Origin of the sequence: Enterobacter sp. RHBSTW-00175, assembly GCF_013927005.1 — a bacterium.
In the GTDB taxonomy this organism is placed as follows: domain Bacteria; phylum Pseudomonadota; class Gammaproteobacteria; order Enterobacterales; family Enterobacteriaceae; genus Enterobacter.
In genome coordinates, this window is record NZ_CP055930.1 from 2,930,848 (window position 1) to 2,988,518 (window position 57,671).

The following is a 57,671-nucleotide window of genomic DNA, read 5'->3' on the forward strand; positions in this document are numbered from 1 at the left end:
AACGTGTAGATACCTGTGCAGCAGAGTTTGCGACCGACACCGCGTACATGTACTCCACGTATGAAGATGAGTGCGAAGCGAACCCGTCTGTCGACCGCGACAAGATTATGGTACTGGGCGGCGGGCCAAACCGTATCGGCCAGGGCATCGAATTCGATTACTGCTGCGTACACGCCTCTCTGGCGCTGCGTGAAGACGGTTACGAAACCATCATGGTTAACTGTAACCCAGAAACCGTATCGACTGACTACGACACTTCTGACCGTCTGTACTTTGAGCCGGTAACGCTGGAAGACGTGCTGGAAATCGTACGTATCGAGAAGCCGAAAGGCGTCATCGTGCAGTACGGCGGCCAGACCCCGCTGAAACTGGCGCGTGCGCTGGAAGCAGCCGGTGTACCGGTTATCGGGACAAGCCCGGATGCGATTGACCGTGCCGAAGACCGTGAGCGTTTCCAGCAGGCGGTTGACCGTCTGAAGCTGAAACAACCGGCAAACGCCACCGTCACCGCGATTGAGATGGCCGTTGAGAAGGCAAAAGATATCGGTTATCCGCTGGTGGTGCGTCCTTCCTACGTACTCGGTGGCCGCGCAATGGAAATCGTCTACGACGAAGCCGACCTGCGTCGCTACTTCCAGACTGCGGTAAGCGTCTCTAACGATGCGCCAGTGCTGCTCGACCGCTTCCTGGACGATGCTGTAGAAGTGGACGTGGACGCCATCTGCGACGGCGAAATGGTGCTGATTGGCGGCATCATGGAGCACATCGAACAGGCGGGCGTGCACTCCGGTGACTCTGCATGTTCTCTGCCAGCGTATACGCTGAGCCAGGAAATTCAGGACGTGATGCGCCAGCAGGTGCAGAAACTGGCCTTCGAGTTGCAGGTTCGTGGTCTGATGAACGTCCAGTTCGCTGTAAAAAACAACGAAGTGTACCTGATTGAAGTGAACCCGCGTGCGGCACGTACCGTACCGTTCGTCTCCAAAGCGACCGGCGTTCCGCTGGCGAAAGTGGCGGCGCGCGTGATGGCAGGCCAGACGCTGGCTCAGCAGGGCGTGACCAAAGAAATCATCCCACCGTACTACTCGGTGAAAGAAGTGGTACTGCCGTTCAACAAATTCCCGGGCGTTGACCCACTGTTAGGGCCAGAAATGCGCTCTACCGGGGAAGTGATGGGCGTGGGCCGCACCTTCGCAGAAGCGTTCGCGAAAGCGCAACTGGGCAGTAGCTCCACCATGAGAAAATCAGGCCGTGCGCTGCTCTCTGTGCGCGAAGGTGATAAAGAGCGCGTGGTTGACCTGGCCGCCAAGCTGCTGAAACAGGGCTTCGAGCTGGATGCAACCCACGGCACGGCGATTGTGCTGGGTGAAGCGGGTATCAATCCACGTCTGGTGAACAAGGTGCATGAAGGTCGTCCGCACATTCAGGACCGTATCAAGAATGGCGAATACACCTACATCATCAACACCACGGCGGGCCGCCAGGCGATTGAAGACTCTAAGCTGATTCGCCGCAGCGCGCTGCAATACAAGGTGCACTACGACACCACCCTGAACGGCGGTTTCGCAACAGCTATGGCGCTGAACGCGGATGCGACCGAGAAGGTGATTTCGGTGCAGGAAATGCACGCGCAGATTAACAAGTAAGTAAAAATGCCCGGCGGCATTCCGCGGCCGGGCATTATCCCCACCTTCAGAACCTTCTGGTTTTCCATCCTCTTTCAGTCAGTTAGCCTAAAATGGTTAGGTCGATAACGAAATCCAACTGAATGCAGGGGAAAACACCATGCAAAATAAATTACTTATCACTTCTGTCTTTGCTGCCGCAGCGCTGTTCACCGTCGCGGGCTGTTCCTCTAATCAGGCATTAAAAACCACCGATGGCAAAACCATCGTCACTGACGGGAAACCGCAGGTCGATGAAGATACCGGTATGGTGTCTTACAAAAATGCTGAAACCGGTAAAACGGAGCAGATTAATCGTGACCAGGTGAAGTCGATGGATGAGCTGGATAACTGATTGATGACGCTGGCCCGTGAGGGCCAGCGTTGTGCTTTAGAGCAGGTCGTTATTGATTTTGACAACAATCTTGCGCAGCGGTGCGCCAGCATCAAGGGCACTCATCGGACGGTGTAACTCGCCCGGGAACAGGATAGCCAGCTCAAAAGGATGGAGATGGATCAGCGATTCACTGCTGATGTGTTCGCAAAAACCAATGTCGTGAGCCGTACTAAACGGGCCATCGGATGTGATGGTCAGTCCCTTATTACCTGCGCCAATAATCTCTTCCCCTGTCAGAACGATATGAATATCAATGTACTGATGATGGTACTCCGGGCGCTGTTCGGCCAGCGGGCGCGTTTCGCCTTCGACGACGGTAAAAAAGATATTATCGCCATCAACGGTATATTTACCCGCAGGCAGGCTGCGCGGATCCTGAGCGATAACTGCCTGTAACGCGGTACGGATAACCGGCGGATAGAGTGCATTTTTAGCCGCTGCGGCTAAGGTATCGATAATCATGCCAGCACCTCCCTGGAGTGCGCTTGTTCGAGTAACGTTAAGGCGTTCGCCACGATCTGTTCCACCGTCGGGGCGATATCAATGGCGACAATATCGGTTTCGCTGCTGTCGGGGGCTTCCAGCGCGGCAAACTGGCTGCGCAGTAATGCTTCTGGCATAAAATGCCCTTTGCGTTGCTGCATGCGGGCCAGAATGCAGCCGTAATCGCCCGTCAGCCAGAGAAAGCGAACTTTGTTGCTTCCTTTACGCAGTTGGTCGCGATAGCGCTTTTTGAGCGCGGAACAGACCAGCACGCCGGATTCATTCTTCTGCTCAAGGCTAAAAATAACGTCAGAAATACGCTCCAGCCACGGCTGACGATCGTTATCATCAAGCGGCTGACTGGCCGCCATTTTGACAATATTCTGCCGTGGGTGAAGGTCATCGCCATCGATGAATTTTGCCCCCATCTGCTGCGCGATAGCGTGTCCGACCGTTGTTTTCCCGGTGCCTGACACCCCCATCAGGATGATACATTGCCCTGTCATAGCACCTCCGGATTCACACTGCTACCAACATGCCGCCATCTACGAACAACAGATGGCCGTTGACGAAGTTAGAGGCACTGGAAGAGAGAAACACCGCTGCGCCAACCAGCTCCTGCGGATTGCCCCAGCGCGCCGCCGGAGTGCGTTTGCACAGCCAGTCGGTAAAAGCTTTATCATCGACCAGCGTCTGCGTCATCGCCGTTTTGAAGTAGCCTGGCGCGATACCGTTAACCTGAATGTTATGGCGCGCCAGCTCAACGCACATACCGCGCGTCAGCATTTTGACCGCCCCTTTAGCAGCGGCGTAAGGGGTGATGGTGTCGCGACCCAGCTCACTTTGCATGGAGCAGATGTTGACGATTTTGCCCTGCTGGCGGGTGATCATCCGTTTAGCAACGGCCTGCGACACTAAAAATACCGCCGTCTGATTCACGGAAATAACGTCATTCCATTCCTGAACCGGGAATTCAGTAAAAGGATGGCGGCGCTGAATACCGGCGTTATTAAATAATACGTCGATGGCACCTATTTCTTTTTCAATCTGGCTAATGGCATTTTCTACGCAGTCCGCATCCGTGACATTAAATACGGCAGGATATGCCGTCGCGCCTTCATCGCGTAATTTCATGACCGCATCGTTCGCCCGGGTTTCAGAAATATCATTAATGATAATTTCTGCGCCATATTGCGCCAGGCCCTGAGCCATCACAAAGCCAATTCCCTGACCTGCGCCTGTAATTAAAATGCGTTTACCTTGTAAGCTGAAAAGATCTTTCATCTTTATATCCTGATTAACGGCTGAAAACGGAAAACGTTGTGGGTTCTATCTCACGGATTTTCGGCAGGTGAAACTGTGATGAAGATCACTTCAAATCGTGTTACGAAAAGGGGTTACGTTAAACGTGAGGCGGGGCGGTAAATCCCGCGCCAGGAGAGGGTGATAGCAGCCTCGCGCGATTCTCTTTTCCTGCTCTGGCAGGCATAATGGCCTGATGTGGTAGCGGTTATTGACGGGTTAACTGATGAAGGCACAACGTATTACGCTTAATGATATCGCTGAGCTGGCTGGCGTAACGAAGATGACCGTCAGCCGCTATTTACGCACGCCAGATAAAGTGAAACCCGAAACCGCCGAGCGTATTGCCAGCGTGATTGCCGAAATTGGTTACGAGCCAGATCCGGATAATCCTGCCATGAGCAGTACCGTGGTGCCGCGCATTGGCGTACTCATTCCTTCTTTCCATAATCAAATATTTGCCGATCTGTTAGCCGGTATTGAGTCGGTTACGGCGGCGCACGGCTATCAGACGCTGGTGGTGAACTACGACTACGACCGCCAGCGTGAAGAAGAGCAGATCGCGGCAGTGCTGGCGTTTAATGTCAAAGGCCTGTTATTGACCGAGTCAGTGCATACCCTGCGGGCAGAAAAGTACCTCAACGCCGCGAAAATCCCCGTTGCGGAAGTGATGGGTCTGTCGGAAAACCCCGGGCGCATCAACGTGGGTTTTGACAATTTCAAAGCGGGCCTGGATATGACCAACATGCTGCTGGCAAGCGGAAAGCGGCACATCGTCTATTTTGGATCGATGTCGGACGTTCGTGATGAACAGCGTTACGCGGGGTATTGCGAGGCGATGGAAGCGGCAGGCCTGAGGGTAGGGCGCATTGCGCCCAACAAGGTTTCGTCTGTCTCTATCGGGACGGGCATGATGACGCTGGCGCGCCAGATGTACGCCGATATGGACGGTATTCTGTGTACCAACGACGACCTCGCCGTTGGCGTGTTACAGGAGTGCCTGGCATCGGGTATTCGCGTCCCGCAGACGCTGGCAATCGCCGGTTTTCACGGGCTGGAGATAGGCCAGGTTGTCTCCCCGCGTCTGGCAAGCGTGCTGACGCCGCGCGCTGAAATGGGCAAAGTCGCCACTGAAATCCTGATCAAGAAAATCAAAGGGCTACCGACTATCGAGAAGGTCGATCTGCACTACCGCCTGTCGATGGGCGAAACCATCTAATTTGTCTTACCGATCACGGAGCCTGTAACAGCGCTTTTTAACACGATTCAGCGTGACGAAGATCGCAAAAAACCCTACAAAAAACCCGTTTGATAGTGACCACTGTCGTTATGAACTTCAAACAGGTGATCCCATGAATACTCTTTCTCGCGCCGTCCTTCTGGTGGCTCCCGTTATTGATAGCCTGCAAGCCCTGCTTGCCGCTGAGTTCCCGCTGTTTCGCCTGTATGAACAAGATGATCCCATCGCGTTTCTGCGTGAACAGGGGGAGAACATTGCCGCCGTGGTTACGCGGGGCGACGTGGGGGTGCAAAACAGCGTTCTGGAGCTGCTGCCGCACGTGGGGCTGGTGGCTATCTTTGGCGTGGGGACCGATGCGGTGGATCTGGACTATGTGCGCTCCCGCCAGATTGCCGTCTCGATAACGTCTGGCGTGTTAACTAATGATGTCGCCGATCTGGCAATGGGGCTGTTGCTCAGTGGCGCACGCCGGCTGTGCCAGGGCGATCGTTTTGTCCGGGAAGGGCGCTGGCTTAACGGTGGCCTGCCGCTGGCAACCCAGGTGAGTGGCAAGCGGATTGGCCTGCTGGGGATGGGGAATATCGGCCAGGCCATTGCCCGCCGTGCCGCGGGTTTTGATATGCAGGTGCTGTACCACGACCGTAAACCTGTCGAGGGGCTTGGGTATCAGTGGTGCGCGGACCTGCATACCCTGGCGCATCAGAGCGACTTCCTGGTGATTGCCGCATCCGGTGGCGAGGCTAACCGGGGGATCATCGATGCCCCGGTACTGAATGTGATGCCGACACACGCATGGTTGATCAACATCGCTCGTGGCTCGCTGGTGGATGAGCAGGCGCTGATTAAGGCGTTACAAAACGGTGTTATCGCCGGGGCTGCTCTGGATGTTTTTGAAGATGAGCCGCATGTCCCGGCTGAACTGATCGCACTAGAGAATGTAGTTTTGCAACCGCATATCGCCAGTGCCACTCATGAAACCCGCCAAAAAATGAGTGACGTGGTATTTGCCAACGTGACGGCTTATTTTGCGGGTACAAAATTACCTAACGCGATTAATTAATACTCACGTTTTATCTCTGTACCTGGTTCTCATGTAATGACAACAATAACCTCTGCATAGAGAGTACGAAATATGAACGATAACATTCCCAGCACCCGTTGGTTGCGTATTATTACGCCGGTATTAATTGCCTGCATTATTTCGTTTATGGATCGGGTTAATATTAGTTTCGCCCTGCCCGGAGGAATGGAAGCTGATTTAGGTATTACCAGCCAGATGGCGGGTGTTGCCAGCGGTATATTTTTTATTGGTTATCTATTCCTGCAAATACCGGGGGGACGGATTGCCGTAAATGGCAGCGGTAAGCGCTTTATTGCCTGGTCGCTGGTGGCATGGGCGATAGTGTCGGTCGCAACGGGTTTTGTCACCCATGAATATCAGCTGCTGGTACTGCGCTTTATTTTGGGTGTGTCTGAAGGTGGGATGCTGCCTGTAGTGCTGACGATGGTCAGTAACTGGTTCCCTGAGAAAGAGCTCGGGCGCGCCAATGCGTTTGTGATGATGTTTGCGCCACTGGGCGGGATGCTGACCGCCCCCGTTTCGGGCGCCATCATTGCCGCACTCGACTGGCGCTGGCTGTTTATCATCGAAGGCCTGCTGTCGCTGGTAGTACTGGCAGTGTGGTGGTTTATGATTAGCGATCGCCCGGAAGAAGCACGCTGGTTACCGCAGGCTGAACGGGAGTATCTGGTGAAAACCCTCGCGGCGGAACGGGCGGCAAAACTGGCCGAAGCACCTGTGAGCAAGGCACCAGTGAAGGATGTCTTCCGTAACCCGGGTCTGATGAAGCTGGTTATTCTTAACTTCTTCTACCAGACCGGTGATTACGGTTATACCCTCTGGCTACCGACCATCCTTAAAGGGCTGACGGGTGGCAACATGGCGAGTGTGGGGTTCCTTGCGGTTCTGCCGTTCGTGGCAACGCTTGCCGGGATTTATGTTATTTCACTTTTCAGCGACCGCAGCGGAAAACGCCGCCTGTGGGTACGCTTCTCACTGTACTGTTTCGCTGCTGCGCTGATTGCGTCTGTGGTGCTGCGTGAGCATGTGGTAGCCGCCTATATCGCGCTGGTTATCTGCGGGTTCTTCCTGAAAGCGGCGACCAGCCCGTTCTGGTCCATGCCGGGGCGGATTGCCGCACCTGAAGTGGCCGGTAGCGCCCGTGGGGTCATCAACGGCCTGGGGAATCTCGGGGGATTCTGTGGTCCGTATCTGGTTGGGGTGATGATGTATCTATATGGTCAAAATGTTGCCGTGTGCGCGCTGGCAGGATCGCTGTTGATAGCCGGAACCATGACCTTCCTGCTGCCGAAAAAATGCGACCTTGCCACACAGGTGGCGGACGAAGCCGTCAGCAAAGAGCCGCGCAGTGCCTGAGCGCTGGATACATAAATAACAGTTATCATTGTAACCGGTTCGATTAACTGTCTACACTCTTGCTGAAAGGCAATATGCGTAAAGACAGGCAAATAAATGATTCTGATAATTTATGCGCATCCTTATCCGCAGCACTCTCATGCGAATAAACGGATGCTTGAACAGGCAGGGACGCTCGACGGAGTGGAAATCCGCTCTCTTTATCAACTCTACCCCGACTTTAATATCGACATCGCCGCCGAACAGGCGGCGCTCTCTCGTGCTGACCTGATTATCTGGCAGCATCCGATGCAGTGGTACAGCACCCCTCCGCTACTTAAACTGTGGATCGACAAGGTCTTTTCTCACGGCTGGGCCTATGGTCACAACGGCAAGGCACTGAAGGGTAAAAGCCTGATGTGGGCCGTGACCACCGGCGGCGGTGAAAGCCACTTTGATATCGGCTCCTTCCCGGGATTTGACGTTCTGGCCCAGCCTTTACAGGCAACCGCGCTCTATTGCGGGCTCAACTGGGTGCCTCCTTTTGCGATGCACTGCACCTTTGTGTGTGACGATGAGACGTTACAGGCGCAGGCGCGTCACTATAAACAACGCTTAATTGAGTGGCAGGAGACGCACAATGGATAGTCATACGCTTATACAGGCGCTGATTTACCTTGGCGCGGCAGCACTGATTGTGCCGGTAGCGGTGCGTCTGGGGCTGGGTTCTGTGCTTGGCTATCTGATTGCCGGGTGTGTCATCGGGCCGTGGGGCCTGCGTCTGGTCACGGATGCCGAGGCGATTCTCCATTTCGCTGAGATTGGCGTTGTGCTGATGCTGTTTGTGATTGGCCTTGAGCTTGATCCCCAGCGGCTATGGAAGCTTCGCGCCTCGGTCTTTGGCGGCGGTGCGTTACAAATGGTGGCCTGCGGTGTGCTGCTGGGCGGCTTCTGCATTTTGCTGGGCATGGACTGGAAAGTAGCCGAGCTTATCGGCATGACGCTGGCGCTTTCTTCTACTGCCATTGCCATGCAGGCGATGAACGAACGTAACCTGACCGTCTCTCAGATGGGCCGCAGTGCGTTCTCGGTGCTGTTGTTCCAGGATATTGCCGCCATTCCGTTGGTTGCGATGATCCCGCTACTGGCGGCAAGCGGGTCTTCAACGACGCTCGGCGCCTTTGCGCTGTCGGCGTTAAAAGTGGTGGGTGCGCTGGCGCTGGTTATTTTGTTAGGACGTTATGTTACGCGTCCATTACTGCGGTTTGTCGCCCGTTCAGGCCTGCGTGAAGTCTTCAGTGCCGTGGCGTTGTTCCTGGTATTTGGCTTCGGTTTACTGCTGGAAGAGGCCGGACTCTCGATGGCGATGGGGGCATTCCTGGCGGGCGTACTGCTGGCAAGCTCTGAATACCGTCATGCACTGGAAAGCGATATCGAGCCGTTTAAAGGACTGTTACTGGGGCTCTTTTTCATCGGCGTGGGGATGTCTATCGACTTTGGCACGCTGGCCACGCACCCGCTGCGGATAATCCTTCTGCTGGTGGGCTTCCTGGTTATCAAAATGGGGATGCTGTGGCTGATTGCCCGCCCGCTGAAGGTGCCGAATAAACAGCGTCGCTGGTTTGCGGTGCTGCTGGGGCAGGGAAGTGAATTCGCCTTTGTGGTCTTTGGCGCCGCGCAAATGGCAAATGTGCTCGACCCGGAGTGGGCGAAAGCGTTAACCCTTGCGGTGGCACTGTCGATGGCGGCGACGCCGGTTCTGCTGGTCGTGCTGACGCGTCTGGAAAAATCAGGCAGTGAGCAAGAGCGCGAAGCCGATGAAATAGATGAAGAACAACCGCGCGTTATCATCGCCGGATTCGGGCGTTTCGGGCAGATAACCGGTCGTTTGTTGCTTTCCAGTGGGGTGAAAATGGTGATCCTCGACCACGATCCTGACCACGTGGATACTCTGCGTAAATTCGACATGAAAGTCTTCTACGGCGATGCGACCCGTGTCGATCTGCTGGAGTCCGCAGGTGCGGCAAAGGCCGAAGTGCTGATTAACGCCATTGACGATCCGCAGGCCAGCATGGAGATGGTCGAGCTGGTGAAAGAACATTTCCCGAATCTGACGATCATCTCGCGTGCACGCGATGTGGATCATTACATCCAGCTGCGCCAGGCAGGGGTTGAAGCGCCGGAACGTGAAACATTCGAAGGGGCACTTAAATCTGGCCGAATGGCGCTGGAAAGCCTGGGACTGGGGGCGTATGAGGCCCGCGAGCGTGCAGACCTGTTCCGTCGTTTCAACACCGACATGGTGGAAGAGATGGTGGCAATGGCGGGCAGCACGGCATCCGAGCGGGCGGCGGTCTTTAAACGCACCAGTGCGATGCTGACGGAAATCATTAATGAAGACCGTAATCATCTGTCGCTGGTGCAGCGTCATGGCTGGCAAGGTACGGAAGAGGGTAAACATACCGGTAACCCGGAAGACGAACCTGAGAGTAAACCTTCAGCGTGAAGTGGTGTTGCCAGCAATATTAAAAAATTTCTGTTTCTTTACCCTGCCGCCAGTCGACGAAAGATTAAGCTTTCCGTATAGTGGCGGCAATTTTTTGCATCCGGGAAATTTTCAATGATCAGTCTGATTGCAGCGCTGGCGGTAGACCGCGTTATCGGTATGGAAAACGCCATGCCGTGGAACCTGCCTGCCGATCTCGCATGGTTTAAGCGTACTACGTTAAACAAGCCGGTAGTGATGGGCCGCCTGACCTGGGAGTCGATTGGTCGTCCATTATCTGGCCGTAAGAATATCGTTATCAGTAGCCAGCCGGGCACTGATGATCGTGTTGAATGGGTGAAATCCTTAGACGAGGCCATTGCAGCCTGCGGTAACGCCGAAGAGATCATGGTTATCGGTGGCGGTCGTGTGTACGAACAGTTCCTGCCAAAAGCGCAGAAGCTGTATCTGACGCATATTGATGCGGAAGTGGAAGGGGATACGCATTTCCCGGATTACGATCCTGACGAGTGGGAATCCGTGTTCAGCGAATTCCACGACGCTGATGCGCAGAACTCACACAGCTACTGCTTCGAAATTCTGGAACGTCGTTAAGTGTTTTTCCCTCTCCCACCGGGAGAGGGAATTATCCTCAGGAGGCGACGGCCTCATCTTCCCCTAAGTCACGCTGTCGGTTAGATGGCTGCACAAAGTAAGCTTTATCTTCCCAGCGTAAACAGGTCAACACCCCGCCCCAGCAACATCCCGTATCCAGACCGTAGACGCCTTCAGGCGTGCCTTTACCCTCAAGTGAAGCCCAATGCCCGAACACCACGCTGTACTCGTTGGTTACCGGCCCAGGAATGGCAAACCAGGGTTTGAGCGGCGCAGGCGCACTCTCCGGTGTCTCTTTGGAGTACATATCCAGCTGCCCGTTCGGGAAGCAGAAGCGCATACGCGTGAAGGCATTAGTAATAAAACGCAAACGCGCCAGCCCGCTGAGATCTTCACTCCAGTGGTTCGGCATATCGCCGTACATGGCATCAAGGAAGAACGGATACGAGTCGCTTGCCAGCACTGCTTCAACGTCGCGCGCACAGGCTTTAGCCGTTTCGAGATCCCATTGCGGGGTTATCCCGGCGTGCGCCATGAGCAGTTTTTTCTCTTCATCGATTTGCAGCAGCGGCTGACGACGAAGCCAGTTGATCAGGTCATCGGCGTCTGGTGCCTCGAGCAGAGGGGTAATCCTGTCTTTCGGCTTATTACGGCTGATCCCGGCATATACCGCCAGAAGATGCAGGTCATGGTTGCCCAGCACCATCCGTACATTGTCGCCCAGAGATTTTACAAAGCGCAGAACGTCAAGTGAACCAGGACCGCGTGCCACCAGGTCACCCGTTAGCCAGAGTGTGTCCTGACCAGGCGTAAAGTCGACCTGTTTTAACAATGCGATCAGTTCATCGTAGCAACCATGAACGTCGCCAATCAGATATGTAGACATTGGATTAGTGAATGAGTGTTGTAACGGCAAGACGGAACACAGGAATAGCAATGCGGAAGGCATTACCCTCGGCGTCGACCATTTCGTAATAGCCTTCCATGGTACCCAGCGGTGTTTCAATAACCGCACCACTGGTGTACTGATACTCTTCGCCAGGATCGATGTGCGGTTGTTCACCCACCACACCTTCGCCCTGGACTTCGATTTTGCGGCCATTGCCGTTAGTGATAAGCCAGTAGCGCCCAAGCAGTTGCACAGGCATCCGCCCCAGATTGCGAATGGTTACCGTGTAGGCAAAGACAAAACGCTCTTCATCCGGTGTGGACTGGGACTCGATATAGACGCTTTGTACATGAACACAGACGCGGGGCGAATCAATCATGGCTTAACTCTCCTTCGGCGGGGCATTTTCGCTGATGTAATTAGCCAGCTTGCAATACTGCTCTACGGAGATGTTCTCCGCACGCATTGCCGGGTCGATCCCTAGCTCAGCTAACACCTCAACGCTAAACGAGTTGCTCAGGCTGTTACGGATCGTTTTACGGCGCTGGTTAAAAGCTTCAGTGGTAATACGGCTCAGCACGCGCAACTCTTTGACCGGATACGGTTTCACTTTATGCGGGACAAGGCGTACAACTGCTGAATCCACTTTCGGCGGTGGCGTAAAGGCGGATGGCGGTACTTCGAGCACCGGGATCACGTTGCAGAAATATTGTGCCATTACGCTTAAACGACCATACGCTTTACTGTTCGGCCCCGCAACCAGACGATTCACAACCTCTTTTTGCAACATGAAGTGCATGTCGGCAATGGCATCAGTATAGCTAAACAGGTGGAACATCAACGGCGTAGAGATGTTGTAAGGCAGGTTACCAAACACGCGCAGCGGCTGCCCCATTTTTTCTGACAGCTCGCCAAAGTTCATGGTCATGGCATCTTGCTGATAAATGGTCAGCTTTGGCCCCAGGAACGGGTGCGTTTGCAGACGTGCCGCCAGGTCGCGGTCAAGTTCGATAACGGTCAGTTCGTCAAGACGCTCGCCTACTGGTTCGGTCAGTGCGGCAAGGCCCGGGCCGATTTCGACCATAGCCTGGCCTTTCTGCGGATTAATGGCAGAAACGATACTTTCGATCACAAACTGATCGTTGAGAAAGTTTTGCCCGAAGCGTTTACGGGCTAAGTGGCCCTGATGGACTCGATTAGTCATTGAGTATTAACAATCATTTTGATGGCGAGATTAAGCGCCGTAATAAAACTGCCGACATCCGCTTTTCCCTGGCCTGCCAGATCCAGCGCAGTACCGTGGTCAACGGACGTTCGAATAAAGGGTAAACCGAGGGTGATATTCACGCCACGGCCAAAGCCCTGGTATTTTAGCACGGGCAAGCCCTGATCGTGGTACATCGCGAGCACGGCATCGGCATTATCCAGGTATTTGGGCTGGAAAAGGGTATCCGCAGGCAACGGCCCGCTAAGATTCATCCCTTTTGCACGCATTTCTTCGAGCACAGGAATGATAGTGTCTATCTCTTCCGTGCCCATATGCCCACCTTCTCCGGCATGTGGATTTAGCCCGCAAACCAGGACGTGTGGCTGTTTGATCCCAAATTTCGTTTGCAGGTCATGATGCAAAATCCCGATGATCTCGCGTAAGAGTTCAGGGGTAATGGCGTCAGGGATAGCCTTGATGGGCAGATGCGTTGTCACCAGTGCAACCCGCATCTCTTCGGTTGCCAGCATCATAACCACTTTTGAGCTGTGCGAGCGCTCTTCGAAGAACTCGGTATGCCCGGTAAAAGGAATACCTGCTTCGTTGATAACACCCTTGTGCACGGGGCCGGTGATTAATGCGGCAAATTCACCCTTCAAGCAGCCATCACAGGCACGTGCCAGCGTCTCGACAACATAGTGGCCGTTTTCAGTGCTGAGCTGGCCTGGGGTAACGGGTGTACGAAGGGGAACAGAAAGAAGGGTTAAGGTACCGGCTTGTTGCGGTGCTGGCTGTTGGCCTTCAACGTAGGGGAGCAGAGTCAAAGGCAGACCGAGCAATGTTGCCCGGTCTTGTAACAGTGTTGCATCAGCACAGACGACCAGTTCAACCGGCCAACTGCGTTGAGCCAACTGGACGACGAGGTCGGGACCAATCCCGGCGGGTTCGCCGGGAGTGATAACAACACGATGTTGTTTCATTAGTTGCTCAGTATTTTCACGTAAGCGCTGGCGCGTTGTTCCTGCATCCAGGTTGCCGCTTCTTCAGAGAATTTGCGGTTAAACAGCATACGGTAAGCTTTGTCTTTCTGCGCCGCATCGGTTTTATCCACGTTGCGGGTATCCAGCAGTTCGATCAGGTGCCAGCCAAAGGATGAATGCACAGGGGTGCTCATCTGGCCTTTGCTGAGCTTCATCAGCGCATCGCGGAACGCAGGATCGTAGATATCTGCAGCCGCCCAGCCAAGATCGCCGCCCTGGTTAGCAGAGCCAGGATCCTGGGAGAACTCTTTCGCCGCGTTAGCAAACGAGGTTTTACCGCTCTTAATATCTGCTGCGATTTGTTCCAGTTTTGCGCGAGCCTGATCGTCAGTCATGATCGGTGACGGTTTCAGGAGAATATGGCGCGCGTGCACTTCCGTTACGGAAAGGTTCTGGCTCTGGCCACGCAGATCGTTAACTTTCAGGATGTGGAAACCCACACCTGAACGGATTGGACCGATGATATCGCCTTTCTTCGCCGTGCTCAGCGCCTGAGCAAAGATAGATGGCAGTTCCTGAATACGCCCCCAACCCATCTGGCCGCCTTTCAGCGCCTGCTGGTCGGCAGAATAAGTGATCGCCAGTTTACCGAAGTCCCCACCGTTACGTGCCTGTTCAACGATAGAACGCGCCTGGCTTTCCGCTTCAGCTGCCTGATCGGAAGTTGGGTTTTCTGGCAGTGGGATCAGGATGTGGCTCAGGTTCAGCTCGGTGCTGGCATCGTTCTGATTACCAACCTGCTTCGCCAGGGCATCCACTTCCTGAGGCAGGATGGTAACGCGGCGGCGAACTTCGTTGTTACGCACTTCCGAAATCAGCATCTCTTTGCGGATCTGGTTACGGTAAGTTGGGTAGTTAATACCATCGTAGGCCAGACGACTGCGCATCTGATCCATGGACATATTGTTCTGCTTAGCAATGTTCGCAATCGCCTGATCGAGCTGCTCGTCAGTGATCTTCACGCCCATTTTCTGACCCATCTGTACGATAATCTGATCCATGATCAGACGTTCCAGGATCTGGTGGCGCAGCGTGGCGTCATCAGGAAGCTGCTGACCTGCTTCACCCGAGTTGAGCTTCACAGATTTCATCAAACCGTCAACGTCACTTTCAAGCACGACGCCGTTGTTAACCACAGCAGCGACTTTATCGACAACCTGGGGGGCTGCGAAGCTGGTATTCGCAACCATAGCGATACCGAGCAGCAGCGTTTTCCAGTTCTTCATACTTTTTCCATTTCAATTAACCGCATAGCGGATTACGTGGTAAATCAAGCACATTACAAAGAAGTACGGTACGGCAGAATGTTCGAGCGCAGCATCTGCTGTGTGCCGAGGCCATAGTTAGAGCTCAGGCCACGCAACTCGATATTGAAGCCAAACACGTTATCGTATTCGCTTTGATTATTTTTGGTATCCCAACCGTTAAGTTTGCGTTCGTAACCGACACGCAGTGCGTAACAGCAGGAGTTGTATTGCAGCCCTAACATCTGGTCTGCTGCTTTATTCGCATTGGTATCGAAGTAGTACGCCCCGACAATAGACCAGCGGTCGGCGATAGGCCAGCTTGCGACTGCACCCACCTGCGAAATACCGTCTTTATACTGAGGTTTAGTCCAGGTCGTATCACTGCTGTTTTTCGGCAGTGTCGCCTGAATGTACTCAGGACTGGCATAACGATAGTTCAGCTGAATCAGTCGGTCTTCATCACGACGGTACTCGATAGTGGCAGTACTGTTGGCGATATTATCCAGACGGGTATCATACTGCACACCACCGCGCAGGCCCCAGCGGTCAGTCATACGCCAGTAAGTATCACCAGCCCAGACGACAGAACCAGTTTTGTCATTATTCTCCCACTGAATGTTTTGCGCATCTCCTGTACGTGACTCGGTGAAATAGTAGATTTGACCAACAGAAACGTTAAAACGTTCAACTGCTGCGTCATCATATACACGCGTTGTCACACCCGTGGTGAGCTGGTTAGCCGAAGCGATACGGTCAAGACCACCATAGGTACGGTCACGGAACAGGCCGCTGTAGTCAGATTGCAGCAGCGAGGAGTCATAGTTGTTGATGTTACTTTGGTCACGATATGGCACGTACAGATACTGCATACGCGGCTCGAGGGTCTGGGTGTAACCCTCCGTCAGGTTCATATCGCGTTCGAAGATGAGTTTACCGTCCATCTTGAATTGCGGCAGCGTACGGTTTACTGACTCTTCAAGATGAGCGTCATTGCTCGTGTTGTAATCATCAATATTTTTCTGCTGATAGTGGGTCGCCATCAGCTTGGCTTCGGTGTTCAGGCTCGCCCAGTCGTTAGACCACGGCAGGCTTACCGTCGGCTCGATGTGAACACGCGTGGCTTCCGGCATTTCAGAACTGGTATTCACGAAATGCACAGCCTGAGCGTAAACGTGGGTATCGAAAGGCCCGACGTCGTTCTGGTACCAGTTAACATCAAGCTGCGGCTCTGCGCCGTAGGTGCTGTTTGTCTGGTTCGAGAATACCTGGAACTGTTTAGTCGATACGGTGGCGTTGAAGTTCTCAATGGCATAACCCGCACTGAATTTCTGCGTTGCGTAGCCATCGGTACTTGAACCGTACTTGGAATCGAAGTCGTTGAAATAATAAGAGTCGCTGACCTTGGTATAATCAACGTTGAAACGCCAGACCTGATCCATCACCCCGGCATGACGCCAGTAGAACAACCAGCGGTGGCGATCGTCACCCGACGGGTTCTTGACGCTGTCGTCTTTGTAGACATTATCCGACGGCAGGTAATCAAACTCCATCAGGCCTGTGCCTGCCTGGGTCAGATAACGGAATTCGTTCTGCCACTGAATGTTACCGCGCTTGTGGATATAGTGCGGAGTGATCGTGGCGTCCATGTTTGGCGCAATGTTCCAGTAATACGGCAGGTAGAACTCAAAGTAGTTCGTGGTGCTGTATTTGGCATTCGGGATCAGGAAGCCTGAACGGCGTTTGTCGCCAACCGGTAATTGCAGATATGGGCTATAGAAAACAGGAACCGGGCCGAGTTTGAAACGTGCGTTCCAGATCTCTGCAACCTGCTCTTCGCGGTCGTGGATAACTTCACTGCCCACAACGCTCCAGGTGTTTGAACCTGGCAGACACGAGGTAAAGGACCCGTTTTCCAGAATGGTGTAGCGGTTTTCGCCGCGCTGTTTCATCAGGTCTGCGTCACCACGCCCCTGACGTCCTACCATCTGGTAGTCACCTTCCCAGACGTTAGTATCTTTGGTATTCAGGTTTGACCAGGCTTTCGGACCTTTCAGGATGACCTGATTGTCGTCGTAGTGCACATTACCCAGTGCATCCACCGTACGTACGGGCTCTGCCGCACCTTCTGGCTGCTTCTGATGCAATTGCACTTCATCTGCCTGCAAACGGCTGTTACCCTGGTTAATATCCACATTGCCTGTAAACGTGGCATTGTCGGGGTAAGTACCTTTTGAGCTGTCGGCAGTAATGGTTACCGGCAAGCTATTCGTATCGCCCTTCACCAGTGGGCGATTATAACTTGGGACGCCAAGCATACACTGCGAGGCGAGATCGGCGGCCAGCCCCTGGTGGCTATACAGGGCGGTGCCAATCATTGTGGCCAGGAGGGTGGGGATACGTTTTTTCATACGTTGTATTTATTGTTCCGTCATCAGTGGCTACGGCTTACAAACGCTCAGAGACTATCTTACTCATCAGCGCAGTACCAGCGTTAATCCTGCCCGTTTGCGCGCCAGAGTGTTAGGCTCGCTATCGAATGACGAGTATGATAATGCAAATTATAGGCGATGTCCCTCAATTGACCGTGGCTCGACCACTGTAATGATGGAGTTACGTCAAACCAGGAACATGACTATTCGGGGAGTATATGCAGTATTGGGGTAAAATAATCGGCGTTGCGTTCGCAATAATGATGGGCGCAGGGTTCTGGGGTATCGTTCTCGGCCTCATTATTGGCCATATGTTTGATAAGGCGCGCAGCCGCAAAATGGCCTGGTTTGCTAACCAGCGCGAGCGCCAGTCACTCTTTTTCTCCACCACGTTTGAGGTTATGGGTCACTTAACCAAATCAAAAGGGCGTGTGACAGAAGCGGATATCCAGATAGCCAGCGTGTTTATGGACCGCATGAGTCTGCACGGTGAGTCTCGCCTGGCGGCGCAAAACGCGTTTCGCGTCGGTAAGGCGGACAACTATCCGCTACGCGAAAAAATGCGTCAGTTCCGCAGTATCTGCTTCGGGCGTTTTGATTTAATTCGGATGTTTCTGGAGATCCAGATCCAGGCGGCCTTCGCTGACGGCTCCCTGCATCCTAATGAGCGTGACGTGCTTTATGTCATTGCGGAAGAGTTGGGGATTTCCCGCGTTCAGTTCGACCAGTTCCTGCGCATGATGCAGGGTGGTGCGCAGTTTGGCGGGGGGTATCAGCAGCAACAGTCCGCGGGTGGTGGTGGCTGGCAACAGGCCCAGCGCGGCCCAACGCTTGAAGATGCCTGCAACGTGCTGGGCGTGAAATCTACGGACGACGCGACGACCATTAAACGCGCGTATCGCAAGCTGATGAGTGAGCACCACCCGGATAAACTGGTCGCCAAAGGCCTGCCGCCAGAGATGATGGAGATGGCAAAGCAAAAAGCTCAGGAAATCCAGAAGGCGTACGAGCTCATTAAAGAGCAGAAAGGATTTAAATAAAAAATGGCCCGACAGTGTCGGGCCATTTTTTTAGAAGTCTACCGGAGCTTTAAACGTCATGGCATTGCCGAAAACCGGATGGGTAATGGTCAACGTCTGGGCATGGAGTTGCAGACGTGGAGCCATCGCCAGCGCTTCTGGCGGCGCGTAGAATCGGTCACCCAGAATCGGATGTCCCATGGCGAGCATATGCACGCGCAGCTGGTGAGAGCGCCCGGTAATCGGCTTTAACAAGACGCGCGCGGTATTATCCGGCGCGTACTCCAGCACTTCGTACTCGGTTTGCGCGGCTTTGCCGGTTTCATAACACACTTTCTGTTTTGGCCGGTTCGGCCAGTCGCAAATCAGCGGTAAATCAACCAGTCCTTCTTCCTGCGCCGGGTGACCCCAGACGCGCGCCACGTACTGCTTTTTCGGCTCGCGCTCGCGGAACTGTCGTTTTAACTCGCGCTCCGCTTCCTTGTTAAGCGCCACCACAATCACGCCACTGGTTGCCATGTCCAGACGATGTACGGACTCAGCCTGCGGATAATCACGCTGGATACGCGTCATTACGCTGTCTTTGTGCTCATCAAGACGGCCCGGCACGGACAACAAGCCGCTTGGCTTGTTGACCACCATGATGTGTTCATCCTGATACAGAATGACCAGCCAGGGCTCCGTTGGTGGATTGTAGGGCTCCATTACCATTTTGCGCTCCGTTTACTGATGCGTCACAACGATGAGACGCAGGGCATCCAGACGCCAGCTCGCCTGATCCAGGCTTTCCATGACCTGCTGGCGGTTGCTTTCAATCGCCGCAAGTTCATCGTCACGGATGTTTGGGTTCACCGCTTTCAGTGCTTCCAGACGGGAAAGTTCAGCAGACAGCTTTTCGTCAGCTTCGCTGCGCGCAGCATCAATCAGCGTTCTGGCCGCTTTCTCTATCTGGCTTTCACCCAGTTGCAGAATGCTGTGCACGTCCTGCTGCACCGCATTAACCAGCTTGCTGCCGGTATGGCGGTTCACTGCACTCAACTGGCGGTTAAAGCTCTCGAACTCGACCTGTGCGGCCAGGTTGGTGCCGTTTTTGTCCAGCAGCAGACGCACAGGCGTTGGCGGCAGGAAGCGGGTGAGCTGAAGCTGTTTTGGCGCCTGCGCTTCAACAACGTAGATAAGCTCTACCAGCAGCGTACCCACTGGCAGCGCCTTGTTTTTCAACAAGGAAATGGTGCTGCTGCCGGTATCGCCGGAAAGGATCAGATCCAGGCCGTTGCGAATAAGCGGGTGTTCCCAGGTAATGAACTGCGCATCTTCGCGGGACAGGGCAACATCACGCTCAAAGGTGATGGTGCAGCCATCTTCCGGCAGACCCGGGAAATCAGGGACCAGCATGTGATCGGACGGCGTCAGGACGATCATGTTCTCACCGCGATCGTCCTGGTTGATCCCAACGATGTCGAACAGGTTCATGGAGAAGCTGATCAGGCTGGTGTCGTCATCCTGCTCTTCGATACTCTCAGCGAGAGCCTGTGCTTTCTCGCCGCCGTTGGAGTGGATCTCCAGTAGACGGTCGCGGCCTTGTTCCAGCTGGGCTTTCAGGGCGTCATGTTTTTCACGGCAGGATTTGATCAGATCGTCAAAACCTTCCGTTACTTCTGGCGCGGCCAGATAACCGATCAAATCGGTATGAACCTGATCGTAAATGGTACGACCCGTCGGGCAGGTATGCTCGAAGGCATCCAGACCTTCGTGGAACCACTGCACCAGTACGGACTGCGCGGTTTTTTCCAGATAAGGGACGTGGATCTGAATATCGTGCGCCTGGCCGATACGATCCAGACGGCCAATACGCTGCTCCAGCAGATCCGGGTTGAACGGCAGATCGAACATCACCAGGCTGCTGGCGAACTGGAAGTTACGGCCTTCAGAACCGATTTCGGAACACAGCAGAACCTGCGCGCCGCTATCCTCTTCGCCAAACCAGGCTGCCGCACGGTCACGCTCAACGATGGACATGCCTTCGTGGAATACCGCAGCCCGGATCCCTTCGCGCTCGCGCAGCACTTGCTCCAGCTGGAGCGCGGTTGCCGCTTTGGCGCAAATAACCAGAACCTTTTGCGAACGGTGCGCAGTCAAATACCCCATCAGCCACTCAACGCGCGGGTCGAAGTTCCACCATGTGCCGGTATCGCCTTCAAATTCCTGGTAGATCTGTTCTGGGTAGAGCATGTCGCGTGCGCGCTCTTCCGCAGTTTTACGCGCGCCCATAATCCCGGACACTTTGATAGCCGTCTGGTACTGGGTTGGCAGCGGCAGCTTGATGGTATGCAGTTCGCGTTTCGGGAACCCTTTCACACCGTTACGGGTGTTACGGAACAGCACGCGGCTGGTGCCGTGGCGGTCCATCAGCATGTCGATCAATTCCTGACGCGCCGACCCGGCATTGTCGCTGTCGCTATTCGCGGCCTGTAACAGTGGTTCGATATCCTGCTCGCCAATCAGGTCGCTCAGCGTGTTCAGCTCGTCGTTAGAAAGGTGTTTACCAGCCAGCAGCAACGCCACGGCATCGGCGACCGGGCGATAGTTTTTCTGTTCTTCAACGAACTGCTCGAAATCGTGGAAACGGTTTGGATCGAGCAGACGCAGACGGGCAAAGTGGCTTTCAAGGCCCAGCTGTTCCGGCGTTGCGGTCAGCAGCAGCACGCCAGGCACGCGCTCGGCGAGCTGTTCAATCGCCATATATTCACGGCTTGGTGCATCTTCGCTCCAGACCAGGTGGTGCGCTTCATCGACCACCATCAGATCCCATTCGGCATCACACAGGTGCTCAAGGCGTTGCTTGCTGCGGCGCACGAAGTCCAGCGAGCAAATCACCAGTTGCTCAGTTTCAAACGGGTTATCAGCATCATGCTGGGCTTCAGCATAGCGCTCGTCGTCGAACAGCGAGAAACGCAGGTTAAAGCGGCGCAGCATCTCAACCAGCCACTGATGTTGCAGCGTTTCAGGAACGACGATCAGCACGCGCTCGGCTGCGCCAGAGAGCAGTTGTTGATGCAGGATCATCCCGGCTTCAATGGTTTTACCCAGACCGACTTCATCTGCCAGCAGTACGCGCGGCGCATGACGACGACCCACGTCATGGGCGATATTCAGCTGGTGCGGGATAAGACTGGTGCGCTGGCCACGCAGGCCGCTCCACGGCATCCGGTATTGTTCACTCTGGAACTTACGGGCGCGATAGCGCAGTGAAAAGCGATCCATGCGGTCGATTTGCCCGGCGAACAGGCGGTCTTGTGGCTTACTGAAGACCAGTTTGCTGTCGAGCAGCACTTCGCGCAGGATGACATTGGCTTCGTCAGTGTCCAGACGGGTGCCAATGTAGGCGAGCAGTCCATTCTCTTCTTTTACGTCTTCAACCTTCAGCTGCCAGCCATCGTGGCTGGTAACGGTGTCGCCCGGATTAAACATCACGCGGGTAACAGGGGAGTCATTGCGAGCGTACAGGCGGTTTTCACCAGTTGCAGGGAAGAGGAGGGTGACCATGCGTGGATCTATTGCAACCACGGTTCCCAATCCAAGTTCGCTTTCTGTATCGCTTATCCAGCGTTGACCAAGTGTAAAAGGCATATGTGTTCGGCTCTAATCTTTAATTGCAGGCAATAGTTCGACCACCGTCAAAAAGACAGTCATCGAAAAATGGGTCCGGGAATGGAAAGGGCGCTATGGTACTGGATGGCAGCGATTTCGTCACGCGTCAAAATAGGCCAAGTTGCCCTGTCACTAGTGTAGCAAAATCGTCGTCGATAAAGGGCAAAATTCCTTCCGCAACGGGTTGAAGCTGACGAGTCAGGTAATGGTCGTAGTCAAGAGGCGATTGCTGATAATCCACGGGTTCAGGGCCGCTGGTGGTCCAGACATATTTAATGGTTCCCCGATTTTGATATTGCTGAGCACGCCCGCGGCGGACGTTTTCTTCGTCGGCCAGACGCGCCGCACGAACATGTGGCGGCACGTTACGCTGATACTCCGCCAGCGGGCGGCGCAGGCGCTTGCGATACACCAACTGGTCATCCAGCTCGCCGGCCATCAGACGGGCTATCGTTTCTCGCACATAGTCCTGATAGGGCTCATTGCGAAACACCCGCAGATAGAGCGTTTGCTGGAACTGTTGCGCCAGTGGCGTCCAGTCGGTGCGTACTGTCTCCAGCCCTTTAAACACCATGCGCTGTTTTTCACCTTCCTGGATCAACCCCGCATAACGCTTCTTGCTGCCCTGGTCGGTACCGCGAATGGTCGGCATCAAAAAACGGCTGAAATGGGTTTCAAATTCCAGCTCTAGCGCGCTGGTTAACCGCTCTTTTTGCAAATGGGTTTGCCACCAGTCGTTTACGAAAGCGACCAGCGCGTTGCCAATCTGCGAGGCATCGTCCTCTGAGTGTGCCCCTTTTAGCCACACGAAGGTGGAGTCAGTATCGCCATAGATGACGTCATACCCCCGGGATTCAATCAGCGCTTTGGTCTGACGCATAATTTCGTGCCCGCGCATGGTGATAGACGACGCCAGGCGGGGATCAAAGAAGCGGCAGGCGCTGGTGCCCAGTACGCCATAAAAGGCATTCATGATGATTTTTAGCGCCTGGGAAAGGGGTTTGTTGCCATGGCGTTTGGCCTCGTCGCGCCCGTGCCAGATTTGCCCCACAATGTCCGGCAGACAGTGTTTCTCGCGTGAGAAATGCGCTCCGAGAAAGCCTTCAGTACTGTGCACTTCATCCGGTTGCGCCATGCCCTCGACCAGCCCCACAGGATCGATAAGAAACGTGCGGATAATGGACGGGTACAGGCTTTTATAGTCCAGCACCAGCACCGAGTCGTATAGTCCCGGTCGGGAATCCATCACATAGCCGCCAGGGCTTGCCTGTGGGGGGATCTCGCCGAGGTTTGGCGCAACATAGCCCGCCCGGTGCATCCGGGGAAAATAGAGGTGACCAAACGCCGCAACCGAACCGCCGTGCCGGTCGACGGCCAGACCGTTCACCGTGGCGCGCTCCAGCAGGAAAGGCATGATCTCCGTTTTGTGGAAAATCTGCGTGACCAGCTCACAATCTTTCAGGTTGTAGGTGGCGAGCGCCGGTTTGTTTTCGTTAAAGCGCCGGTCAATCTCGTCCATCCTGTCCCACGGGTTATCGATGGATTTACCTTCACCGAGCAGCTCCTGCGCCACCGATTCCAGCGAGAAAGAGGAGAAATTCCAGAAGGCGGATTTCAGGGCTTCGATGCCGTCGATAATCAGGCGTCCGTTGGCCTGGGCGAAGAATACGCCGTTTTTAAAACCATGTTCGCGCCATTCGATTTCAGTGTTGCCACGCCCCAGCATCAGAGGAATTCGGTAGCGTTCGGCGTGTTTTTGCAACACCCGCAGGTCAAACTGCACCACGTTCCAGCCGATCAGCACATCGGGGTCGTGCTCGGCAAACCACTGATTCAGTTTTTCCAGCAGCTGAGGGCGGCTGTTAACGTACTCAAGCTGAAAATCCAGCGCGGAGGCATCGCCATTTGGCGGCCCGAGCATATAGACAACCCGCTGCCCGCAGCCTTCAAGGCCGATGCAGTACAGTTCGCTATGACGAGTGGTTTCGATATCCAGCGACACCCATTTGAGCGGCGGGCGATAGTGCGGGTTGGGTTTCAGGCGGGCGTTTACCAGCCTGTCGCCTTGCAGGGCGCCATCGACCCAGACCGGCGCGGTAATAAAGCGTTCCATCAGAAAGCGTTCGGGCGGGCGAACGTCAGCTTCATATAGCGTAACACCGGCCTCGCGCAGCAATTTTTCATAGCGCATCAGCTGACGATGGGCGCGGCAATAAAGGCCGTAAACCGGCTGACGGTGGAAATCTTTGAGTTCAAGTGGGGTGAGACGCCAGCCGTTTTCGCCTCGCAGCAGTTGCCTGGCTTTTTCAACGTGGGGTTCGGGGATAAAGGCTACGGACTCTTGCGGCGGCAGCGTGACGTTCAGCGGGCCGTTATCCGTCGCCAGCCAGAACTCAACTTCCGTCCCCTGAGGTGTATCCCGCCAGTGTCGGGTCAGTAAAAAGCCTTCTTGCGCCTGCGCCACGCCGATATCCCATAAAACAAAACCAGGCGTGAGTATAGCCTGGTTGCGTGTTTTGTGCTGGGTATATATACAGTTTATTGGCCGTAATAGGCTTTCGCGCCGTGCTTACGCAGGTAATGTTTATCCAGCAGGGTTTGCTGCATATCCGGCAACTGCGGTGCCAGCTGGCGACAGAAGATCCCCATGTAGGCGACTTCTTCCAGAACGATAGCGTTATGTACCGCGTCTTCGGCGTTTTTGCCCCAGGCAAACGGGCCGTGGGAGTGCACTAGCACGCCGGGCATCTGTGCCGCATCGATTCCCTGTTTTTCGAAGGTTTCAACGATAACGTTGCCGGTTTCCCACTCATACTCACCATTAATTTCTGCATCGGTCATTAACCGGGTGCAGGGAATGGCACCGTAAAAGTAATCTGCGTGCGTTGTGCCGGTTGCCGGGATGGACTGACCCGCCTGTGCCCAGATAGTGGCGTGGCGTGAATGGGTGTGCACAATGCCGCCAATAGTCGGGAATGACTGGTACAACAGGCGGTGGGTTGGTGTGTCGGAAGAGGGCTTTTTCTTCCCTTCAACCACTTCACCGGTGGCAATACTGACCACCACCATATCCTCTGCCGTCATCACGCTGTAATCAACGCCGGAAGGTTTGATAACAAACACGCCTTTATCACGGTCAACGGCGCTGACGTTACCCCAGGTCAGGGTGACAAGATTATGTTTCGGCAGCGCCAGGTTGGCTTCAAGTACCTGACGTTTGAGTTCTTCTAACATGCAATCCTCCAGGAAAAGAGGCCTGCCCTGCGGCAGGCCAAAGGTTCCCCTGTTAACGTTTTGAACCGTAATACACTTCGTTCCAGCGCAGCGAGTCTTTGAACGCTGGCAGGCGGGTGTCGTTATCGATAACGGTCAGTTCGATGTCGTGCAGTTCAGCGAACTGGCGCATGTCATTCAGATCCAGCGCATGGCTGAACACGGTATGGTGCGCACCACCGGCAACGATCCAGGCCTCTGACGCCGTTGGCAGATCCGGCTGTGCTTTCCACAGTGCGTTGGCGACCGGGAGTTTTGGCAGCGAGTGTGGTGTTTCGACGGCATCCACGCAGTTCACCAGCAGACGGAAACGATCGCCCAGGTCGATCAGGCTGGCGTTAATGGCCGGACCGGTGCGGGTGTTGAAGATCAGGCGTGCTGGATCGGCTTTGCCACCGATGCCGAGGTACTGAACGTCGAGGATCGGTTTCTCATCAACGGCGATCGAAGGACACACTTCCAGCATGTGAGAGCCGAGCACCAGATCGTTGCCGTTCTCGAAGTGGTAGGTGTAGTCCTCCATAAAGGAGGTGCCGCCCTGCAGACCGGTTGACATCACTTTCATGATGCGAAGCAGGGCGGCGGTTTTCCAGTCGCCTTCGCCAGCAAAGCCGTAGCCCTGCTGCATCAGGCGTTGTACAGCCAGACCTGGCAGTTGTTTCAGGCCGTGAAGATCTTCAAATGTGGTGGTGAAGGCATGGAAGCCGCCTTGTTCCAGGAAGCGTTTCATCCCCAGTTCAATGCGCGCTGCATCCAGCACGTTCTGGCGTTTGTCGCCGTGGATTTGCGCTGCCGCCGTCAGGCGATAGCTGCTTTCGTATTCATCAACCAGCGCGCTCACGTCGCCATCGCTGATTCCGTTGACAACCTGCACCAGGTCACCCACCGCCCAGGTATTCACGGAGAAGCCAAACTTGATCTGTGCGGCAACTTTATCACCATCAGTGACGGCCACTTCACGCATGTTGTCGCCAAAACGCACCACTTTCAGGTGACGGGTATCTTGTTTAGAGACTGCCTGGCGCATCCAGGAGCCGATACGTTTTTGCGCGTGCTGATCCTGCCAGTGACCGGTTACCACCGCGTGTTGCTGGCGCATACGCGCGCCAATGAAGCCGAACTCGCGGCCGCCATGTGCGGTCTGGTTCAGGTTCATAAAGTCCATATCAATGCTGTCCCACGGCAGGGAAGCGTTGTACTGGGTATGGAACTGCAACAGTGGTTTGTTGAGGATAGCCAGGCCGTTGATCCACATTTTGGCTGGCGAGAAGGTATGCAGCCACACCACCATCCCGGCACATTTGTCGTCGTAGTTTGCATCGCGGCAGATGTTGGTAATTTCATCTGGCGTGGTGCCCAGTGGTTTCAGCACCAGTTTGCAGGGCAGTTTGGCCTCTGCGTTCATCGCGTTAACCACGTGTTCTGCGTGTTTCGTTACCTGTTGCAGCGCTTCCGGCCCATAAAGATGCTGGCTGCCAATGACAAACCACACTTCATAATTATTAAAAATGGTCATTATCGTGTCCTTAATGTGTCAGGGTTGCCGTAGTGTCCGCGGTGTGTTTGGCCGGGGCGGCGACAGGGAGATAGTGGAGTTCGGCGCTTTTCGCCCATTGTTGGTAGCGCTGATAAAGTTGTTCAAAGCGTTGAGCCTGCTGGGCGCGCGGTTGAAGTGTGTTTTCGACGGCGCTGGCCATATGTTGCTGGGCAGTCGGGATATCGGCGTGAACCCCTGCGGCCACGGCGGCGAAAATCGCAGCGCCGAGGGCACAGCACTGATCGGACGCCACAATTTGCAGCGGACGGTTTAAGACATCACAGCAGGCCTGCATGATCACCGGGTTTTTACGGGCAATACCGCCCAGCGCCATCACGTTGTTAACGTCGATACCTTGCTCGGTGAAACATTCCATAATGGCGCGCGCACCGAAAGCGGTTGCCGCAATCAGGCCGCCAAACAGAGCAGGGGCATCGGTGGCCAGGTTGAGATCGGTAATCACCCCTTTCAGGCGCTGGTTGGCAAACGGCGTACGGCGGCCGTTAAACCAGTCGAGCACCACCGGAAGGTGATCAAGGGACGGATTTTTCGCCCAGGCGTCGGTGAGTTGTGGCAGCAGTTGCTTTTTGCTTTCGGCAATCTGTGCTTTCAGTTCCGGGTGTGCGGCAGCCAGTTGATCCAGTGGCCAGCCGAGCACGCGACCAAACCAGGCGTAGATATCTCCAAATGCAGACTGACCGGCCTCCAGGCCGATGAAATCAGGCACTACGCTGCCGTCAACCTGGCCGCAGATGCCTTTCACTGCGCGATCGCCTACGCTGGCTTTATCCGCAGTCAGGATATCGCAGGTCGATGTGCCGATGACTTTCACCAGTGTGTTCGGTTGCGCACCTGCACCCACGGCGCCCATATGGCAGTCAAATGCGCCGCCGGAAATTGCCACGTTTTGCGGCAGACCCAGGCGCTTCGCCCACTCTTCACTGAGGGTGCCCACCGGGATATCGGCGGTATAGGTGTCGGTAAACAACGGGTATTTCAGGTTCTGGTTGATGACCGGATCGAGTTCATCAAAGAACGCCGCTGGCGGCAGGCCACCCCAGCTTTCGTGCCACAGTGATTTATGCCCGGCGCTACAGCGGCCACGGCGAATATCCTGCGGGCGTGTTGTGCCAGACAGAAGGGCAGGAACCCAATCACACAGCTCAATCCATGACACTGCAGCCTGTGCGACAGCACGGTCAGCACGCGTCACGTGCAAAATCTTCGCCCAGAACCATTCGCTCGAATAAATTCCGCCGATATAGCGCGAGTAGTCGGTTTTACCTGACTGATGGCACAGACGGGTGATGGCTTCAGCTTCTTCGACGGCGGTATGGTCTTTCCACAGCACGAACATGGCGTTCGGGTTGTCGGCGAACTCAGGACGCAGCGCCAGTACGCGGCCTTCAGCATCCACTGGCGCAGGCGTTGAGCCGGTGCTGTCGACGCCAATACCGACGATTTGCGCCCGCTGGGCGTCGTTCAGTTCGGCCAGCACGGTTTTGATCGCCGCTTCCATTGATTCGATGTAGTCACGGGGATGGTGACGGAACTGGTTGTTTGGCGCATCGCAGTAGCGCCCCTCTTGCCAGCGCGGGTACCACTCAACGCTGGTTGCTATTTCCTGGCCGGTCGTACAGTCCACTGCCAGTGCGCGAACCGAGTCGCTGCCAAAATCGAGGCCAATCGCAATTGCCATGGTGTTGCTCCATCAAAAAACAGGTATGAAAGAACATTAGAGATTGAGGGGAAAAATCGTCAGGCAGGATCCGCTAATCTTATGGACTAAATTGCTGTTGCGATTGAAAGTGTGACGCCGTGCAAATATTCAATGTGGACATTTCTGCCGCACTTATAGACACTTTTGTTACTGCTTATCCGCACGTGACGACGGAAAAATCAGGGGCAAAAGCTGAAATTGGGCGGACGTAAAAGAAGTGTGATGCTTTTTGGATCTTTTCACGGGCCGTTTTTATACTGCTTTTATCGATATGGACAATTGGTTTCCTTAAAGACCGTTGGGAGTACTGAATCTATGGCCGAAACGCAAAGCGACCCCTTACTGCCGGGCTACTCGTTTAACGCCCATCTGGTAGCGGGACTGACCCCTATCGAGGCCGAGGGTTATCTCGATTTTTACGTTGACCGACCGCTGGGGATGAAAGGATTTATTTTGAACCTCACCGTGCGGGGGGAAGGGGTGATTAAAAATAACGATCAGCAGTTTATCTGCCGCCCTGGCGATATGCTGTTGTTCCCGCCGGGGGAGATCCACCACTACGGACGTCACCCTGATGCGAAAGAGTGGTATCACCAGTGGGTTTACTTCCGCCCGCGGGCGTACTGGCAGGAGTGGCTCTCATGGCCTGCCATTTTTGCCCATACCGGTTTCTATCGCCCGGATGATGTCCATCAGTCCTTATTCCGGGAACTGTTTGCGCAGATTATTGATGCGGGGCAGGCCGGAGGGCGCTACGCCGAACTCCTGGCCATTAACCTGCTGGAACAGGTGCTGTTACGACGCATGGAAGCGATTAATGAATCGCTTAACCCGCCACTTGATAATCGCGTACGCGATGCCTGTCAGTACATCAGCGATCACCTTGCAGACAGCCAGTTTGATATTGCCAGCGTTGCTCAACACGTGTGCCTGTCGCCGTCCCGATTATCACACCTGTTCCGCCAGCAGCTTGGGGTGAGCGTGCTGAGCTGGCGCGAAGATCAACGTATCAGTCAGGCTAAACTGTTGCTCAGTACAACCCGGATGCCTATTGCCACCGTAGGGCGCAATGTGGGCTTTGAAGATCAGCTCTATTTCTCGCGCGTCTTTAAAAAATGTACCGGGGCAAGCCCGAGTGAATTCCGTGCCGGATGTGAATGAAACGTAAAATAAGATAAACGTTCAGGTGAAGTTTGATGACTGCCAGTAAACTATTCAGACAATTGTTGTCTTGACGTGGTGAGGGGCTCTTTGCAAAATCCCTGCTTCGTTTTCTGACCGGAATAGTTATGCAGGCATTGCTGGAACATTTTATTACCCAGTCCGTTATGTATTCGCTCATCGCCGTTGCGCTGGTGGCGTTCCTGGAATCGCTGGCGCTTGTCGGGCTGATTTTACCTGGCACCGTTATGATGGCGGGGCTTGGTGCGTTAATCGGTAGCGGTGAGGTCAACTTCTGGCAGGCATGGCTGGCCGGGATTGTGGGGTGTTTGCTCGGGGACTGGATCTCTTTCTGGCTGGGCTGGCGCTTTAAGAAGCCGCTGCATCGCTGGTCGTTCATGAAAAAGAATAAAGCGCTGCTGGATAAGACCGAGCACGCGCTGCATCAGCACAGTATGTTCACCATCCTGGTCGGGCGTTTTGTCGGGCCAACCCGTCCGATAGTGCCTATGGTGGCCGGGATGCTGGATCTGCCCGTGACCAAATTCGTGGTGCCGAATATTATCGGCTGCGTGTTCTGGCCGCCGTTTTACTTCCTGCCGGGGATCCTGGCCGGCGCGGCGATTGATATTCCTGCTGATATGCAAAGCGGGCAATTCAAATGGCTGTTGCTGGCAACGGCGCTGCTGCTGTGGCTGGCGGTCTGGCTGTGCTGGCGCCTGTGGCGCAGTGGTAAAGCGGGTGTGGATCGTTTGACGCACTACCTTCCTCGCCAGCGGTTAATCTGGCTGTCTCCCCTGATGCTCGGCATTGCGGTTGTGGCGCTGGTCGCACTGATTCGCCATCCGCTGATGCCGGTTTATGCAGAGATACTGCTGAAAGTGGTGAGCCGCTAACTGCCGGGCGGCACTGCGTTTGCCCGGCCTACGGTTTTATTCCCAGTAGTTCAGAAGCGGTGACTTTTCCGTTTACCAGGGCTTCTGTTTCGCCATCCCACATAATACGTCCCTCCGCGATCACCACCGATCGCGGCGCAATGCGCGCGGCATCTTCGATGCTGTGAGAAACCATCAGCATGGTTAGCTGCTGGTGTTTGCAGACGTCCTGCACCAGGGTGAGCATCTCCTGACGCAGCGCCGGGTCGAGTGCCGAAAACGGTTCATCAAGCAGCAACACCGGCTGTTCGCGTACCAGGCAACGGGCGAGGGCAACGCGCTGGCGCTGGCCGCCAGACAGCTCGCCCGGCAACCTGTCGATAAATGCTGTTAAGCCCATCTGCACGGCAATGGTGTCCAGCTTCTGGCGCTGTGCAGCGTTGAGTTTCAGCCCTGGATTCATCCCCAGCGCGATGTTTTGCCACACCGTCAGATGGGTAAACAGGTTGTTTTCCTGAAACAGCATCGACACCGGGCGTCGTGCCGGCGGCGTGTAGGTATGATCCTGACCTTCAATGAGAATCGACCCGCTTGCCGGTTGCAGAAAACCGGCAACCAGATTAAGCAACGTGCTCTTTCCGGCTCCGCTTGGGCCAAGAACGGCAATCATCTCACCCTGACGCGCGGAAAGGGTGAAGCGCATTGGCAGATGCTGGTAAAGCCAGGTGACATCAATCAGTTTTAACATCTCGCCCCGGGAGTTTTTCGATAACGGTAAATAAGGCAAAGCACAGCAGCAGAAGTAACAGTGCCGTCACGGCGCCATCCTGACTGCGATATGAGCCAATTTGCTGATACAGCCAGAACGGTAGCGTGCGGAAATCATCATTACCAAATAACGCCACAACGCCAAAATCACCAATCGACAATACGCTGGCGAAGGCTAATGCCTGCGCCAGCGGACGCTTCAGTGCGCGGAGTTCTACAACCTTCAGACGCTGCCAGCCCTGCATTCCCAGTGACTGACACAACAAACTGTAGCGACTGTTGATATCGCGCATGGGGTTTTCCAGCACTTTGAGTGCGTAGGGGATAGCCATCAGCGCGTTGGTGAAAATCACAATGCCGTCTGCGCTTGCGGGCAGGCCAACGGTGGTGTTGAAGAGTAAAAAGAAACCTGTAGCCAGCACAATACCGGGCATCGCCAGAATCAGCATACCGGTCAGTTCCAGGGCTTGTCCGGCTTTACGGGCCTGGCGGGCATAAAGCTCGCGGCTACTCCAGAGCAACATCATGGTCAGGATAACGCACAGCAGCCCTGCCGCCAGCGCTATTCGTAATGAGGTAAAGGTCACCTGCCAGAGCACGGGCTGTCGTAATACGGACAGGATATTCAGGTTCAGGCCATCCACCACCACCGCCAGAAGCGGCGGCAGCAGAAGTAAGAGCGCCAGAGCAATGAGTGCGAAATCGGTGAGGCGGCTGTGCAGGCTATCCTGCGGGTCGCGCCAGCCTGAAATCTGATTCGCCCCAGGCGGGATGGCTTTACTCAGACGCTGGCTCAGTAATACCAGCACCAGGCAGCAGAGCATCTGTACGATCGCCAGTAGCGCTGCGCGCCCCGGATCGTAGTCGTAGCTCAGGGCCTGATAGATAGCCAGCTCAATCGTTGTGGCCTGCGGGCCACCGCCAAGCGAGAGCACGGTTGCGAAGCTGGCAAAACAGAGCATAAAGATCAGGGCGGCGACCGGTGGAATTTGCCGACGCAGCCAGGGCCATTCGACGAAACGGAAGAACGACCATCCGCGCATATCCAGCTGGGCAGCAAGCTGACGCTGTTCGCCGGGGATGTTCTCCAGCGCCTGTAAAAAGAGCCGCGTGGCCATCGGCATGTTGAAAAAAATGTGCGCCAGCAGAATGCCTTTCAGCCCATAAGGGGAGAAGGTCCACTCCAGGCCAAGCAGGGTAAAGAGCGAGGCCAGCCAGCCCTGACGGCCATAGACGCTGAGAATACCGAAAACGGCAACCAGCACGGGCAGGATCAGCGTCATGGCGCACAGGCGCAGCAATGCCTGTCTGCCAGGAAATCGTCTTCGGTAAAGTGCTCGCGCCAGAAAAATGGCAGGAATAACCGACAGCAGCGCCGAGAGAAACGCCTGCCAGAAAGAGAAACGAATGACGTGCCAGAGATAGCTATCGTGCCAGAGAGAGAGCAGATCGCTCTCTGGCGCGTTTAACCATAACGCAAGAAATGCCCCCAGACTTACCGCAACCATCAGGATGGCGGCGAGCAGTCCGGGGAGTAACCAGCCTGCAATTAACGGCTGACGGCGCGTTGCCATTCACTTACCCATGCTGCGCGCTGTGCAGCAACCTGCTGCGGCGTAAACTCCAGTGAGGTTTGCGGTTTAGAAAGCTGATCAAAGCCTGCCGGCAGCGCAACGCTGGTGACCGGATACATCCAGTTGCCCGTCGGGATAGCATTCTGGAACGCAGGAGAAACCATAAATTTCAGGAACTTCTCTGCCAGCTCCGGCTGCTTGCTGGCGGCGGTACGTGCAGCCACTTCAACCTGCAAGTAGTGGCCTTCTGCAAAGTTTGCAGCCGCGTAGTTGTCTTTCTTCTCGGCAATAATGTGGTAAGCCGGAGAAGTGGTGTAGCTCAGCACCAGGTCGCTTTCCCCTTTCAGGAACAGACCATAGGCTTCACTCCAGCCCTTCGTGACGGTGACGGTTTTCGCAGCCAGCTTCTGCCAGGCTTCCGGCGCTTTATCGCCATAGACTTTTTGCATCCACAGCAGCAGGCCAAGACCCGGGGTACTGGTACGTGGGTCTTCGTAAATCACGCGCCATTTCTGATCGCTTTCAACCAGCTCTTTCAGGCTTTTTGGCGGGTTCTTCAGCTTGTTTTTGTCATAAACAAAGGCAAAGTAGCCGTAATCAAAGGGAACGAAGATGTCGTTTTTCCAGCCGCCAGGCACGCTGACGGCTTCGGTTGACACGCCGCTTTTGGCAAACAGCTTAGTTTGTGTGGCAGCGTCCAGCAGGTTGTTATCAAGGCCAAGCACCACGTCGGCTTTGCTGTTTTTCCCTTCCATGCGCAGACGGTTAAGCAGCGAAACGCCATCTTCCAGCGCGACAAATTTCAGCTCGCAGTTACAGTCGGCTTCAAAGGCTTTTTTTACCACCGGGCCCGGGCCCCAGTCGGCCGAGAAAGAGTCGTAGGTGTAGACCGTCAGAACAGGCTTAGCAGCAGCAGGCAGTGCAATCAGCACCAGCAGAGGAAGAACTTTTTTTAACACTTTGCACCTCATAGTTGAGTGGCAAAGGATTTTGAGCGACAGCCTCAAATCCCTTCGCCGGCGTTATCCGGATCAGGTTCGACGGGTATTATCTCAGCGCACATCAGTGATGCAGCACCCCGTTGAGAACGGCGGTATTGTAATGATTTGGTGAATATTGCGAAAGTGTTATGGCTCAGGCGGTGCAAACCAGGCCGATTTAAAGTCAAACCAGCCCAGTGTGTTCATGCGTAAGCCGCGCATACTGCGTTGCCCCTGAATCATCAGCCAGTGGTGGATCAACGGCACAATGGCCTGCTGAGCCAGTAATTGCTGGCACCACGAAGCCAGATTCATCTCGCCTGCGCGCCACTGGGCGGCGTCTTGCTGCCAGTCCCGGTCGATACAGTGCTGGATCAACGGCACCTCGTACAGGTGTGAAAAGAGCGAGAAATCGAGCGGCAGGGTGAAGTTAGCACTGTTCAGCCAGATGTCACTCACCACATCGCCGCGGTGCCACTCGTCATAATCAACTTCCTGGATCTCCAGCGTCACCCCAACGGCTGCCAGCAGTTTCGCCATGATTCTGGCAATAAAGCGGTGCTCTACGTGTTCGCGGTAGAAGGTCAGGGTGATGGACTCTAGCCCTGCGGGTTTTTCGCATGGCACCGGACGCGCGTGGTGCCAGCGTGGCAGCAGCCCATACGCCGGGAACCAGTAGGTCTGATACTGTTCTTCCGCGTGGTAAATCAGGTTAGATGGGGCGAGTACATAGCTTATCCACTTACGAACCTCCTGATTTGCGCCGCGATGGGTGCGGCTGTCAAACAGCAGATAGTAGCAGCCCTCTTCAAGACGGCTTTCGACCGCTTTCTCACCTGTGGTGGGGCCCTCGAGCGTCAGGCCAACGCTCAGCTCTTCGCTGATATCCGGCAATACCCAGACGTTCACTTCGTCGATCAGCGCCCGGTAGCCAAAATAGTCATCAAAAGCGCGGATCTTAAGCTGGTTATTATTGTTGCGTGAAACGGCGTAAGGCCCGGTGCCAATCGGCTGGCTGGCAAAATTATTCAGGGAACTCCATTCGCCGGGCAAGATCATCGACGGCACATAGCCCAGAAGCCAGGGGAGCCATTTGTCTGGCTGCGACAGCTCAATATCCAGCGTCCAGGCGGTCGGCGAATGGATGTGGATGATGTGTGAGTAGAGCGGAAGCTTACGGGCGCGATCCAGCGAAGCGATAACATCGGCCATTTCCAGCTCACGTCCGTGGTGGAAATGAATACCGGGGCGTAAAAAAAATCGCCAGTGGAGAGGGGAAAGTTGCTGCCAGTGGTGAGCGATATCCGCTTCCAGTTCCCCGTTTTCCTCATTTATGCGCGTCAGGCCGCTGAAGATTTGTCGCGCCATATGGGTTTCTGAACGCCGTAACGCCGTGCCGGGTAACAGATTTTTCATTGGACGATAGTAGAGCACCCGCAGAATATGCCGCCCCTGGCGAAAGCTCCGCCCGAGATGTGAAACCAGCATCTGACGTACGGCAGCCTTATCGCCCACCAGTTGCACCAGCTGATCGATCCGGTCCTGCTCCAGCAGGTCTTCTGCGCGCTGCTGTTGCAGCGCAAGGCCGGTGTAGAGGAAGCTCAGGCGTGAACGTTTGCCACGTCCGGCCTCTGCTTCCCAGTTCAGCCAGCCCTGTTGCTGCATGGTGTTGAGCAGGGTACGCATATGACGGCGAGAGCAGTTCAGTAGATCGGCCAGCTCATTTAGCGTGGTGTCCTGGGATTGCCCCTCGCAGCATTGCCAGAGGCGGATAAATTGTTGTTGCAGACGACCAGAAGGCATAAAAGGGGAACTCCTGACAAAAAATCAGCAATTTATTTATCCCTATATTAAGCCAATAATTCCTCCCGATGAAGCGAGGAGGTAAATTATGAAGAGGTCTACCGCACGTCAGTTTTATCAGCAGTACTTTTCAGCGACAAAGGGAGTGTCCTGGCTGGCCCGCCAGTGTGCAGAGCAACGGCTGAAAATTTTGGAAGAATTGATGCAGTGGGATGTTACGAAATCGACCTCTTCTCGCTAACTCGCCTCGATCATGTGTGACTGAGTATTGGTGCTAATCACCCGCCAGCAAAATGTTTTTGCTGGCTTTTTTCGTTTACTATTTCACCCAATTTCAAACTGCTTTCACAAGGATTTGCGTATGCTCTGGTTGATGACGATGGGGCGACGCCTGAATGGCGTGTATGCCGCATTTATGCTGGTGGCTTTTATGATGGGTGTGGCCGGGGCGCTCCAGGCGCCTACGCTGAGCCTGTTTCTCAGCCGCGAAGTAGGGGCGCAGCCATTCTGGGTTGGCCTGTTTTACACCGTCAACGCCATTGCCGGGATCCTGGTCAGCTTGTGGCTCGCTAAGCGTTCCGACAGCCAGGGCGATCGCCGAAAATTGATCCTCTTTTGTTGCGCCATGGCCATCGGTAATGCCTTGCTGTTTGCCTTTAATCGCCACTATATGACGCTGCTCACCTGCGGCGTGCTGCTGGCGGCGCTGGCCAATACCGCCATGCCGCAGCTGTTTGCGCTGGCCCGTGAGTATGCGGACAGTTCTGCCCGCGAAGTGGTGATGTTCAGCTCGGTAATGCGTGCGCAGCTCTCTCTCGCGTGGGTTATTGGCCCGCCGCTGGCATTCATGCTGGCGCTGAGTTATGGCTTTACGGTCATGTTTTCGATTGCGGCAGGGATTTTTGCCATCAGCCTTGTACTGATTGCCTTTGCACTGCCTTCGGTTGCAAGGGTTGAGCAAACGCCAGACAAACTGGTTGCTCAGGTCAGCGGCTGGAAAGATAAAAATGTCCGGATGCTGTTTATCGCCTCCACGCTGATGTGGACCTGCAACACCATGTACATCATCGATATGCCTTTGTGGATCAGTAGCGAGCTGGGTTTACCGGACAAACTTGCGGGCATCCTGATGGGGACGGCCGCAGGGCTTGAGATCCCGGCGATGATTCTGGCGGGTTACTACGTTAAGCGCTTCGGAAAACGCCCGATGATGATTGTTGCCGTAGCGGCAGGGGTGTTGTTCTATCTGGGGCTTATCTTCTTTCATTCGCGCGAGGCGCTGCTGGCGTTGCAGTTGTTCAATGCCGTGTTCATCGGGATTGTTGCCGGGATAGGGATGCTCTGGTTCCAGGATTTAATGCCTGGGCGCGCGGGTTCGGCTACGACGTTGTTTACGAACAGTATTTCAACCGGTGTGATTCTGGCAGGGGTGATTCAGGGGGCGCTTTCGCAAAGCTACGGGCATTGGGCGGTGTACTGGATGATTGCTGCGATATCGGTGGTGACGCTGGGGCTGACATGCCGGGTTAAGGATGTCTGATTCTGGAAGGCGGCTTCATGAGATGAAACGACTTTCTGACAGATGCTAATAAGGCGAATAGAGTGCGTGGCGGGTGCTTGAGGCTGTTTGCCTCAGGCTTTCGCAAGAGGCAAACAGTGGAGAGTCCCACATCAATAAAACTGATGGGGAGGCTAACTTCACAACCCACATTGCGAGGTTAGTCTCTTCATTGCCGAAAAGCAATAAGGAGGCTGGAATGCCAAAACGTACTCTGCTGTTAAGCTTATTTCTGATCTGTACGACGCTGTTGATCTTCACCTGGATGGTGCGCGACTCGCTGTGTGAGCTGCACTTTAGACAGGAGAAAACAGAGCTGGCGGCAGTGTTGGCTTACGAAGCAAGGCGTTAGCGGTATTGGCGGGGATGCTTCCCCGCCTCTCCAGAGTGGTTGAGCCTCAACGCACCCTTATCAATGGCCCGCGCGCTGCGGGCCATTGCCTTTAACGCATAAACGCAGGCTGTTTTTTCTCGTAAGCGGAAATTGCGTCTTCATGCTGTAACGTCAGACCAATACTGTCCAGGCCGTTCAACATACAATGGCGACGGAATGTATCAATACTAAAGCTGTAGGTTTTATCACCAGCTTTAACCACTTCGGCTTCCAGATCCACTTCAAATGAAATGCCTGGGTTCGCCTGAACCAGGTTGAACAACTCATCAACCTGTTCATCGCTGAGCGTTACAGGCAGCAACTGGTTGTTAAAACTGTTGCCGTAGAAGATATCGGCAAAGCTCGGTGCGATAACGACCTTAAAGCCGTAGTCCGTAAGCGCCCAGGGGGCGTGTTCACGCGATGAACCACAGCCAAAGTTTTCCCGGGCCAGAAGAATCGATGCACCCTTATATTCCGGGAAGTTCAGCACGAATTCCGGGTTAGGGACTTCGCCTTTATCGTCCAGAAAACGCCAGTCATTAAACAGGTGAGCGCCAAAACCAGTGCGAGTCACTTTCTGTAAAAACTGCTTAGGAATGATGGCGTCAGTATCGACGTTGGCCGCGTCCAGTGGGACAACCAGGCCCGTATGTTGGGTAAATTTCTCTGCCATGATTGTCTCCTTATTTCAGGCTGCGAATGTCGGCGAAATGGCCGGTAACTGCTGCAGCGGCGGCCATAGCCGGGCTGACCAGGTGGGTGCGCCCACCACGGCCCTGACGGCCTTCAAAGTTACGGTTACTGGTAGAAGCACAGCGCTCGCCTGGATTCAGACGGTCGTTGTTCATCGCCAGGCACATAGAGCAGCCCGGCAAGCGCCACTCAAAACCGGCTTCGATAAAGATTTTGTCCAGGCCTTCTGCTTCTGCCTGGGCTTTAACCGGGCCAGAACCAGGCACGACCAGCGCCTGAACGCCTGGCGCGACTTTACGGCCTTTGGCGATTTCAGCGGCTGCACGCAAGTCTTCAATACGGGAGTTGGTGCAAGAGCCAATAAACACTTTGTCGATTGCAACGTCTGTCAGAGGGACGCCGGGTTTCAACCCCATGTAGGCCAGTGCTTTTTCTGCGCTGGCGCGCTCAACCGGGTCGGCGAACGATGCCGGGTCAGGAATAGTGTCATTGACGGAAATCACCTGGCCTGGGTTCGTCCCCCAGGTGACCTGCGGAGCAATGTCTTCTGCCTGGAGAGTGACAACCGTATCAAAGGTTGCGCCGTCGTCGGTGCTCAGGGTTTTCCAGTATTCAACGGCACTGGCAAAATCCTGATCTTTTGGTGCGTGCAAACGACCCTTCACATAGTTGAAGGTGGTTTCGTCTGGCGCGACCAGACCGGCTTTGGCACCCATCTCAATGGCCATATTGCACAGGGTCATACGGCCTTCCATGCTTAACGCCTGGATAGCGTCGCCGCAGAACTCGACAACGTGGCCCGTGCCGCCCGCGCTACCGGTTTTACCGATAATGGCCAGCACGATGTCTTTAGCGGTAATGCCTGGCGCGGCTTTACCCTTCACTTCAATCTTCATGGTTTTGGCACGGCCCTGTTTCAGGGTCTGCGTGGCCAGCACGTGTTCGACTTCAGACGTACCAATACCGAAGGCCAGTGCACCAAATGCGCCGTGTGTCGCGGTATGGGAGTCGCCACAGACAATGGTCATACCCGGCAGGGTGATGCCCTGTTCCGGCCCCATAACGTGCACAATGCCCTGATACGGGTGGTTCAGGTCATACAGCTCAACACCAAATTCGTTGCAGTTCTTAATCAGTTCCTGCATCTGGATACGCGCCATCTCACCCGACGCATTGATGTCTTTGGTCTGAGTGGAAACGTTGTGATCCATGGTAGCGAAGGTTTTACCTGGCTGGCGTACCGGGCGCTTGTGCGCGCGCAGGCCGTCAAAGGCCTGCGGAGAGGTCACTTCGTGCACCAGATGACGGTCGATGTACAACAGTGGTGTTTCGTTGGGTGCTTCATAAACCACGTGAGCATCAAACAACTTTTCGTATAACGTCTTCGCCATGATTACACCCCTTCAGCGACATAGCGGGCAATGATGTCGCCCATTTCATCGGTACTGACTGCCGCCGTGCCACGTGCTAAATCACCGGTACGGACGCCTTCTTCCAACGCACGGTTAATGGCGTTTTCAATTGCTGTTGCGGCATCGCCCGCATCCAGGCTGTAACGCAGCAGTAATGCCAGAGACAGGATCTGCGCAATAGGGTTGGCGATGTTTTTGCCTGCGATATCCGGTGCAGAGCCGCCAGCCGGTTCGTACAGACCAAAGCCTTCTTCATTGAGGCTTGCGGAAGGCAACATCCCCATAGAGCCGGTGATCATCGCGCACTCATCCGACAGGATGTCGCCGAACAGGTTGGAGCACAGCAGCACATCAAACTGGGAAGGATCTTTGATCAACTGCATAGTGGCGTTGTCGATGTACATGTGCGACAGCTCAACGTCCGGGTACTCTTTTGCGATTTCGCTGACGATTTCACGCCACAAAATAGAAGACTGCAACACGTTTGCTTTATCAATAGAGGTCACTTTATGACGGCGTTTGCGCGCGGACTCAAAAGCGATATGGGCGATACGTTCAATTTCAAAACGGTGATACACCTCGGTATCAAAGGCTTTCTCATGCTGACCGCTGCCTTCACGGCCTTTCGGCTGACCAAAATAGATCCCGCCGGTCAGTTCACGCACGCACAGAATATCGAAGCCATTAGCGGCGATGTCAGCACGCAGCGGGCAGAACTCTTCCAGCCCCTGATACAGCTTCGCCGGACGCAGGTTGCTGAACAGCTTAAAATGCTTACGCAGCGGCAGCAGTGCGCCACGCTCCGGTTGCTCTGCCGGTGGCAGGTGTTCCCATTTTGGGCCGCCAACGGAGCCGAACAGTACAGCATCTGCATTTTCGCAGCCTTCAACGGTGGCTTTTGGCAATGGCGTGCCGTGGTTATCGATAGCAATGCCGCCTACATCGTAGTGGCTGGTGGAAATTTTCATCGCAAAACGCGAACGAACGGCTTCCAGTACTTTCAGCGCCTGTGCCATCACTTCCGGGCCAATTCCATCACCCGGTAACACAGCAATATGGTAATTCTTCGACATTACACGGTTTCCTTATTGTTCTCTTTATTCTGAGCTTTGCGTTGCAATTCTTTTTCGACTTCAGCGGCACGCCAGATGTTGTTCAGGACGTGAACCATTGCTTTTGCGGAGGATTCAACGATATCGGTCGCCAGACCTACGCCGTGGAAACGACGTCCGTTATAAGTGACAACGATATCCACCTGACCCAGGGCATTTTTACCCTGACCTTTGGCCGTCAGGTCATATTTAACCAACTCGACGTCATATTCAGTGACGCGATTGATAGCCTGGTAAATAGCATCAACCGGTCCGTTGCCGTTAGCGGCTTCGGCTTTGATTTCATCCCCGCAGGCCAGTTTGACGGAGGCCGTTGCGATGTCGCTGGAGCCGGACTGCACGCTGAAGTAATCCAGGCGGAAATGCTCTGGCTCTTCCTGCTGTTTGTTGATGAAAGCCAGAGCTTCCAGATCGTAATCGAAGACCTGGCCTTTTTTGTCTGCCAGCTTCAGGAATGCGTCGTACAGCTGGTCCATATTGTAATCGTTGTCTTTGTAACCCATCTCTTCCATGCGGTGTTTCACAGCCGCACGGCCAGAGCGGGAAGTCAGGTTCAGCTGTACCTGGTTCAGACCGATGGATTCCGGGGTCATGATTTCGTAGTTTTCGCGGTTCTTGATGACGCCATCCTGGTGAATACCGGAGGAGTGTGCGAACGCGCCCGTGCCCACAATCGCTTTGTTTGCCGGGATTGGCATGTTGCAAATCTGGCTGACGGTCTGGCTGGTGCGCCAGATTTCATTGTGATTAATGCGCGTGTTCACGTTCATAATGTCTTTGCGCACTTTAATCGCCATGATCACTTCTTCCAGCGAACAGTTACCCGCACGCTCGCCGATACCGTTCATCGCACCTTCTACCTGACGCGCACCGGCGTGGACGGCCGCAATGGCATTGCCGACGGCCAGACCTAAATCGTCGTGTGTATGGACAGAGATAATCGCTTTATCAATGTTTGGCACGCGGTCATACAGGCCAGTGATGATATTGGAGAACTCAAACGGCATGGTGTAGCCGACGGTGTCCGGGATGTTGATGGTTCTGGCACCGGCATTGATTGCCGCTTCAACCACGCGTGCCAAGTCTTCAATTGGCGTACGTCCAGCATCTTCACAGGAAAATTCAACGTCGTCCGTGTAATTGCGTGCACGTTTAACCATGTACACGGCGCGTTCGATAACCTCGTCCAGCGTGCTGCGCAACTTGGTGGCAATGTGCATTGGCGAGGTGGCAATAAAGGTATGAATACGGAAGGCTTCCGCCACTTTCAGCGATTCGGCAGCTACGTCGATATCTTTCTCAACGCAGCGCGCCAGGCCACACACACGGCTGTTTTTGATGGTGCGCGCGATGGTTTGTACAGATTCGAAGTCACCTGGAGAAGAGACAGGGAAACCGACCTCCATGACGTCAACACCCATACGTTCGAGGGCCAGCGCAATCTGGAGTTTTTCTTTTACACTCAGGCTTGCCTGTAATGCCTGTTCACCGTCACGCAACGTTGTATCGAAAATAATGACTTGCTGGCTCATGGGTTAGGTCCTTGTCTGTCTTAGGGCGCCTTGCTACGAGCATAAAAAAACCCGCGCAGTGGCGCGGGTTTCTTGTATTACTGGTGACGATTCAACGCTGAATTTCGCCCGCCAGTCTACCGCGCACAGTGGATGCGTTTAGTAGTAGTAGACCGGTGAAACGAATGGTGCGAATCATGAATCGTGCTCCAGATAAAAACGATATGCCTTTAGTGGTACTGGATACGACGATTCATGTCAACCCCTGACAGGGAAAAAGGGTAGTGATCCAGGCGTAAAAGAGAATGTGTACTTTAGCTTATTGTGCTGGTTTTCTCTTTTCAGACCAGGTTAATTGTCTTGTTTTGGACTGAGTATTCGCTTGACGAATGATTTAATAATAATTCGTAGCAATTAAACATATAATTTATTTTGTCAAATTTTAAGCATAAATTCTTTTCGTTTCATTGGGTTAAATAATTCTTCAATGATGATGTTTTACGCGATGATGATAGGTTGTTAATCATTTTTTAGTGGGGGTGATTAATAGTTTAATAATACTTAAGTCATCATTAACCAGAGATGTGATTGTTTATTGGTGTGGTTTATGGTTTCATCTCAATCCTAATGTTATTCGTATCAATTGAACTGATTTTTATCTCATCAGGATTGGGAACCCAATACAATCATTTGTGATGGCGAATTCTTTATTTATTCTGATTTTGAAATATTTCTCTTTCGCTGGTTCTATATGCATGGTAAATCATATTTTTCGATGTTCTTGCAACATTTTGATTAAGGGATATTAGCGTGACAGTGGAGTTAAAAGTGTCAAAAAATAATATTAAACAATCTCAAGTTCACGATGGGATGAAACCTCAGTTACGCACAGTAGATCTCAATCTGTTAACCGTATTTGATGCGGTGATGCAGGAGCAGAATATCACTCGGGCTGCTAGCTCTCTGGGTATGTCTCAGCCTGCGGTAAGTAATGCCGTTGCCAGACTTAAGGTAATGTTTAACGACGAACTTTTTGTTCGCTACGGCAGAGGGATCCAGCCCACTGCGCGAGCATATCAGCTGTTTGGCTCTATTCGCCAGGCACTCCAGTTAGTTCAGAATGAGTTGCCAGGTTCGGGGTTTGAACCCCTGAGCAGTGAGCGCGTTTTTAACCTGTGTGTCTGTAGCCCGTTAGATAATTATTTGACATCGGTGATATACAATAAGGTTGAAGAGATCGCACCCAATATTCATCTGGCATTTAAATCATCACTGAATCAAAACACCGAGCATCAGCTGCGTTATCAGGAAACTGAGTTTGTTCTGGGTTATGAAGAGTTTCGGCGTCCTGAATTTTCCTGTGTTCCTCTGTTTAAAGATGAAATGGTGTTAGTCGCTTGTAAAAAACACCCGCGAATGAATTCACCACTACGTGAAGCCGATGTTTATTGTGAACAACACGCGGTTGTTTCCCTCGACAGATATGCCTCTTTTAGCCAGCCGTGGTATGACACCGTTGATAAGCAAGCATGTGTTGCCTATCAGGGAATGGCAATGGTAAGCGTTTTAAATATCGTCTCTCAGACACAGCTGGTTGCTATTGCTCCTCGCTGGTTAGCGGAAGAATTTGCAGAGCAGCTTGAACTTCAGATTCTGCCATTGCCGCTGAAACTAAATAGCCGGACTTGCTACCTTTCATGGCATGAAGCTGCTGGTCGGGATAAAGGTCATCAATGGATGGAAGAGTTGCTTATCAGCGTTTGCCGCCGATAAGCTCATCGGGATAAATTATCATTTCGCATGTGATTTATCCCGATTTATTTTGTTTATATAGAGTTTTGTTCTGTTCGATTTTTTCATACATGCCGTTACGCTCTCAAAAATAGATGAATTCCTGATTCTGTTCATTTTTAAACGATGAATAAGCATTGTGCTCACTTATTCCAGATTAATTCACCATATCCTCTCGTAATGCCTGTTTTTTCTGCTTTAATCTCCATTTGAGGCTCTCGGTTTGGTAATTGCCTGCCTCATAGCGAGCGGTTAAGGTAAATGACACTCTGCAAAATATAAGATTGGGCTAGCCCAGTCAGAAGACGGCGCGGAAATGAATTCTGCGGTCTGTCTATAACAAAGCCTGGAGGCAAAGCATGGAGATGTTGTCTGGCGCGGAAATGGTTGTCCGATCGCTTATCGATCAGGGCGTGAAGCAAGTATTCGGCTATCCTGGGGGCGCTGTCCTCGATATTTATGATGCGCTGCATACGGTGGGTGGCATTGACCATGTGCTGGTACGTCATGAACAGGCCGCCGTGCACATGGCTGATGGACTGGCACGCGCAACCGGTGAAGTGGGCGTCGTGCTGGTGACGTCTGGCCCTGGGGCGACCAACGCCATCACCGGTATTGCCACCGCGTATATGGATTCTATCCCGCTGGTGATCCTCTCCGGGCAGGTTGCTACCTCGCTGATTGGTTATGATGCCTTTCAGGAGTGCGACATGGTGGGGATCTCCCGTCCTGTCGTTAAGCACAGTTTCCTGGTTAAACAGACTGAAGACATCCCCGGAGTGCTGAAAAAAGCGTTCTGGTTGGCATCCAGCGGGCGCCCAGGCCCGGTTGTTGTTGACCTGCCAAAAGATATCCTGAACCCGGCAAACAAGCTGCCTTATGTCTGGCCTGATTCCGTCAGTATGCGTTCCTACAATCCCACCACTCAGGGGCACAAAGGCCAGATTAAGCGTGCCTTACAGACGCTGCTTGCCGCGAAAAAGCCGGTTGTCTATGTGGGTGGCGGTGCGGTCAACTCTGCCTGTGAAGAGCAGCTCCGCGCGTTGATTGAAAAATTAAATCTCCCGGTGGCCTCTTCATTGATGGGGCTGGGGGCATTTCCTGCTACGCACCGTCAGGCGCTCGGCATGTTGGGTATGCATGGTACGTATGAAGCAAACATGACAATGCATAATTCCGATGTCATCTTCGCCGTTGGCGTGCGATTTGACGACCGTACGACGAATAACCTGGCAAAATATTGCCCCAATGCGACCGTGCTGCACATCGACATTGACCCAACATCTATCTCTAAAACGGTTCCGGCAGATGTGCCGATTGTGGGTGATGCGCGTCAGGTTCTGGAACAAATGCTGGAACTGCTGGCACAAGAAACGGCTACGCAACCCCTGGATGACATCCGCGACTGGTGGCAGCAAATTGAGCAGTGGCGTGCGCGTCAGTGCCTGAAGTACGACACACGCAGTGAGAACATTAAGCCGCAGGCGGTTATCGAAACGATTTGGCGACTGACGAAAGGCGAGGCGTATGTCACCTCCGATGTCGGTCAACACCAGATGTTTGCTGCGCTTTATTACCCGTTCGACAAACCGCGCCACTGGATAAACTCAGGCGGTTTGGGGACGATGGGCTTTGGCCTGCCCGCCGCGCTGGGGGTGAAACTGGCGCTGCCAAATGAAACCGTCATTTGCGTGACGGGCGATGGCAGTATCCAGATGAACATTCAGGAGCTCTCCACCGCCCTGCAATATGAGCTTCCTGTCCTGGTGCTGAACCTTAACAACGGTTATCTCGGCATGGTGAAACAGTGGCAGGATATGATCTATTCCGGCCGTCACTCTCAGTCGTACATGACCTCGCTGCCAGACTTTGTTCGCCTGGCCGAGGCTTACGGCCATGTTGGAATGCGTGTGTCCGATCCGGCTGAGCTGGAAACGAAACTCGGCGAAGCGCTTGAGCACGTGAAAAACAACCGCCTTGTTTTTGTGGATGTCGTTGTGGACGGTGCAGAGCACGTTTACCCGATGCACATTCGCGGTGGCGGTATGGATGAAATGTGGTTAAGCAAAACGGAGAGAACCTGATATGCGCCGGATATTATCTGTATTACTGGAAAACGAGTCGGGCGCATTGTCTCGCGTCATTGGGCTGTTTGCGCAGCGCGGCTATAACATTGAAAGTCTCACCGTTGCGCCAACCGACGATCCAACGCTTTCACGTATGACTATCCAGACCGTTGGCGATGCCAAAGTCCTGGAGCAGATCGAAAAGCAACTGCATAAGCTGGTTGATGTGCTGCGAGTGAGCGAGTTGGGGCAAGGGGCCTATGTTGAACGTGAAGTTATGCTGGTGAAAATTCAGGCTAGCGGTTACGGCCGCGAAGAGGTCAAACGCAATACAGACATCTTCCGTGGGCAAATTATTGATGTAACACCTTCTATATATACGGTTCAGCTTGCAGGAACGAGCGATAAACTGGATGCTTTCCTGGCGTCCGTTCGCGATGTAGCAAAAATTGTTGAGGTAGCGCGCTCAGGCGTCGTGGGGCTTTCCCGCGGCGACAAAATCATGCGTTAGTTGTCAAAAAGGTTCGCCTCTTTCTGCCCGGTCACCAAAGCCGGGCTTTTTTTTGCGTAATCGACCGCCAACGCAGATAAAAGCGGTTGCCGCGAGGGCTATTCTGCGTTTAGATGTTAAAAGATTTAACCATAACCTTGACAGGGCCATGGACTCTTTTCTTTTTTTAAGGGGCAATTGTGAAACTGGATGAAATCGCCCGGCTCGCCGGCGTGTCACGAACTACGGCGAGCTATGTGATTAACGGTAAAGCAAAGCAGTACCGTGTCAGCGATAAGACCGTTGAAAAAGTTATGGCGGTGGTTCGTGAACATAACTACCATCCGAATGCTGTCGCAGCCGGCCTACGCGCCGGGCGCACCCGCTCCATTGGCCTGGTGATCCCAGACCTGGAAAACACCAGCTATACCCGTATCGCCAACTACCTTGAACGCCAGGCGCGTCAGCGTGGTTATCAGTTGTTGATTGCCTGCTCGGAAGATCAGCCAGATAACGAGATGCGTTGCATTGAACACCTTCTGCAACGGCAGGTAGATGCGATCATCGTCTCAACTTCTTTACCACCAGAGCATCCATTCTATCAGCGCTGGGCAAATGATCCGTTCCCCATCGTCGCGCTTGACCGTGCGCTTGACCGGGAACACTTCACCAGTGTGGTGGGTGCTGATCAGGACGATGCTGAAATGCTGGCTGCTGAGCTACGCACCTTTCCGGCCGACACTGTGCTGTACCTGGGTGCCTTACCTGAGCTTTCAGTGAGCTTCCTGCGTGAGCAGGGGTTCCGCACAGCCTGGAAAGATGACCCTCGCGAGGTGCATTACCTCTATGCCAACAGCTATGAGCGCGAAGCAGCAGCCCAGTTATTCGAAAAATGGCTCGAAACGCACCCGATGCCACAAGCGCTGTTCACCACCTCGTTTGCGCTGTTGCAGGGTGTGATGGACGTGACCTTGCGTCGTGACGGAAAGCTGCCTTCTGATCTGGCCATTGCGACTTTTGGTGACAACGAGCTTCTCGACTTCCTTCAGTGTCCTGTTCTTGCTGTGGCTCAGCGCCACCGTGATGTGGCAGAGCGCGTACTTGAGATAGTCCTGGCAAGCCTTGATGAGCCACGTAAGCCGAAACCAGGTCTGTCCCGAATCAAACGTAATCTCTATCGTCGTGGAATTCTGAGTCGTCACTAATGAATTAGCCGGGCCGTGAAAACGGCCCCGTTTTTGACAAATTAATGAGAAGAATAATTCCCGGATAAAATTTAGGATAATTCCTTAGGAATCATAGCCTGCTATTTTTCTTAATTCATTTTGGCTTTTAAATTGCCTTTAAAAGAACATTTCCAGGCTTTTTAAATGCTGGCTTTGTATTATTTTGTTACAAAGGCCATTCGGGCGATGAATTATCAGACGTTTTTCCAGCCTGCACACCAGCCCGTAAGCCTGCCTGCACGCCCGCATGACACCTTGTTGAATCTGGCGCTGTTATCCCCTGAGAATATGTCTTAAAATGCTGCCCGCGTCGCAAACTGACACTTTATATTTCCCTGCGATGATATTGAGTGATTTTTAACGCTAGTGTGCATATTCGGTTTTTTTCTTACAAATATTCATAACGTTAATTTTGCCTCGCCAGTTGTTCAGTTATTAATCAGGTCGGGATATATCTGCAAATCGAGGGCTTTCGGGCCAATATAGCGATAGTCCTGGCTTGACAAGCTTTTCCCTCGCTCCGTAAACTCCTTTAGGTGGGAATTTGTGGGTTAAAGTGGTGAGGCTGGCATGTTCCGTGGAGCAACGTTAGTCAATCTCGACAGCAAAGGGCGTTTATCGGTTCCAACACGATACCGCGACCAGCTGATTGAGAACGCTTCAGGTCAAATGGTTTGCACCATTGACATCAACCACCCCTGCCTGCTGCTTTACCCCTTGCCTGAATGGGAAATTATTGAGCAAAAGCTGTCGCGACTGTCGAGCATGAACCCGCAGGAACGCCGCGTGCAGCGGCTGTTATTGGGACATGCCAGTGAGTGTCAGATGGATAACGCGGGGCGATTACTGATTGCGCCTGTGTTGCGGCAACATGCCGGTCTGACAAAAGAAGTGATGCTGGTCGGCCAGTTCAACAAGTTTGAACTGTGGGATGAAACGACCTGGTATCAACAGGTCAAGGAAGATATCGACGCTGAGCAATCTGATTCCGCAACATTGTCGGAACGATTGCAGGACTTGTCTCTATAAATATGATGGAAAATTATAAACATACAACGGTGTTGCTGGATGAGGCCGTTAATGGCCTGAACATTCGTCCGGACGGCATCTACATTGATGGCACTTTTGGTCGCGGTGGTCACTCGCGTTTGATCCTCTCCCAACTTGGAGCGGAAGGACGCCTGCTGGCAATCGATCGCGATCCACAGGCGATTGCCGTTGCGCAGGCCATAGATGACCCGCGCTTTTCCATCGTGCATGGACCTTTCTCTGCGCTTGCTGATTACGTGGCCGAGCGCGGACTGACGGGCAAGATCGACGGAATTCTTCTCGATCTTGGCGTTTCATCACCTCAACTTGACGACGCAGAGCGTGGCTTCTCCTTTATGCGTGATGGCCCGCTGGACATGCGCATGGACCCGACTCGCGGTCAATCTGCAGCTGAATGGCTACAAACTGCTGACGAAGCGGATATCGCCTGGGTGATAAAAACCTTCGGCGAAGAGCGTTTTGGCAAGCGTATTGCGCGCGCCATTGTTGAGCGTAACCGTATTGAACCTATGACCCGCACCAAAGAGCTGGCTGAAGTCATCGCCGCAGCCACTCCGGTGAAGGACAAACACAAACATCCCGCGACCCGTACCTTCCAGGCGGTTCGTATCTGGGTAAACAGTGAACTGGAGGAAATAGAGCTGGCGCTAAAAAGCTCGCTCGACGTGCTGGCCCCGGGTGGGCGGTTATCCATCATCAGCTTCCATTCGCTGGAAGATCGCATTGTGAAGCGCTTTATGCGTGAGCAAAGCCGCGGTCCACAAGTTCCAGCGGGCCTGCCGATGACGGAAGAGCAACTCAGGAAACTGGGTGGCCGTCAGTTGCGAGCATTAGGCAAGTTGATGCCGGGCGAAGAAGAGGTGGCAGAGAATCCACGTGCCCGTAGTTCAGTGCTGCGTGTTGCAGAAAGGACGAACGCATGATCAGCAGAGTGGCAGAGACCCTAAGCAAAGTTAAGGGATCGTTAGGAAGCAACGAGCGCCATGCCTTGCCTGGCGTGATCGGCGACGATCTTTTGCGGTTTGGGAAGCTGCCACTCTGCTTGTTCATTTGCATCATTGTGACGGCTGTAACGGTGGTTACAACGGCCCACCATACCCGTTTATTAACGGCGCAACGCGAGCAGATGGTACTGGAACGCGATGCGCTGGATATTGAATGGCGAAATCTGATCCTTGAAGAAAACGCGCTCGGCGATCACAGCCGGGTTGAACGGATCGCAACGGAAAAGCTGCAATTGCAGCATGTTGATCCTTCTCAGGAAAATATCGTAGTACAAAAATAAGGGAAAACGCGACGCATGAGAGTAGCGGCAAAAACGCAAAAACCAAAACGTCAGGAAGAGCAGGCCAACTTTATCAGTTGGCGTTTTGCGTTGCTGTGCGGCTGCATTTTACTGGCGCTGACTTTCCTGCTGGGGCGTGTAGCATGGCTACAAATCGTCGCGCCTGACATGCTGGTGCGCCAGGGGGATATGCGTTCCCTACGCGTACAGGAAGTCTCGACTTCTCGCGGGATGATTACCGATCGCTCCGGCCGTCCGCTGGCGGTGAGCGTGCCGGTTAAGGCAATCTGGGCGGATCCTAAAGAGCTTCATGACGCGGGCGGAATCACGCTCGATAACCGGTGGAAAGCGCTTTCAGATGCGCTGAAAATGCCGCTGGACCAGCTAGCGTCACGTGTTAACGCAAACCCGAAAGGACGCTTTATCTATCTGGCGCGTCAGGTGAACCCTGATATGGCCGACTACATCAGAAAACTGAAGCTTCCGGGGATACATCTGCGTGAGGAATCACGTCGTTATTATCCTTCCGGCGAAGTAACCGCTCACCTCATCGGCTTCACCAACGTCGATAGCCAGGGGATCGAGGGCGTAGAAAAAAGCTTTGATAAATGGCTCACCGGTCAGCCAGGCGAGCGTATTGTGCGTAAAGACCGCTACGGCCGCGTTATTGAAGACATCTCTTCAACCGACAGCCAGGCGGCGCACAACCTTGCGCTGAGTATTGATGAGCGTTTGCAGGCGCTGGTTTATCGCGAACTGAATAACGCCGTGGCCTTTAACAAAGCAGAGTCAGGAAGCGCCGTGCTGGTGGATGTGAGCACGGGCGAAGTCCTGGCAATGGCGAATAGCCCGTCCTATAACCCGAACAACTTTACTGGCACCGCGAAAGATGCGATGCGTAACCGGGCGATCACTGACGTGTTCGAGCCAGGTTCAACAGTCAAACCCATGGTAGTGATGACTGCGCTCCAGCGCGGCATCGTGAATGAAAGTACGGTTCTGAATACGATCCCTTACCGAATTAACGGTCACGAAATCAAAGACGTGGCGCGTTACAGCGAATTGACCCTGACCGGGGTTTTGCAGAAGTCGAGTAACGTCGGTGTTTCAAAACTGGCGTTAGCGATGCCGTCCTCAGCGTTAGTAGAGACTTACTCACGTTTTGGGCTAGGAAAGGCGACCAATTTGGGGTTGGTCGGAGAACGCAGTGGCTTATATCCTCAAAAACAACGGTGGTCTGACATAGAGAGGGCCACCTTCTCTTTCGGCTACGGGCTAATGGTAACCCCGTTACAATTAGCGCGAGTCTACGCAACAATTGGCAGCTATGGCGTTTATCGTCCGCTGTCGATTACCAAAGTTGATCCACCGGTTCCGGGTGAGCGTATCTTCCCCGAACCTATCGTTCGTACCGTTGTTCACATGATGGAAAGCGTGGCACTGCCTGGTGGCGGTGGCGTGAAGGCGGCGATCAAAGGCTATCGCATCGCCATTAAAACCGGTACGGCGAAAAAAGTAGGGCCAGATGGCCGTTATATCAACAAATACATTGCCTATACCGCAGGCGTAGCGCCTGCAAGCAATCCGCGTTTTGCGCTGGTGGTCGTCATTAACGATCCACAGGCGGGTAAATACTACGGCGGCGCCGTCTCCGCGCCTGTGTTCGGGGCTATCATGGGCGGCGTGTTACGTACCATGAACATTGAACCGGATGCGCTGGCGACGGGCGAAAAAAGTGAATTTGTAATTAATCAAGGCGAGGGTACAGGTGGCAGATCGTAATTTGCGCGACCTTCTCGCTCCGTGGGTGCCAAATGCACCGGAGCGAGCACTGCGGGAGATGGTACTGGACAGCCGTATGGCTGCTTCTGGCGATCTTTTTGTAGCGGTGGTCGGTCATCAGGCGGACGGGCGTCGATATATCCCGCAGGCGATTGCGCAAGGTGTAGCTGCCATTATTGCTGAGGCAAAAGATGAAGCAACCGACGGTGAAATCCGTGAAATGCATGGTGTGCCGGTCATCTATCTCAGCCAGTTAAGCGAACGCCTTTCCGCACTGGCAGGGCGTTTCTATCATGAACCTTCTGACCAGTTACGCCTGATTGGCGTGACCGGTACTAACGGTAAAACCACGACCACGCAGTTAATGGCGCAGTGGGCGCAACTGCTGGGTGAAACCGGTGCGGTGATGGGTACCGTGGGCAATGGCCTGCTGGGCAAAGTGAACCCAACGGAAAATACCACCGGTTCTGCAGTAGACGTGCAGCATGTGCTGGCGGGTCTGGCAGGGCAGGGCGCAACGTTTGCCGCAATGGAAGTCTCCTCACACGGGCTGGTACAGCACCGCGTGGCGGCACTGAAATTTGCCGCTTCCGTGTTTACCAATCTGAGCCGCGATCACCTCGACTATCACGGGGATATGGAGCATTACGAAGCGGCAAAATGGCTGCTTTACTCCACGCATCACTGTGGGCAGGCGATCATCAACGCCGATGACGAAGTGGGCCGCCGCTGGCTGGCTAAGCTGCCGGATGCGGTTGCGGTATCCATGGAAGATCATATCAACCCTAACTGTCACGGCCGCTGGCTGAAGGCGGTTGAGGTGAACTATCACGACAGCGGGGCTACCATTCGCTTTACCTCTTCATGGGGTGACGGTGAGATTGAAAGCCGCCTGATGGGGGCATTTAACGTCAGCAATTTGTTGCTGGCACTGGCAACGTTACTGGCGCTGGGCTATCCGCTGGCAGAGCTGGTGAACACTGCTGAACGTCTGCAACCGGTTTGCGGCCGCATGGAAGTGTTCAGTGCGCCAGGTAAACCGACCGTGGTCGTGGATTATGCTCATACGCCGGATGCGCTGGAAAAAGCGCTGGAAGCGGCCCGTCTGCACTGTGCCGGTAAACTCTGGTGCGTCTTTGGCTGTGGCGGCGATCGTGACAAAGGCAAACGCCCGCTGATGGGTGCCATTGCTGAACAGTTCGCGGATATTCCGGTTGTGACCGATGACAACCCGCGTACTGAAGAGCCGCGCGCCATCATCAATGACATTCTGGCCGGAATGCTGGACGCAGGTCGTGCACGTGTTGTTGAAGGTCGTGCCGAAGCGGTGACGAATACGATTATGCAGGCCCACGAGAACGACGTAGTCCTGCTGGCCGGTAAAGGCCATGAAGATTATCAGATTGTCGGGGCTCGTCGTCTGGATTATTCAGACCGTGTGACCGCAGCACGTCTGCTGGGAGTGGTGGCATGATTAGCATAACGCTAAGCCAGGCCGCTCAGGTCTTACAAGGGACGCTGCATGGTCAGGATCTGACCATTGATGCCGTGACAACGGATACCCGCAAGGTAACTTCCGGCTGCCTGTTCGTCGCGCTGAAGGGCGAACGTTTTGACGCGCACGACTTTGCCGAACAGGCAAAAGAGAGTGGGGCCGGCGCGCTGCTGGTGAGCCGCAAACTGGATACCGATCTGCCGCAGATTGTGGTGAGTGATACGCGTCTGGCATTTGGCGAGCTGGCGGCATGGGTTCGTCAGCAGGTCCCGGCTCGCATTGTGGCGCTGACGGGATCCTCTGGCAAAACGTCAGTAAAAGAGATGACGGCTGCCATTTTGGGCCAGTGCGGTAATACGCTTTATACGGCAGGCAATCTAAATAATGACATTGGCGTACCGATGACATTACTGCGCCTGACCAAGGAGCATAAATTTGCCGTTATCGAGTTAGGGGCAAACCACCAGGGCGAAATCGCCTGGACCGTGAGTTTGACTCGCCCGGAAGCGGCGCTGGTCAATAACCTGGCGGCTGCACACCTGGAAGGCTTTGGCTCTCTGGAAGGCGTCGCGAAAGCGAAAGGCGAGATCTACACCGGTCTGCCGGCTGATGGCATTGCCATTATGAATGCAGATAACAATGACTGGCTGAACTGGCAGAGCATTATTGGTTCACGTAAAACCTGGCGCTTCTCACCGAATGCGGCCAACAGTGATTTTACCGCAACCAATATCCATGTGACCTCGCATGGTACGGAGTTCACACTCAATACCCCTATGGGCGGCATTGATGTGCTGCTGCCGCTGCCAGGTCGCCATAACATCGCTAATGCGCTTGCCGCTGCCGCGTTGTCTACGGCGGTGGGTGCAACTCACGAAGCGATTAAAACCGGGCTGGCGAATCTGAAAGCCGTGCCGGGGCGTCTGTTCCCTGTCCAGTTGGCTGAGAACAAACTGCTGCTGGACGACTCGTACAACGCGAACGTGGGTTCGATGACCGCAGCGGTCCAGGTGTTGTCAGAGATGCCGGGCTATCGTGTGCTGGTTGTTGGCGATATGGCTGAGCTGGGTGATGAAAGTGAAGCCTGCCACATTCAGGTGGGTGAAGCGGCGAAAGCGGCAGGCATTGACTGCGTGTTGAGCGCAGGAAAACTCAGCCAGGCGATTAGCCATGCCAGCGGCGTGGGCGAACATTTTGCCGATAAAGCGCCACTGATTGAACGTCTTAAATCGTTGATTGCAGAAAAACAAATTGTGACAGTGCTTGTGAAAGGTTCACGTAGTGCCGCCATGGAAGAGGTTGTGCACGCATTACAGGAGAACGGAACATGTTAGTTTGGCTGGCCGAACATTTGGTCAAATATTACTCAGGCTTTAACGTCTTTTCCTATCTGACGTTTCGCGCCATTGTCAGCCTGCTGACCGCGCTGTTCATCTCATTGTGGATGGGCCCGCGCATGATTGCCCGTTTACAAAAACTCTCTTTCGGCCAGGTCGTACGTAACGATGGTCCGGAGTCGCACTTTAGCAAGCGTGGCACCCCAACCATGGGCGGGATTATGATCCTGACCGCCATTGTGGTTTCGGTATTGCTGTGGGCGTACCCGTCTAACCCGTATGTGTGGTGTGTTCTGACCGTGCTGGTAGGGTACGGGATCATCGGCTTTGTTGATGACTACCGCAAAGTGGTACGTAAAGACACTAAAGGCCTGATCGCCCGCTGGAAGTACTTCTGGATGTCAGTGATTGCGCTGGGCGTGGCCTTTGCGCTGTACCTTGCAGGAAAAGACACGCCAGCCACTGAGCTGGTTGTTCCGTTCTTTAAAGACGTGATGCCACAACTGGGCCTGTTCTACATCCTGCTGGCGTATTTCGTGATTGTTGGCACCGGTAACGCCGTTAACCTGACCGATGGCCTGGACGGCCTGGCGATTATGCCAACCGTCTTCGTGGCTGCCGGTTTTGCGCTGGTGGCGTGGGCGACCGGTAACATGAATTTTGCTAACTACCTGCACATTCCTTATCTGCGTCATGCGGGTGAGCTGGTGATCGTCTGTACGGCGATTGTCGGAGCGGGTCTGGGCTTCTTGTGGTTTAACACCTACCCGGCTCAGGTCTTTATGGGTGATGTCGGTTCTCTGGCGCTTGGCGGTGCTCTGGGCATTATTGCCGTGCTGCTGCGTCAGGAGTTCTTGCTGGTTATCATGGGCGGTGTGTTTGTGGTTGAAACCCTGTCGGTGATTTTGCAGGTCGGTTCGTTCAAGCTGCGTGGTCAACGCATCTTCCGTATGGCGCCGATCCACCACCACTATGAACTGAAAGGCTGGCCAGAGCCGCGCGTCATTGTGCGCTTCTGGATTATTTCGCTGATGCTGGTGCTGATTGGCCTGGCAACGCTGAAGGTACGTTAATCATGGCAGATTACCAGGGCAAAAAAGTCGTTATCATCGGGTTGGGCCTTACCGGCCTTTCCTGCGTGGACTTTTTCCTCGCACGTGGCGTAACGCCGCGCGTGATGGATACGCGTGTCTCTCCGCCGGGTCTGGACAAACTGCCGGAACAGGTTGAACGCCACCTTGGTGGTCTGAATGATGACTGGCTGCTGGCAGCCGATCTGATTGTTGCAAGTCCCGGTATGGCGCTGGCGCACCCTTCACTGAGCGCTGCTGCCGACGCGGGTGTTGAGATTGTTGGTGATATCGAGCTGTTTTGCCGCGAGGCACAGGCTCCTGTTATTGCTATCACCGGCTCTAACGGTAAAAGCACCGTGACCACGCTGGTGGGCGAGATGGCGAAAGCGGCGGGCATGAACGTGGGCGTTGGTGGGAATATTGGCCTGCCTGCGTTGATGCTTCTGGATAAAGGCTGCGAGCTGTATGTTCTGGAACTTTCCAGCTTCCAGCTGGAAACCACCTCGAGCCTCCAGGCTGCTGCTGCGACCATCCTGAACGTGACCGAAGATCATATGGACCGCTATCCGTTTGGTCTGCAACAGTACCGTGCCGCTAAGTTACGCATTTATGAAAATGCCAAAGCGTGCGTCGTCAATGCTGATGATGCACTGACGATGCCGGTGCGGGGTGCAGATGAGCGCTGCATCAGCTTTGGTATCACCATGGGTGATTATCATCTGAACCGTCAGCTGGGCGAAACCTGGCTGCGCGTGAAAGGTGAGAAAGTGTTGAACGTGAAAGAGATGAAACTTTCTGGTCAGCACAACTACACCAATGCGCTGGCAGCACTGGCGCTGGCGGACGCCGTTGGTTTACCGCGCTCTTCCAGCCTGAAAGCGCTAACCACCTTCACAGGCCTGGCGCACCGTTTCCAGTTGGCGCTTGAGCATAATGGCGTGCGCTGGATCAACGACTCCAAAGCCACTAACGTTGGGAGCACAGAAGCTGCGCTGAACGGTTTGCACGTTGATGGCACGCTGCATCTGCTGCTTGGCGGAGACGGTAAATCGGCCGATTTCTCTTCGCTGAAGCGTTATCTTTCAGGTGATAATATTCGCCTTTACTGCTTCGGCCGGGACGGTAGCGAACTGGCTGAACTGCGCCCGGACATTGCTGAACAGACCGAGACAATGGAACAGGCAATGCGTCTCATTGCTCCGCGCGTGAAACCGGGCGATATGGTGCTGCTTTCTCCGGCCTGTGCCAGCCTCGATCAGTTTAAGAATTTCGAACAGCGTGGTGATGTCTTTACCCGCCTGGCGAAGGAGTTAGGCTGATGCGTTTATCTCTCCCTCGCCTGAAAATGCCGCGCTTGCCAGGATTTGGGATCCTGGCGTGGCTGTTTGCGGCGCTTAAAGGCTGGGTGATGGGCTCTCGTCAGAAGGATAACGACAGCCTGATCATGTACGATCGCACGCTCTTCTGGCTAACCATGGGGCTGGCGGCGATCGGTTTTATTATGGTGACGTCAGCATCGATGCCCGTGGGGCAGCGGCTGGCGAACGATCCGTTCCTGTTTGCCAAGCGTGATGGCCTGTACATCATTCTGGCGTTCTGCCTGGCGCTGGTGACCTTACGTCTGCCGATGGAGTTCTGG

Annotated in this window: 52 protein-coding genes and 1 riboswitch (2 of these 53 only partly in view); of the genes, 28 read left to right on the forward strand and 24 right to left on the reverse strand. The window is 54.1% G+C overall.

Annotated elements, in window-relative coordinates; all coding sequences use genetic code 11:
• Both carB and HV107_RS13940 read left to right on the forward strand, forming a co-directional pair.
• A protein-coding gene (gene carB, locus HV107_RS13935) for a carbamoyl-phosphate synthase large subunit (RefSeq protein ID WP_182059536.1) crosses the window boundary here: on the forward strand, positions 1-1,646 show its 3' portion. It extends 1,579 nt beyond the left edge of the window; the window shows 1,646 of its 3,225 coding nt (coding positions 1,580-3,225); the start codon falls outside the window, past its left edge; the stop codon is at positions 1,644-1,646.
• A 139-nt stretch (positions 1,647-1,785) separates the two neighbouring features.
• Positions 1,786-2,019, forward strand: a complete 234-nt coding sequence (locus HV107_RS13940; protein WP_182059537.1) for a YgdI/YgdR family lipoprotein — start codon at positions 1,786-1,788, stop codon at positions 2,017-2,019.
• Between the two features lie 36 nt (positions 2,020-2,055).
• Here the strand turns inward: HV107_RS13940 and HV107_RS13945 are convergent, their stop codons facing one another.
• From HV107_RS13945 to idnO, 3 genes are read right to left on the reverse strand one after another with little or no spacing between them, the layout of a single operon-like run.
• The gene (locus HV107_RS13945) at positions 2,056-2,523 is read right to left on the reverse strand and encodes a YhcH/YjgK/YiaL family protein (RefSeq protein ID WP_182059538.1); all 468 of its coding nucleotides are present in this window, start codon (positions 2,521-2,523) and stop codon (positions 2,056-2,058) included.
• Positions 2,520-3,050, reverse strand: a complete 531-nt coding sequence (locus tag HV107_RS13950) for a gluconokinase (protein WP_182059539.1) — start codon at positions 3,048-3,050, stop codon at positions 2,520-2,522. Before HV107_RS13950 ends, HV107_RS13945 begins: the two co-directional genes overlap by 4 nt.
• 13 nt (positions 3,051-3,063) lie before the next feature.
• Positions 3,064-3,828 carry a gluconate 5-dehydrogenase gene (gene idnO, locus HV107_RS13955; RefSeq protein WP_182059540.1) on the reverse strand — a complete coding sequence of 255 codons (765 nt, stop codon included), beginning with the start codon at positions 3,826-3,828 and terminating at the stop codon, positions 3,064-3,066.
• 244 nt (positions 3,829-4,072) lie between these two features.
• Between idnO and HV107_RS13960 the strand changes: the two genes are divergently transcribed.
• The 6 genes from HV107_RS13960 (at position 4,073) to folA (ending at position 10,602) form a co-directional block, all read left to right on the forward strand.
• The gene (locus HV107_RS13960; RefSeq protein WP_182059541.1) at positions 4,073-5,065 is read left to right on the forward strand and encodes a LacI family DNA-binding transcriptional regulator; all 993 of its coding nucleotides are present in this window, start codon (positions 4,073-4,075) and stop codon (positions 5,063-5,065) included.
• 133 nt (positions 5,066-5,198) lie between these two features.
• Positions 5,199-6,146, forward strand: coding sequence for a 2-hydroxyacid dehydrogenase (locus HV107_RS13965; RefSeq protein WP_182059542.1), 948 nt, complete (start codon positions 5,199-5,201; stop codon positions 6,144-6,146).
• 72 nt (positions 6,147-6,218) lie between these two features.
• Positions 6,219-7,523: an MFS transporter gene (locus tag HV107_RS13970; RefSeq protein ID WP_182059543.1), complete on the forward strand. Its 1,305-nt coding sequence runs from the start codon at positions 6,219-6,221 to the stop codon at positions 7,521-7,523.
• A gap of 96 nt (positions 7,524-7,619) precedes the next feature.
• Positions 7,620-8,150 (forward strand): glutathione-regulated potassium-efflux system oxidoreductase KefF, encoded by a 531-nt coding sequence (gene kefF / locus HV107_RS13975; RefSeq protein WP_014068860.1) that lies wholly within the window; start codon positions 7,620-7,622, stop codon positions 8,148-8,150.
• Positions 8,143-10,008 (forward strand): glutathione-regulated potassium-efflux system protein KefC, encoded by a 1,866-nt coding sequence (gene kefC, locus HV107_RS13980; protein ID WP_182059544.1) that lies wholly within the window; start codon positions 8,143-8,145, stop codon positions 10,006-10,008. Before kefF ends, kefC begins: the two co-directional genes overlap by 8 nt.
• Before the next feature lie 114 nt (positions 10,009-10,122).
• On the forward strand, positions 10,123-10,602 hold the full coding sequence (gene folA, locus HV107_RS13985; protein WP_182059545.1) for a type 3 dihydrofolate reductase: 480 nt from the start codon (positions 10,123-10,125) through the stop codon (positions 10,600-10,602).
• Between the two features lie 37 nt (positions 10,603-10,639).
• Here the strand turns inward: folA and apaH are convergent, their stop codons facing one another.
• From apaH to lptD, 6 genes are read right to left on the reverse strand one after another with little or no spacing between them, the layout of a single operon-like run.
• Positions 10,640-11,488 (reverse strand): bis(5'-nucleosyl)-tetraphosphatase (symmetrical) ApaH, encoded by an 849-nt coding sequence (gene apaH / locus HV107_RS13990; protein WP_182059546.1) that lies wholly within the window; start codon positions 11,486-11,488, stop codon positions 10,640-10,642.
• Between the two features lie 4 nt (positions 11,489-11,492).
• A complete protein-coding gene (apaG, locus tag HV107_RS13995; RefSeq protein ID WP_182059547.1) occupies positions 11,493-11,870 on the reverse strand; it encodes a Co2+/Mg2+ efflux protein ApaG in 378 nt (125 codons plus the stop codon).
• A 3-nt stretch (positions 11,871-11,873) separates the two neighbouring features.
• Positions 11,874-12,695 carry a 16S rRNA (adenine(1518)-N(6)/adenine(1519)-N(6))-dimethyltransferase RsmA gene (gene rsmA, locus HV107_RS14000; protein ID WP_166717860.1) on the reverse strand — a complete coding sequence of 274 codons (822 nt, stop codon included), beginning with the start codon at positions 12,693-12,695 and terminating at the stop codon, positions 11,874-11,876.
• Positions 12,692-13,678: a 4-hydroxythreonine-4-phosphate dehydrogenase PdxA gene (gene pdxA, locus HV107_RS14005; protein WP_182059548.1), complete on the reverse strand. Its 987-nt coding sequence runs from the start codon at positions 13,676-13,678 to the stop codon at positions 12,692-12,694. Before pdxA ends, rsmA begins: the two co-directional genes overlap by 4 nt.
• Positions 13,678-14,964, reverse strand: coding sequence for a peptidylprolyl isomerase SurA (gene surA, locus HV107_RS14010; protein ID WP_182059549.1), 1,287 nt, complete (start codon positions 14,962-14,964; stop codon positions 13,678-13,680). The genes pdxA and surA overlap by 1 nt, the downstream gene beginning before the upstream one ends.
• A gap of 53 nt (positions 14,965-15,017) precedes the next feature.
• Positions 15,018-17,393: an LPS assembly protein LptD gene (lptD, locus tag HV107_RS14015; protein WP_182059550.1), complete on the reverse strand. Its 2,376-nt coding sequence runs from the start codon at positions 17,391-17,393 to the stop codon at positions 15,018-15,020.
• Between the two features lie 239 nt (positions 17,394-17,632).
• Between lptD and djlA the strand changes: the two genes are divergently transcribed.
• Complete coding sequence (gene djlA / locus HV107_RS14020; RefSeq protein WP_182059551.1) at positions 17,633-18,454, forward strand: co-chaperone DjlA; 822 nt, start codon at positions 17,633-17,635, stop codon at positions 18,452-18,454.
• A gap of 30 nt (positions 18,455-18,484) precedes the next feature.
• On the opposite strand, the gene rluA is transcribed toward djlA, so the two are convergent.
• The 6 genes from rluA to araB all read right to left on the reverse strand — a co-directional run bounded on the left by rluA (position 18,485) and on the right by araB (position 28,593).
• On the reverse strand, positions 18,485-19,144 hold the full coding sequence (gene rluA, locus HV107_RS14025) for a bifunctional tRNA pseudouridine(32) synthase/23S rRNA pseudouridine(746) synthase RluA (RefSeq protein WP_014068869.1): 660 nt from the start codon (positions 19,142-19,144) through the stop codon (positions 18,485-18,487).
• 12 nt (positions 19,145-19,156) lie between these two features.
• Complete coding sequence (gene rapA, locus HV107_RS14030) at positions 19,157-22,063, reverse strand: RNA polymerase-associated protein RapA (RefSeq protein ID WP_182059552.1); 2,907 nt, start codon at positions 22,061-22,063, stop codon at positions 19,157-19,159.
• Positions 22,064-22,190: 127 nt separating this feature from the next.
• Positions 22,191-24,548: a DNA polymerase II gene (gene polB / locus HV107_RS14035; RefSeq protein WP_182059553.1), complete on the reverse strand. Its 2,358-nt coding sequence runs from the start codon at positions 24,546-24,548 to the stop codon at positions 22,191-22,193.
• A 74-nt stretch (positions 24,549-24,622) separates the two neighbouring features.
• Positions 24,623-25,318, reverse strand: a complete 696-nt coding sequence (gene araD, locus HV107_RS14040; RefSeq protein WP_182059554.1) for an L-ribulose-5-phosphate 4-epimerase — start codon at positions 25,316-25,318, stop codon at positions 24,623-24,625.
• Positions 25,319-25,370: 52 nt separating this feature from the next.
• On the reverse strand, positions 25,371-26,873 hold the full coding sequence (gene araA / locus HV107_RS14045) for an L-arabinose isomerase (protein ID WP_182059555.1): 1,503 nt from the start codon (positions 26,871-26,873) through the stop codon (positions 25,371-25,373).
• Between the two features lie 10 nt (positions 26,874-26,883).
• On the reverse strand, positions 26,884-28,593 hold the full coding sequence (gene araB / locus HV107_RS14050; protein WP_182059556.1) for a ribulokinase: 1,710 nt from the start codon (positions 28,591-28,593) through the stop codon (positions 26,884-26,886).
• A gap of 336 nt (positions 28,594-28,929) precedes the next feature.
• Here araB and araC point away from each other — a divergent pair, with 336 nt between their 5' ends.
• Together araC and HV107_RS14060 are read left to right on the forward strand one after the other, a co-directional pair.
• On the forward strand, positions 28,930-29,775 hold the full coding sequence (gene araC / locus HV107_RS14055) for an arabinose operon transcriptional regulator AraC (protein ID WP_182059557.1): 846 nt from the start codon (positions 28,930-28,932) through the stop codon (positions 29,773-29,775).
• A 128-nt stretch (positions 29,776-29,903) separates the two neighbouring features.
• A complete protein-coding gene (locus tag HV107_RS14060) occupies positions 29,904-30,671 on the forward strand; it encodes a DedA family protein (protein WP_182059558.1) in 768 nt (255 codons plus the stop codon).
• Between the two features lie 28 nt (positions 30,672-30,699).
• Here the strand turns inward: HV107_RS14060 and thiQ are convergent, their stop codons facing one another.
• From thiQ to sgrR, 4 genes are all read right to left on the reverse strand, one after another.
• Positions 30,700-31,398 carry a thiamine ABC transporter ATP-binding protein ThiQ gene (gene thiQ, locus HV107_RS14065; RefSeq protein WP_182059559.1) on the reverse strand — a complete coding sequence of 233 codons (699 nt, stop codon included), beginning with the start codon at positions 31,396-31,398 and terminating at the stop codon, positions 30,700-30,702.
• Positions 31,382-32,992 (reverse strand): thiamine/thiamine pyrophosphate ABC transporter permease ThiP, encoded by a 1,611-nt coding sequence (gene thiP / locus HV107_RS14070; protein ID WP_182059560.1) that lies wholly within the window; start codon positions 32,990-32,992, stop codon positions 31,382-31,384. Before thiP ends, thiQ begins: the two co-directional genes overlap by 17 nt.
• Complete coding sequence (gene thiB, locus HV107_RS14075) at positions 32,968-33,951, reverse strand: thiamine ABC transporter substrate binding subunit (protein WP_182059561.1); 984 nt, start codon at positions 33,949-33,951, stop codon at positions 32,968-32,970. The genes thiP and thiB overlap by 25 nt, the downstream gene beginning before the upstream one ends.
• Positions 33,952-33,982: 31 nt before the next feature.
• A riboswitch (TPP riboswitch) is annotated at positions 33,983-34,083 on the reverse strand.
• Between the two features lie 36 nt (positions 34,084-34,119).
• Positions 34,120-35,775 carry an HTH-type transcriptional regulator SgrR gene (gene sgrR / locus HV107_RS14080; RefSeq protein WP_182059562.1) on the reverse strand — a complete coding sequence of 552 codons (1,656 nt, stop codon included), beginning with the start codon at positions 35,773-35,775 and terminating at the stop codon, positions 34,120-34,122.
• Between the two features lie 88 nt (positions 35,776-35,863).
• On the opposite strand from sgrR, the gene sgrT reads away from it, so the two are divergent.
• The 3 genes from sgrT (at position 35,864) to HV107_RS14095 (ending at position 37,685) form a co-directional block, all read left to right on the forward strand.
• The gene (sgrT, locus tag HV107_RS14085) at positions 35,864-36,016 is read left to right on the forward strand and encodes a glucose uptake inhibitor SgrT (protein ID WP_014068881.1); all 153 of its coding nucleotides are present in this window, start codon (positions 35,864-35,866) and stop codon (positions 36,014-36,016) included.
• 120 nt (positions 36,017-36,136) lie between these two features.
• Complete coding sequence (locus HV107_RS14090; RefSeq protein ID WP_182059563.1) at positions 36,137-37,315, forward strand: sugar efflux transporter; 1,179 nt, start codon at positions 36,137-36,139, stop codon at positions 37,313-37,315.
• 217 nt (positions 37,316-37,532) lie between these two features.
• A complete protein-coding gene (locus tag HV107_RS14095) occupies positions 37,533-37,685 on the forward strand; it encodes a Hok/Gef family protein (RefSeq protein ID WP_182059564.1) in 153 nt (50 codons plus the stop codon).
• 91 nt (positions 37,686-37,776) lie between these two features.
• On the opposite strand, the gene leuD is transcribed toward HV107_RS14095, so the two are convergent.
• The 5 genes from leuD to leuL all read right to left on the reverse strand — a co-directional run bounded on the left by leuD (position 37,777) and on the right by leuL (position 42,636).
• The gene (gene leuD, locus HV107_RS14100; protein WP_182059565.1) at positions 37,777-38,382 is read right to left on the reverse strand and encodes a 3-isopropylmalate dehydratase small subunit; all 606 of its coding nucleotides are present in this window, start codon (positions 38,380-38,382) and stop codon (positions 37,777-37,779) included.
• A gap of 10 nt (positions 38,383-38,392) precedes the next feature.
• On the reverse strand, positions 38,393-39,793 hold the full coding sequence (gene leuC / locus HV107_RS14105; protein WP_182059566.1) for a 3-isopropylmalate dehydratase large subunit: 1,401 nt from the start codon (positions 39,791-39,793) through the stop codon (positions 38,393-38,395).
• 2 nt (positions 39,794-39,795) lie between these two features.
• A complete protein-coding gene (leuB, locus tag HV107_RS14110; protein WP_182059567.1) occupies positions 39,796-40,887 on the reverse strand; it encodes a 3-isopropylmalate dehydrogenase in 1,092 nt (363 codons plus the stop codon).
• Positions 40,887-42,458 (reverse strand): 2-isopropylmalate synthase, encoded by a 1,572-nt coding sequence (leuA, locus tag HV107_RS14115; RefSeq protein WP_182059568.1) that lies wholly within the window; start codon positions 42,456-42,458, stop codon positions 40,887-40,889. Before leuA ends, leuB begins: the two co-directional genes overlap by 1 nt.
• A gap of 91 nt (positions 42,459-42,549) precedes the next feature.
• Entirely contained in the window at positions 42,550-42,636 is an 87-nt protein-coding gene (gene leuL, locus HV107_RS27530) for a leu operon leader peptide (protein WP_071530973.1), read from the reverse strand.
• A 671-nt stretch (positions 42,637-43,307) separates the two neighbouring features.
• Between leuL and leuO the strand changes: the two genes are divergently transcribed.
• The 14 genes from leuO to ftsW all read left to right on the forward strand — a co-directional run.
• Positions 43,308-44,210 (forward strand): transcriptional regulator LeuO, encoded by a 903-nt coding sequence (gene leuO / locus HV107_RS14125; RefSeq protein WP_409050284.1) that lies wholly within the window; start codon positions 43,308-43,310, stop codon positions 44,208-44,210.
• A gap of 377 nt (positions 44,211-44,587) precedes the next feature.
• On the forward strand, positions 44,588-46,312 hold the full coding sequence (gene ilvI / locus HV107_RS14130) for an acetolactate synthase 3 large subunit (protein WP_182059569.1): 1,725 nt from the start codon (positions 44,588-44,590) through the stop codon (positions 46,310-46,312).
• A gap of 1 nt (position 46,313) precedes the next feature.
• Positions 46,314-46,805 carry an acetolactate synthase small subunit gene (gene ilvN, locus HV107_RS14135; protein WP_003856371.1) on the forward strand — a complete coding sequence of 164 codons (492 nt, stop codon included), beginning with the start codon at positions 46,314-46,316 and terminating at the stop codon, positions 46,803-46,805.
• 179 nt (positions 46,806-46,984) lie between these two features.
• The gene (gene cra, locus HV107_RS14140) at positions 46,985-47,989 is read left to right on the forward strand and encodes a catabolite repressor/activator (RefSeq protein ID WP_182059570.1); all 1,005 of its coding nucleotides are present in this window, start codon (positions 46,985-46,987) and stop codon (positions 47,987-47,989) included.
• A 165-nt stretch (positions 47,990-48,154) separates the two neighbouring features.
• Positions 48,155-48,307, forward strand: a complete 153-nt coding sequence (locus HV107_RS14145) for a hypothetical protein (RefSeq protein WP_182059571.1) — start codon at positions 48,155-48,157, stop codon at positions 48,305-48,307.
• Between the two features lie 273 nt (positions 48,308-48,580).
• A complete protein-coding gene (mraZ, locus tag HV107_RS14150; RefSeq protein WP_181622243.1) occupies positions 48,581-49,039 on the forward strand; it encodes a division/cell wall cluster transcriptional repressor MraZ in 459 nt (152 codons plus the stop codon).
• A 2-nt stretch (positions 49,040-49,041) separates the two neighbouring features.
• Positions 49,042-49,983 (forward strand): 16S rRNA (cytosine(1402)-N(4))-methyltransferase RsmH, encoded by a 942-nt coding sequence (gene rsmH, locus HV107_RS14155; protein WP_182059572.1) that lies wholly within the window; start codon positions 49,042-49,044, stop codon positions 49,981-49,983.
• Positions 49,980-50,345, forward strand: coding sequence for a cell division protein FtsL (ftsL, locus tag HV107_RS14160; protein WP_182059573.1), 366 nt, complete (start codon positions 49,980-49,982; stop codon positions 50,343-50,345). The genes rsmH and ftsL overlap by 4 nt, the downstream gene beginning before the upstream one ends.
• Before the next feature lie 15 nt (positions 50,346-50,360).
• Complete coding sequence (locus HV107_RS14165; protein WP_182059574.1) at positions 50,361-52,127, forward strand: peptidoglycan glycosyltransferase FtsI; 1,767 nt, start codon at positions 50,361-50,363, stop codon at positions 52,125-52,127.
• Positions 52,114-53,601 (forward strand): UDP-N-acetylmuramoyl-L-alanyl-D-glutamate--2,6-diaminopimelate ligase, encoded by a 1,488-nt coding sequence (gene murE, locus HV107_RS14170; RefSeq protein ID WP_182059575.1) that lies wholly within the window; start codon positions 52,114-52,116, stop codon positions 53,599-53,601. Before HV107_RS14165 ends, murE begins: the two co-directional genes overlap by 14 nt.
• Complete coding sequence (gene murF, locus HV107_RS14175) at positions 53,598-54,956, forward strand: UDP-N-acetylmuramoyl-tripeptide--D-alanyl-D-alanine ligase (protein ID WP_182059576.1); 1,359 nt, start codon at positions 53,598-53,600, stop codon at positions 54,954-54,956. The genes murE and murF overlap by 4 nt, the downstream gene beginning before the upstream one ends.
• Complete coding sequence (gene mraY, locus HV107_RS14180; protein WP_008501985.1) at positions 54,950-56,032, forward strand: phospho-N-acetylmuramoyl-pentapeptide-transferase; 1,083 nt, start codon at positions 54,950-54,952, stop codon at positions 56,030-56,032. The genes murF and mraY overlap by 7 nt, the downstream gene beginning before the upstream one ends.
• 2 nt (positions 56,033-56,034) lie before the next feature.
• Positions 56,035-57,351, forward strand: a complete 1,317-nt coding sequence (gene murD / locus HV107_RS14185; RefSeq protein ID WP_182059577.1) for a UDP-N-acetylmuramoyl-L-alanine--D-glutamate ligase — start codon at positions 56,035-56,037, stop codon at positions 57,349-57,351.
• Positions 57,351-57,671 carry the 5' end (the start) of a cell division protein FtsW gene (gene ftsW / locus HV107_RS14190; protein WP_182059578.1) on the forward strand. It continues 924 nt past the right edge of the window, so 321 of the gene's 1,245 nt are visible here — the first part of the coding sequence; its start codon is at positions 57,351-57,353; the stop codon falls past the right edge of the window. The genes murD and ftsW overlap by 1 nt, the downstream gene beginning before the upstream one ends.

Coding starts and splice junctions, on each gene's coding strand:
- HV107_RS13940 (WP_182059537.1), top strand. CDS start 1,786: ATGCAAAATAAATTACTTATCACTTCTGTCTTTGCTGCCGCAGCGCTG.
- HV107_RS13945 (WP_182059538.1), bottom strand. CDS start 2,523: ATGATTATCGATACCTTAGCCGCAGCGGCTAAAAATGCACTCTATCCG.
- HV107_RS13950 (WP_182059539.1), bottom strand. CDS start 3,050: ATGACAGGGCAATGTATCATCCTGATGGGGGTGTCAGGCACCGGGAAA.
- idnO (WP_182059540.1), bottom strand. CDS start 3,828: ATGAAAGATCTTTTCAGCTTACAAGGTAAACGCATTTTAATTACAGGC.
- HV107_RS13960 (WP_182059541.1), top strand. CDS start 4,073: ATGAAGGCACAACGTATTACGCTTAATGATATCGCTGAGCTGGCTGGC.
- HV107_RS13965 (WP_182059542.1), top strand. CDS start 5,199: ATGAATACTCTTTCTCGCGCCGTCCTTCTGGTGGCTCCCGTTATTGAT.
- HV107_RS13970 (WP_182059543.1), top strand. CDS start 6,219: ATGAACGATAACATTCCCAGCACCCGTTGGTTGCGTATTATTACGCCG.
- kefF (WP_014068860.1), top strand. CDS start 7,620: ATGATTCTGATAATTTATGCGCATCCTTATCCGCAGCACTCTCATGCG.
- kefC (WP_182059544.1), top strand. CDS start 8,143: ATGGATAGTCATACGCTTATACAGGCGCTGATTTACCTTGGCGCGGCA.
- folA (WP_182059545.1), top strand. CDS start 10,123: ATGATCAGTCTGATTGCAGCGCTGGCGGTAGACCGCGTTATCGGTATG.
- apaH (WP_182059546.1), bottom strand. CDS start 11,488: ATGTCTACATATCTGATTGGCGACGTTCATGGTTGCTACGATGAACTG.
- apaG (WP_182059547.1), bottom strand. CDS start 11,870: ATGATTGATTCGCCCCGCGTCTGTGTTCATGTACAAAGCGTCTATATC.
- rsmA (WP_166717860.1), bottom strand. CDS start 12,695: ATGACTAATCGAGTCCATCAGGGCCACTTAGCCCGTAAACGCTTCGGG.
- pdxA (WP_182059548.1), bottom strand. CDS start 13,678: ATGAAACAACATCGTGTTGTTATCACTCCCGGCGAACCCGCCGGGATT.
- surA (WP_182059549.1), bottom strand. CDS start 14,964: ATGAAGAACTGGAAAACGCTGCTGCTCGGTATCGCTATGGTTGCGAAT.
- lptD (WP_182059550.1), bottom strand. CDS start 17,393: ATGAAAAAACGTATCCCCACCCTCCTGGCCACAATGATTGGCACCGCC.
- djlA (WP_182059551.1), top strand. CDS start 17,633: ATGCAGTATTGGGGTAAAATAATCGGCGTTGCGTTCGCAATAATGATG.
- rluA (WP_014068869.1), bottom strand. CDS start 19,144: ATGGTAATGGAGCCCTACAATCCACCAACGGAGCCCTGGCTGGTCATT.
- rapA (WP_182059552.1), bottom strand. CDS start 22,063: ATGCCTTTTACACTTGGTCAACGCTGGATAAGCGATACAGAAAGCGAA.
- araD (WP_182059554.1), bottom strand. CDS start 25,318: ATGTTAGAAGAACTCAAACGTCAGGTACTTGAAGCCAACCTGGCGCTG.
- araA (WP_182059555.1), bottom strand. CDS start 26,873: ATGACCATTTTTAATAATTATGAAGTGTGGTTTGTCATTGGCAGCCAG.
- araB (WP_182059556.1), bottom strand. CDS start 28,593: ATGGCAATTGCGATTGGCCTCGATTTTGGCAGCGACTCGGTTCGCGCA.
- araC (WP_182059557.1), top strand. CDS start 28,930: ATGGCCGAAACGCAAAGCGACCCCTTACTGCCGGGCTACTCGTTTAAC.
- HV107_RS14060 (WP_182059558.1), top strand. CDS start 29,904: ATGCAGGCATTGCTGGAACATTTTATTACCCAGTCCGTTATGTATTCG.
- thiQ (WP_182059559.1), bottom strand. CDS start 31,398: ATGTTAAAACTGATTGATGTCACCTGGCTTTACCAGCATCTGCCAATG.
- thiP (WP_182059560.1), bottom strand. CDS start 32,992: ATGGCAACGCGCCGTCAGCCGTTAATTGCAGGCTGGTTACTCCCCGGA.
- sgrR (WP_182059562.1), bottom strand. CDS start 35,775: ATGCCTTCTGGTCGTCTGCAACAACAATTTATCCGCCTCTGGCAATGC.
- sgrT (WP_014068881.1), top strand. CDS start 35,864: ATGAAGAGGTCTACCGCACGTCAGTTTTATCAGCAGTACTTTTCAGCG.
- HV107_RS14090 (WP_182059563.1), top strand. CDS start 36,137: ATGCTCTGGTTGATGACGATGGGGCGACGCCTGAATGGCGTGTATGCC.
- HV107_RS14095 (WP_182059564.1), top strand. CDS start 37,533: ATGCCAAAACGTACTCTGCTGTTAAGCTTATTTCTGATCTGTACGACG.
- leuD (WP_182059565.1), bottom strand. CDS start 38,382: ATGGCAGAGAAATTTACCCAACATACGGGCCTGGTTGTCCCACTGGAC.
- leuC (WP_182059566.1), bottom strand. CDS start 39,793: ATGGCGAAGACGTTATACGAAAAGTTGTTTGATGCTCACGTGGTTTAT.
- leuB (WP_182059567.1), bottom strand. CDS start 40,887: ATGTCGAAGAATTACCATATTGCTGTGTTACCGGGTGATGGAATTGGC.
- leuA (WP_182059568.1), bottom strand. CDS start 42,458: ATGAGCCAGCAAGTCATTATTTTCGATACAACGTTGCGTGACGGTGAA.
- leuL (WP_071530973.1), bottom strand. CDS start 42,636: ATGATTCGCACCATTCGTTTCACCGGTCTACTACTACTAAACGCATCC.
- leuO (WP_409050284.1), top strand. CDS start 43,308: ATGAAACCTCAGTTACGCACAGTAGATCTCAATCTGTTAACCGTATTT.
- ilvI (WP_182059569.1), top strand. CDS start 44,588: ATGGAGATGTTGTCTGGCGCGGAAATGGTTGTCCGATCGCTTATCGAT.
- ilvN (WP_003856371.1), top strand. CDS start 46,314: ATGCGCCGGATATTATCTGTATTACTGGAAAACGAGTCGGGCGCATTG.
- HV107_RS14145 (WP_182059571.1), top strand. CDS start 48,155: ATGCTGGCTTTGTATTATTTTGTTACAAAGGCCATTCGGGCGATGAAT.
- mraZ (WP_181622243.1), top strand. CDS start 48,581: ATGTTCCGTGGAGCAACGTTAGTCAATCTCGACAGCAAAGGGCGTTTA.
- rsmH (WP_182059572.1), top strand. CDS start 49,042: ATGATGGAAAATTATAAACATACAACGGTGTTGCTGGATGAGGCCGTT.
- ftsL (WP_182059573.1), top strand. CDS start 49,980: ATGATCAGCAGAGTGGCAGAGACCCTAAGCAAAGTTAAGGGATCGTTA.
- HV107_RS14165 (WP_182059574.1), top strand. CDS start 50,361: ATGAGAGTAGCGGCAAAAACGCAAAAACCAAAACGTCAGGAAGAGCAG.
- murF (WP_182059576.1), top strand. CDS start 53,598: ATGATTAGCATAACGCTAAGCCAGGCCGCTCAGGTCTTACAAGGGACG.
- mraY (WP_008501985.1), top strand. CDS start 54,950: ATGTTAGTTTGGCTGGCCGAACATTTGGTCAAATATTACTCAGGCTTT.
- murD (WP_182059577.1), top strand. CDS start 56,035: ATGGCAGATTACCAGGGCAAAAAAGTCGTTATCATCGGGTTGGGCCTT.